The organism is Devosia faecipullorum (assembly GCF_015158295.1).
Taxonomy (GTDB): domain Bacteria; phylum Pseudomonadota; class Alphaproteobacteria; order Rhizobiales; family Devosiaceae; genus Devosia; species Devosia faecipullorum.
The window spans coordinates 1-56423 of the sequence record NZ_JACDXV010000006.1 but is presented as its reverse complement, the minus strand read 5'-3'; the positions used below and the strand labels follow the sequence as shown (position 1 = coordinate 56423).

Annotated in this window: 54 protein-coding genes (1 of these 54 running past the window's edge); 35 read left to right on the top strand and 19 right to left on the bottom strand. The window is 62.5% G+C overall.

All coding sequences use genetic code 11. The features are described from left to right. From H0482_RS13260 to H0482_RS13245, 4 genes are all read left to right on the top strand, one after another. On the top strand, window positions 1-890 hold the end of the coding sequence (locus tag H0482_RS13260) for an acetyl-CoA carboxylase biotin carboxylase subunit (protein ID WP_193730549.1). Its footprint begins 1093 nt before the window's first position; only the last 890 of its 1983 coding nucleotides appear in the window; its start codon lies beyond the left edge, outside the window; its stop codon occupies window positions 888-890. Continuing rightward, a complete protein-coding gene (gene scpA / locus H0482_RS13255; protein ID WP_193730548.1) occupies window positions 890-3001 on the top strand; it encodes a methylmalonyl-CoA mutase in 2112 nt (703 codons plus the stop codon). Before H0482_RS13260 ends, scpA begins: the two co-directional genes overlap by 1 nt. Next, window positions 2998-3408: a methylmalonyl-CoA epimerase gene (gene mce / locus H0482_RS13250; protein ID WP_193730547.1), complete on the top strand. Its 411-nt coding sequence runs from the start codon at window positions 2998-3000 to the stop codon at window positions 3406-3408. The genes scpA and mce overlap by 4 nt, the downstream gene beginning before the upstream one ends. A 132-nt stretch (window positions 3409-3540) precedes the next feature. After that, the gene (locus tag H0482_RS13245) at window positions 3541-6201 is read left to right on the top strand and encodes a bifunctional diguanylate cyclase/phosphodiesterase (RefSeq protein WP_230989639.1); all 2661 of its coding nucleotides are present in this window, start codon (window positions 3541-3543) and stop codon (window positions 6199-6201) included. A 22-nt stretch (window positions 6202-6223) separates the two neighbouring features. On the opposite strand, the gene H0482_RS13240 is transcribed toward H0482_RS13245, so the two are convergent. Continuing rightward, window positions 6224-6949 (bottom strand): SIMPL domain-containing protein, encoded by a 726-nt coding sequence (locus H0482_RS13240; protein WP_193730546.1) that lies wholly within the window; start codon window positions 6947-6949, stop codon window positions 6224-6226. A gap of 80 nt (window positions 6950-7029) precedes the next feature. Between H0482_RS13240 and H0482_RS13235 the strand changes: the two genes are divergently transcribed. Continuing rightward, on the top strand, window positions 7030-8064 hold the full coding sequence (locus tag H0482_RS13235; RefSeq protein WP_193730545.1) for a Gfo/Idh/MocA family protein: 1035 nt from the start codon (window positions 7030-7032) through the stop codon (window positions 8062-8064). Window positions 8065-8796: 732 nt separating this feature from the next. After that, entirely contained in the window at window positions 8797-9072 is a 276-nt protein-coding gene (locus H0482_RS13230; RefSeq protein WP_193730544.1) for a hypothetical protein, read from the top strand. A 142-nt stretch (window positions 9073-9214) separates the two neighbouring features. On the opposite strand, the gene H0482_RS13225 is transcribed toward H0482_RS13230, so the two are convergent. The 4 genes from H0482_RS13225 to H0482_RS13210 form a co-directional block, all read right to left on the bottom strand. After that, the gene (locus tag H0482_RS13225; RefSeq protein WP_193730543.1) at window positions 9215-10855 is read right to left on the bottom strand and encodes an ABC transporter ATP-binding protein; all 1641 of its coding nucleotides are present in this window, start codon (window positions 10853-10855) and stop codon (window positions 9215-9217) included. Continuing rightward, on the bottom strand, window positions 10855-11778 hold the full coding sequence (locus tag H0482_RS13220; RefSeq protein ID WP_330998266.1) for an ABC transporter permease: 924 nt from the start codon (window positions 11776-11778) through the stop codon (window positions 10855-10857). Before H0482_RS13220 ends, H0482_RS13225 begins: the two co-directional genes overlap by 1 nt. A gap of 40 nt (window positions 11779-11818) precedes the next feature. Continuing rightward, window positions 11819-12799, bottom strand: a complete 981-nt coding sequence (locus H0482_RS13215) for an ABC transporter permease (RefSeq protein WP_193730541.1) — start codon at window positions 12797-12799, stop codon at window positions 11819-11821. A 68-nt stretch (window positions 12800-12867) separates the two neighbouring features. Continuing rightward, the gene (locus tag H0482_RS13210) at window positions 12868-14445 is read right to left on the bottom strand and encodes an ABC transporter substrate-binding protein (protein ID WP_193730540.1); all 1578 of its coding nucleotides are present in this window, start codon (window positions 14443-14445) and stop codon (window positions 12868-12870) included. A gap of 253 nt (window positions 14446-14698) precedes the next feature. Between H0482_RS13210 and H0482_RS13205 the strand changes: the two genes are divergently transcribed. Together H0482_RS13205 and H0482_RS13200 are read left to right on the top strand one after the other, a co-directional pair. Beyond that, window positions 14699-15637, top strand: coding sequence for an aldo/keto reductase (locus H0482_RS13205; protein WP_193730539.1), 939 nt, complete (start codon window positions 14699-14701; stop codon window positions 15635-15637). 175 nt (window positions 15638-15812) lie between these two features. After that, on the top strand, window positions 15813-17003 hold the full coding sequence (locus H0482_RS13200) for an ROK family transcriptional regulator (RefSeq protein WP_193730538.1): 1191 nt from the start codon (window positions 15813-15815) through the stop codon (window positions 17001-17003). A gap of 15 nt (window positions 17004-17018) precedes the next feature. On the opposite strand, the gene H0482_RS13195 is transcribed toward H0482_RS13200, so the two are convergent. After that, window positions 17019-17324, bottom strand: coding sequence for an HU family DNA-binding protein (locus H0482_RS13195; protein ID WP_193730537.1), 306 nt, complete (start codon window positions 17322-17324; stop codon window positions 17019-17021). Window positions 17325-17515: 191 nt separating this feature from the next. Here H0482_RS13195 and rirA point away from each other — a divergent pair, with 191 nt between their 5' ends. Together rirA and H0482_RS13185 are read left to right on the top strand one after the other, a co-directional pair. Continuing rightward, a complete protein-coding gene (rirA, locus tag H0482_RS13190; protein WP_193730536.1) occupies window positions 17516-17992 on the top strand; it encodes an iron-responsive transcriptional regulator RirA in 477 nt (158 codons plus the stop codon). 248 nt (window positions 17993-18240) lie between these two features. Beyond that, window positions 18241-20055, top strand: a complete 1815-nt coding sequence (locus H0482_RS13185) for an ABC-F family ATP-binding cassette domain-containing protein (RefSeq protein ID WP_193730535.1) — start codon at window positions 18241-18243, stop codon at window positions 20053-20055. A 6-nt stretch (window positions 20056-20061) separates the two neighbouring features. Here the strand turns inward: H0482_RS13185 and H0482_RS13180 are convergent, their stop codons facing one another. Further along, window positions 20062-21108, bottom strand: coding sequence for a LacI family transcriptional regulator (locus H0482_RS13180; protein ID WP_330998263.1), 1047 nt, complete (start codon window positions 21106-21108; stop codon window positions 20062-20064). A gap of 498 nt (window positions 21109-21606) precedes the next feature. On the opposite strand from H0482_RS13180, the gene H0482_RS13175 reads away from it, so the two are divergent. Next, window positions 21607-21822, top strand: coding sequence for a hypothetical protein (locus H0482_RS13175; protein ID WP_230989638.1), 216 nt, complete (start codon window positions 21607-21609; stop codon window positions 21820-21822). A 64-nt stretch (window positions 21823-21886) separates the two neighbouring features. Here the strand turns inward: H0482_RS13175 and H0482_RS13170 are convergent, their stop codons facing one another. Genes H0482_RS13170 through H0482_RS13150 form a run of 5 tightly spaced genes read right to left on the bottom strand, consistent with a single transcriptional unit; the run spans window position 21887 to window position 24736 of the window. Then, a complete protein-coding gene (locus tag H0482_RS13170; protein ID WP_193730533.1) occupies window positions 21887-22087 on the bottom strand; it encodes a hypothetical protein in 201 nt (66 codons plus the stop codon). After that, a complete protein-coding gene (locus H0482_RS13165; protein ID WP_193730532.1) occupies window positions 22080-22238 on the bottom strand; it encodes a hypothetical protein in 159 nt (52 codons plus the stop codon). Before H0482_RS13165 ends, H0482_RS13170 begins: the two co-directional genes overlap by 8 nt. A 59-nt stretch (window positions 22239-22297) precedes the next feature. Next, entirely contained in the window at window positions 22298-22864 is a 567-nt protein-coding gene (gene phnN / locus H0482_RS13160) for a phosphonate metabolism protein/1,5-bisphosphokinase (PRPP-forming) PhnN (RefSeq protein WP_193730531.1), read from the bottom strand. After that, window positions 22861-24006, bottom strand: a complete 1146-nt coding sequence (locus H0482_RS13155) for an alpha-D-ribose 1-methylphosphonate 5-triphosphate diphosphatase (RefSeq protein ID WP_193730530.1) — start codon at window positions 24004-24006, stop codon at window positions 22861-22863. The genes phnN and H0482_RS13155 overlap by 4 nt, the downstream gene beginning before the upstream one ends. A gap of 34 nt (window positions 24007-24040) precedes the next feature. Then, window positions 24041-24736, bottom strand: a complete 696-nt coding sequence (locus H0482_RS13150) for a DUF1045 domain-containing protein (protein WP_193730529.1) — start codon at window positions 24734-24736, stop codon at window positions 24041-24043. Between the two features lie 157 nt (window positions 24737-24893). Between H0482_RS13150 and H0482_RS13145 the strand changes: the two genes are divergently transcribed. The 3 genes from H0482_RS13145 to H0482_RS13135 all read left to right on the top strand — a co-directional run bounded on the left by H0482_RS13145 (window position 24894) and on the right by H0482_RS13135 (window position 27581). Beyond that, window positions 24894-26147 carry a glycerate kinase type-2 family protein gene (locus H0482_RS13145; protein WP_193730528.1) on the top strand — a complete coding sequence of 418 codons (1254 nt, stop codon included), beginning with the start codon at window positions 24894-24896 and terminating at the stop codon, window positions 26145-26147. Window positions 26148-26209: 62 nt separating this feature from the next. Further along, window positions 26210-26560 carry a VOC family protein gene (locus H0482_RS13140; RefSeq protein WP_193730527.1) on the top strand — a complete coding sequence of 117 codons (351 nt, stop codon included), beginning with the start codon at window positions 26210-26212 and terminating at the stop codon, window positions 26558-26560. Between the two features lie 82 nt (window positions 26561-26642). Further along, window positions 26643-27581: a Gfo/Idh/MocA family protein gene (locus tag H0482_RS13135; RefSeq protein WP_193730526.1), complete on the top strand. Its 939-nt coding sequence runs from the start codon at window positions 26643-26645 to the stop codon at window positions 27579-27581. 33 nt (window positions 27582-27614) lie between these two features. Here the strand turns inward: H0482_RS13135 and H0482_RS13130 are convergent, their stop codons facing one another. After that, window positions 27615-28349, bottom strand: coding sequence for a DUF1365 domain-containing protein (locus H0482_RS13130; protein ID WP_193730525.1), 735 nt, complete (start codon window positions 28347-28349; stop codon window positions 27615-27617). Then, on the bottom strand, window positions 28346-29689 hold the full coding sequence (locus H0482_RS13125; protein ID WP_193730524.1) for an NAD(P)/FAD-dependent oxidoreductase: 1344 nt from the start codon (window positions 29687-29689) through the stop codon (window positions 28346-28348). Before H0482_RS13125 ends, H0482_RS13130 begins: the two co-directional genes overlap by 4 nt. A gap of 247 nt (window positions 29690-29936) precedes the next feature. On the opposite strand from H0482_RS13125, the gene H0482_RS13120 reads away from it, so the two are divergent. From H0482_RS13120 to H0482_RS13110, 3 genes are read left to right on the top strand one after another with little or no spacing between them, the layout of a single operon-like run. Further along, on the top strand, window positions 29937-30515 hold the full coding sequence (locus H0482_RS13120) for a sigma-70 family RNA polymerase sigma factor (protein ID WP_330998262.1): 579 nt from the start codon (window positions 29937-29939) through the stop codon (window positions 30513-30515). Continuing rightward, complete coding sequence (locus H0482_RS13115; protein ID WP_193730522.1) at window positions 30512-31159, top strand: ChrR family anti-sigma-E factor; 648 nt, start codon at window positions 30512-30514, stop codon at window positions 31157-31159. The genes H0482_RS13120 and H0482_RS13115 overlap by 4 nt, the downstream gene beginning before the upstream one ends. Window positions 31160-31169: 10 nt before the next feature. Beyond that, window positions 31170-31586, top strand: a complete 417-nt coding sequence (locus H0482_RS13110) for a DUF2177 family protein (protein ID WP_193730521.1) — start codon at window positions 31170-31172, stop codon at window positions 31584-31586. Here the strand turns inward: H0482_RS13110 and H0482_RS13105 are convergent. After that, window positions 31576-32304 carry an SDR family NAD(P)-dependent oxidoreductase gene (locus tag H0482_RS13105; RefSeq protein WP_193730520.1) on the bottom strand — a complete coding sequence of 243 codons (729 nt, stop codon included), beginning with the start codon at window positions 32302-32304 and terminating at the stop codon, window positions 31576-31578. The two genes, H0482_RS13110 and H0482_RS13105, sit on opposite strands and share 11 nt — an antisense overlap. A 250-nt stretch (window positions 32305-32554) precedes the next feature. On the opposite strand from H0482_RS13105, the gene H0482_RS13100 reads away from it, so the two are divergent. The 7 genes from H0482_RS13100 to H0482_RS13070 all read left to right on the top strand — a co-directional run bounded on the left by H0482_RS13100 (window position 32555) and on the right by H0482_RS13070 (window position 39376). Then, the gene (locus H0482_RS13100) at window positions 32555-33583 is read left to right on the top strand and encodes a sulfate ABC transporter substrate-binding protein (protein WP_193730519.1); all 1029 of its coding nucleotides are present in this window, start codon (window positions 32555-32557) and stop codon (window positions 33581-33583) included. Window positions 33584-33814: 231 nt separating this feature from the next. After that, complete coding sequence (gene cysT / locus H0482_RS13095) at window positions 33815-34660, top strand: sulfate ABC transporter permease subunit CysT (protein ID WP_193730518.1); 846 nt, start codon at window positions 33815-33817, stop codon at window positions 34658-34660. Continuing rightward, entirely contained in the window at window positions 34650-35519 is an 870-nt protein-coding gene (gene cysW, locus H0482_RS13090; RefSeq protein WP_230989637.1) for a sulfate ABC transporter permease subunit CysW, read from the top strand. Before cysT ends, cysW begins: the two co-directional genes overlap by 11 nt. Before the next feature lie 12 nt (window positions 35520-35531). After that, on the top strand, window positions 35532-36563 hold the full coding sequence (locus H0482_RS13085; protein WP_193730516.1) for a sulfate/molybdate ABC transporter ATP-binding protein: 1032 nt from the start codon (window positions 35532-35534) through the stop codon (window positions 36561-36563). 141 nt (window positions 36564-36704) lie between these two features. Continuing rightward, window positions 36705-37619: an ROK family protein gene (locus H0482_RS13080; RefSeq protein ID WP_193730515.1), complete on the top strand. Its 915-nt coding sequence runs from the start codon at window positions 36705-36707 to the stop codon at window positions 37617-37619. Beyond that, on the top strand, window positions 37616-38338 hold the full coding sequence (locus H0482_RS13075) for a copper homeostasis protein CutC (protein ID WP_193730514.1): 723 nt from the start codon (window positions 37616-37618) through the stop codon (window positions 38336-38338). Before H0482_RS13080 ends, H0482_RS13075 begins: the two co-directional genes overlap by 4 nt. 21 nt (window positions 38339-38359) lie before the next feature. After that, window positions 38360-39376 (top strand): Gfo/Idh/MocA family protein, encoded by a 1017-nt coding sequence (locus H0482_RS13070; protein WP_193730513.1) that lies wholly within the window; start codon window positions 38360-38362, stop codon window positions 39374-39376. Window positions 39377-39528: 152 nt separating this feature from the next. Here H0482_RS13070 and H0482_RS13065 read toward each other — a convergent pair whose 3' ends face one another. Then, window positions 39529-40221, bottom strand: coding sequence for a FadR/GntR family transcriptional regulator (locus tag H0482_RS13065; RefSeq protein WP_193730512.1), 693 nt, complete (start codon window positions 40219-40221; stop codon window positions 39529-39531). Between the two features lie 145 nt (window positions 40222-40366). Here H0482_RS13065 and H0482_RS13060 point away from each other — a divergent pair, with 145 nt between their 5' ends. From H0482_RS13060 to H0482_RS13040, 5 genes are all read left to right on the top strand, one after another. Continuing rightward, entirely contained in the window at window positions 40367-41929 is a 1563-nt protein-coding gene (locus tag H0482_RS13060) for a sugar ABC transporter ATP-binding protein (protein WP_230989636.1), read from the top strand. Beyond that, entirely contained in the window at window positions 41926-42921 is a 996-nt protein-coding gene (locus H0482_RS13055) for an ABC transporter permease (protein WP_193730511.1), read from the top strand. The genes H0482_RS13060 and H0482_RS13055 overlap by 4 nt, the downstream gene beginning before the upstream one ends. A gap of 84 nt (window positions 42922-43005) precedes the next feature. Beyond that, window positions 43006-43953 carry an ABC transporter substrate-binding protein gene (locus tag H0482_RS13050; RefSeq protein ID WP_193730510.1) on the top strand — a complete coding sequence of 316 codons (948 nt, stop codon included), beginning with the start codon at window positions 43006-43008 and terminating at the stop codon, window positions 43951-43953. A gap of 51 nt (window positions 43954-44004) precedes the next feature. Next, window positions 44005-44736: an SDR family oxidoreductase gene (locus H0482_RS13045; RefSeq protein WP_193730509.1), complete on the top strand. Its 732-nt coding sequence runs from the start codon at window positions 44005-44007 to the stop codon at window positions 44734-44736. A gap of 5 nt (window positions 44737-44741) precedes the next feature. Continuing rightward, on the top strand, window positions 44742-46016 hold the full coding sequence (locus H0482_RS13040; protein WP_193730508.1) for an L-fuconate dehydratase: 1275 nt from the start codon (window positions 44742-44744) through the stop codon (window positions 46014-46016). A 3-nt stretch (window positions 46017-46019) separates the two neighbouring features. Here H0482_RS13040 and H0482_RS13035 read toward each other — a convergent pair whose 3' ends face one another. The 3 genes from H0482_RS13035 to H0482_RS13025 all read right to left on the bottom strand — a co-directional run bounded on the left by H0482_RS13035 (window position 46020) and on the right by H0482_RS13025 (window position 49476). Then, the gene (locus H0482_RS13035) at window positions 46020-46787 is read right to left on the bottom strand and encodes a DeoR/GlpR family DNA-binding transcription regulator (protein WP_193730507.1); all 768 of its coding nucleotides are present in this window, start codon (window positions 46785-46787) and stop codon (window positions 46020-46022) included. A 65-nt stretch (window positions 46788-46852) separates the two neighbouring features. Beyond that, entirely contained in the window at window positions 46853-48286 is a 1434-nt protein-coding gene (locus tag H0482_RS13030; RefSeq protein ID WP_193730506.1) for a M81 family metallopeptidase, read from the bottom strand. Then, complete coding sequence (locus H0482_RS13025; protein ID WP_230989635.1) at window positions 48286-49476, bottom strand: MFS transporter; 1191 nt, start codon at window positions 49474-49476, stop codon at window positions 48286-48288. Before H0482_RS13025 ends, H0482_RS13030 begins: the two co-directional genes overlap by 1 nt. A gap of 407 nt (window positions 49477-49883) precedes the next feature. Between H0482_RS13025 and H0482_RS13020 the strand changes: the two genes are divergently transcribed. From H0482_RS13020 to H0482_RS12995, 6 genes are all read left to right on the top strand, one after another. Continuing rightward, window positions 49884-51038 (top strand): Gfo/Idh/MocA family protein, encoded by a 1155-nt coding sequence (locus tag H0482_RS13020; RefSeq protein ID WP_193730505.1) that lies wholly within the window; start codon window positions 49884-49886, stop codon window positions 51036-51038. Between the two features lie 12 nt (window positions 51039-51050). Beyond that, window positions 51051-51938 (top strand): carbohydrate ABC transporter permease, encoded by an 888-nt coding sequence (locus H0482_RS13015; RefSeq protein WP_193730504.1) that lies wholly within the window; start codon window positions 51051-51053, stop codon window positions 51936-51938. An 89-nt stretch (window positions 51939-52027) separates the two neighbouring features. Beyond that, the gene (locus tag H0482_RS13010) at window positions 52028-52870 is read left to right on the top strand and encodes a carbohydrate ABC transporter permease (protein ID WP_193730653.1); all 843 of its coding nucleotides are present in this window, start codon (window positions 52028-52030) and stop codon (window positions 52868-52870) included. A gap of 32 nt (window positions 52871-52902) precedes the next feature. Then, entirely contained in the window at window positions 52903-54123 is a 1221-nt protein-coding gene (locus tag H0482_RS13005) for an ABC transporter substrate-binding protein (protein ID WP_193730503.1), read from the top strand. 79 nt (window positions 54124-54202) lie between these two features. Then, on the top strand, window positions 54203-55279 hold the full coding sequence (locus tag H0482_RS13000; RefSeq protein WP_193730502.1) for an ABC transporter ATP-binding protein: 1077 nt from the start codon (window positions 54203-54205) through the stop codon (window positions 55277-55279). A 31-nt stretch (window positions 55280-55310) separates the two neighbouring features. Continuing rightward, entirely contained in the window at window positions 55311-56177 is an 867-nt protein-coding gene (locus H0482_RS12995; RefSeq protein ID WP_193730501.1) for a MurR/RpiR family transcriptional regulator, read from the top strand. The last annotated feature ends 246 nt before the right edge of the window (window positions 56178-56423 follow it).

Below are 56423 nucleotides of genomic sequence, written 5' to 3'. Positions count from 1 at the left end.
GCGCCGGAGATAGTCTGGTCGTGCGCAACGATACCGGCGTTTTCGAGGGCGGGGAAATCTCGACCTTCTACGACCCGATGATCGCTAAGCTCTGCACCTGGGCCCCGACCCGTGCTGCCGCCGTCGATGCCATGGCCGTGGCGCTGGACTCTTTCGAGGTCGAAGGGGTGGGCAATAATCTGCCCTTCCTCTCGGCCGTCATGGAACAGCAGCGTTTTCGCGAAGGGCGGCTAACGACTGGCTATATTGCTGAGGAATTTCCCGAGGGATTTACCGGTGCTTCGCTCAGCGAGGAGCATCATTTCGACGTGGTGGCCGCCGCCGCCGTGTTGATGGCCCGTCGCGAGCAGCGGCGTTTCGGCGCCCAGACCGAAAGCCGCTGGCATGTTCAGGTGGGCGGCAAGGCCGAAAATGTGGTGTTGCACCAGCATGGCCAGGACATTCTCGTTGATCTCGATTGGCGCTCGGAAGCTCTGCGCCTCGCCTGGCAGCCGGGCGACACCCTTGTCCATCTCGACTGGTCGGGCGGCCGCCATGCAGTGCTTAAAGTCGATCCGACGACGTCCGGTTTCCGCATCCGTTATCGCGGGGCCGACCTCAAGGTTCTGGTCCTGCGCCCCCATATCGCGCAATATCTCAAGCACATGCCGATCAAGGTGCCGCCGGACATGAGCAAGTTTCTGCTCTGCCCCATGCCGGGCCAGGTCGTGCGCATCGATGTCAAGGAGGGTGACGTGGTCGAGGACGGCCAGACCCTAGCCATCGTCGAGGCCATGAAGATGGAAAATGTGCTCAAGGCCGAGAAGCGGGCTCGCGTCGCCAAGGTGCATGTCGTGCCCGGCGCGGTGCTGGCGGTGGACCAGATCATGCTCGAATTCGAGGCCCTGTGATGAGCGGTCATGAGAAATGGGCCAAGCTCGCCCAGAAGGAACTCCGTGACACGCCACTGTCCGCGCTGGATCGTGACTATGGTGGCATCAAGGTCAGCCCGGTCTATCTCGGCGAGGGCGGCGAAATCCCGGGCGTCGAGCCGTTTACTCGCGGCGTACGGGCCACCATGTATGCCAACCGGCCCTGGACCATCCGCCAATATGCCGGCTTCTCGACCGCCCGCGAATCCAATGCCTTTTATCGTGCGGCCTTGCAGAAGGGGCAGAAGGGGCTCTCCGTGGCCTTCGATCTGGCCACCCATCGCGGCTATGACAGCGACCATCCCCGCGTCGTCGGTGATGTCGGCAAGGCCGGGGTCGCCATCGACTCGGTCGAGGATATGAAAGTGCTGTTCGACGGCATTCCGCTCGATCAGATGAGCGTGTCCATGACCATGAATGGCGCGGTCATTCCGGTCCTGGCCATGTTCGTGGTCGCGGCCGAGGAGCAGGGCGTCAGGCAGGAGCAATTGGAGGGGACCATTCAGAACGACATTCTCAAGGAGTTCATGGTCCGCAACACCTATATCTATCCGCCCGAACCCAGCATGCGGATCATCGGCGACATCATCGCCCATACGGCCCGCCACATGCCCAAGTTCAATTCGATCTCCATTTCCGGCTATCATATGCACGAGGCCGGGGCCGACGCGGTGCAGGAGCTGGCCTATACCCTGGCCGATGGCATGGAATATGTCCGCGCCGCCCAGCGCAAGGGGCTCGACATCGACGCCTTTGCCGGGCGCCTCAGTTTCTTTTTCGGCATCGGCATGAACTTCTTTCTCGAAGCCAGCAAGCTCCGCGCCGCCCGCCAGCTCTGGAGCGAGATCATGACGGCGCTGGGGGCCAGGGATCCGCGCTCCAAGATGCTGCGCACCCATTGCCAGACCTCGGGCGTGTCGCTGACCGAACAAGACCCGCATAACAACGTCATCCGCACCACGATCGAAGCTTTGGCAGCAACGCTGGGCGGCACGCAGAGCCTGCATACCAACTCCTTCGACGAAGCCATCGCGCTGCCCACCGAATTTTCGAGCCGTATCGCCCGCAATACCCAACTCATCCTTCAGCATGAAAGCCGCATTACCGACGTGGTCGATCCGCTGGGCGGCTCCTATTATGTCGAAGCGCTGACTGCTGAATTGGTCAACGGCGCCCGTGCCCTGATCGAAGAAGCCGAAGCCCAGGGCGGCATGACCGCCTTCGTCAATACCGGCGCGCCGAAAATGGCCATCGAGAAGGCCGCCGCCTTGCGTCAGGCCCGGGTGGACCGTGGCGAGGACGTGATCGTCGGCGTCAACCGCTACCGGCTTGATGTCGAGGACGAGATCGAAGTTCGCGAGATCGACAATGCCATGGTGCGCGCCGAACAGGTGGCGCAATTGCAGCATATTCGGGCGACACGCGACGAGGAGAAGTGCCAGTCCATGCTCGCCGCCCTGCGCGAATATGCGGCCAAGGATGAAGGCAATCTTTTGGAAGCAGCCATCGAGGCAGCGCGGGCTCGCGCCACGCTGGGCGAAATTTCTTCGGCCATGGAAGACGTGTTCGGTCGCCATCGGGCCGTTACCCGAGTGATTTCGGGCGTCTATGCCGAGGGCTATGGCGACGACCCCCAGCTCAAGTCCGTCTCGGATCGCATTGCCGCGTTCAAGGCGTCGCGGGGCCGGGAGCCGGCCATCTTCATCGCCAAGATGGGTCAGGATGGTCATGATCGCGGCGCCAAGATCATCGCTTCGGCCTTTGCCGATCTGGGCTTCACCGTCCATATGGGCGACCTGTTCGAAACCGCCCCGGAAGTCGCTGCCCATGCCGACGAATTCAAGGTCGATGCAGTGGGCGTGTCCTCACTCGCGGCGGGCCACAAGACGCTGGTGCCCGAACTGGTCGAGGCGTTGAAGGCCCGGGGACTGGGAGACGTGACCGTCATCGTCGGCGGCGTCATCCCCGAACCGGATTATGACTTCCTCTACGAGGCCGGCGTCGCCGCCATTTTTGGCCCCGGCACCAATGTGCTCGACGCGGCTTTTTCCGTGCTTAACGAGATCGAGGGAAGGCTCTCCAACAGATGATCGGCCGTCTCAATCACATTGCCATTGCCGTGCCTGACCTCACCGCCGCCGCCGCGAAATATCGCGACCAGCTCGGCGCCGAAACCGGGTCGCCACAGATCCTGCCCGATCATGGGGTCACGGTGGTGTTCATCGATGTGGGCAACACCAAGATCGAATTGCTCGAGCCCTTGGGCGCGGATTCCCCCATAGCGGCCTTTCTCGCCAAGAACCCGGTCGGAGGGATGCATCATATCTGTTTCGAGGTGCCCGACATTGACGCTGCAATCGTCAAATTGCGCCAGGATGGCGCGAGAGTCCTGGGCGATGGCAAACCCAGGATAGGGGCGCATGGCCGGCCGGTGATTTTCCTCCATCCCAAAGATTTCGACGGCACCTTAATTGAGCTTGAGGAGATGGGGGAATAATATTCGGCCTCGAATTTCCTCCCCATTTACCAAAAAGACACTTGAGGCCCTCGGTAAGGCACTCGTCAATTTCTGCCGCATAATATTCGTCGCTGAACAGGGGGAGAGCCGTTGGCTCGCACAGGCGACAGAATGTCCGAATCCGGTAGCGACAGACACCGCGCAGACTGGCGGCGCACCATGCTGGGCCCGGTTCTGGTGGCCTTGTGTTTGATCCTGGTGGCTGGCGTGCTGCTTGACCGGCAGAATTTGCAGCTTGCCGAAAGCCGCATGCGCGCCGAGACGCTGGCCGAGATTTCCGTGATCCGGGCCAAGCTGGAAGGCAATATCGCCAGCAATATCCAATTGATCAAAGGGCTGGTCTCTACCATCAGCACCGAGCCGGACATGGATCAGGCGCGCTATGATACCTTGGTGCGCAATCTCTTCGAGGCCGACAGTCAATTGCGCTCGGTTGCGGCGGCGCCTGACCTGGTCATCCGCATGACCTATCCTCTGAGCGGCAATGAGCGCGCCATTGGTCTGGATTATCGCGCCACGCCCGGCCAATGGCCGGCGGTCGAACAGGTTCTGGCCACCGGCCAGCTCAACATCGCTGGTCCGGTCGATCTGGTTCAGGGCGGCAAGGGCATCGTCGGGCGCTTCCCGGTCTATGCCGGGGAAGGCGAGAATCGCCATTTCTGGGGATTGGTCGCCGCCGTGGTGGATGTGGATCGTCTTTATTCGGCCAGCGGTCTGACCCATACGGCTCTGGATCTCGATATTTCCATTACCGGCGTCGATGGACTGGGTGGCGATGGCCAGCGCTTCTACGGCCCCGATCTGTCCGGCAGGCAGCCGGTTACCGTCGATGTGGTCCTGCCCTCGGGGCAATGGCAGATCGCGGCGGTCCCCTCCACCGGCTGGCTGCCTAATCCCGGCTTGATCTGGGCGCTGCGGGCCGCCATTCTGGTGGCCGGCGGGTTTATTCTTTTTCCCATAGTGCTGACAGGCCGCATGATCGGGCAGCGGCACAACCATATCCGTGAGCTGGCCCGCCGCGAGGCCGAACTTGCCAAGCTGACCAAGCGTTTCAACCTGGCGCTGGATGTCTCCAAAGTCGGCGTCTGGGAGATGGACCCCGCCACCGGTTTCGAGATCTGGGATTCACGCACCAACGAACTTTATGGGCTCCCCCCCGACAATAGTCCGCGCAGCCATGATCATTGGCGTGAGAAGGTTCATCCGGAGGACCGGGACCGTGCCGATGCCGATTTCCGCTTCATGGCCGCCGGTGGACGCTATGAATCCGACTACCGCGTGGTCCTGCCGGATGGAAGCTATCGCTATGTCCGCTCGATCGCAGCCATGTTTTCCGAGGCGGGACAGCCCGACAAGGTCATCGGCGTCAATTGGGACGTCACGGCCGATATTCTGCTGAACAAAGACCTGCGGCTCGCCAAGCGCCAGGCCGAGGCCCGGGCCAGTGAACTGGAACTGGCCCGCAGCCGCATCGAGCACAATGCCCTGCACGACAGCCTGACCGGCCTGCCCAATCGCCGCTATCTTGACGATTTCCTCTCCCGCCACGCCGAAGATGGCTATTTCGGCAGCGGCTCGATCGCGCTGCTGCATATCGATCTGGACCGGTTCAAGCAGATCAATGACACACTCGGCCACGCCGCCGGCGATGCCATGTTGGTCCATGCCAGTCGGGTTCTGCGCACGCATTGCCGGGGAACTGATTTCGTCGCACGCATTGGCGGTGATGAATTCGTCATCGTCTCCACTGCCGGGGCCAGTGATGAGCGGCTCGATCTGATGGCGGATCGCATCGTTCGGGACATGCGCAAGCCAGCCAGCCATGAAGGGCATGAATGCCGCTTCGGTGTCAGCATCGGGGTGGCGGTTAGCCGGACTTCCAGCACCGACGTCAAGCAATTGCTGATCAATGCCGACATCGCCCTATATCGCGCCAAGGCCAGGGGCCGCAATCGCTATGAATTTTTCTCCGAAGCGTTGCAGGCGGAAGTGGTTCGCACCAAGCGGACCGCCGATGAGGTGCTGACGGCGCTCGATGAGAGCGCGTTCCTTGCCTATTACCAGCCCCAATTCGCTGCACAGACGCTCGATCTCGTTGGTGTCGAGGCCCTGGCGCGTTGGCAGCATCCTGCCGAGGGCATAAAGACCCCCGACAGCTTCATGGCCGTCGCCGAAGAGCTCAATGTCATGGCCCAGATCGACGAGATCGTGCTGGACCAGACGCTGGCCGACTTGCGGCGCTGGGAGCAAATGGGGCTCGTCGTGCCCCGCGTTTCGGTCAATGTTTCGCTGAGACGGCTCAATGACGAAGGGCTGGTCGCCGCGCTCCGACGACTGGACCTGCCGCGGGGCCGGCTGGCCTTTGAATTGGTGGAATCGATCTATCTTGATGAAAACGACGGTCTGGTCGCCTGGAACATCGACCAGATCAAGGATATGGGGATCGACGTGGAGATCGATGATTTCGGCACTGGCTATGCCTCCATCGTCTCGCTGCAGAAACTGCATCCGCGCCGGCTCAAGATCGACCGGCAATTGGTCAATCCGATCCTTGATGAACCGGCGCAGCGCCAGCTCGTGGCTTCCATCGTCGATATCGGCAAGAGCATGGATATCGAGATCGTCGCCGAAGGCGTCGAGACCATGGAGCATGCCCATATTCTCGCCGATCTGGGCTGCGACATCCTGCAGGGCTATGCCTTTGCCCGGCCGATGAGTTCCGAAGCCTTTGCAGCCTTCGTCGCCGGGGAGGACTGGCGGCGCGCGGGGTAGTGCCCCGCACGCCCTATTGGTGTCAATCCACCAGGAAATAGGTGATCGTCGTCACCACGCGGACCTTCTTGTCGATCTGCTTTTCCGGCCGGTCATTGGGAATGTCCACGGCGGGCAGGATTTCGAACACGCCCTGATTGGCGCTCTGGATATCGCCGACCCGGGCGCCTGATTCAGTGGCGAACTGGGCCGCCGTTTCCTTGGCGCGGGTGGTCGCTTCGGTCAGCATCTCGCTCTTGAGGTCGTTGATATTGGTAAAGACGAACGAGGCGCCGGCGCTGTAGCTGTCCGAGGAGAACACCACGCCCTGGCGCAACAGGTCGGCAACCGAACGGCTGGCATCGGCCAGTTCGCTCACCTTCGACGTGGTCACCAGCATGTCTTCAGTCAAAACGAACCGATAATCGTCGTTCATCGAGGATGAATTGTAGCCGGCGGCCCGGTCCTCGACCAAGACGTTCTGGACCTGGATTTCATCTTCCGAGAAGCCGCGCGCATCGAGGAAGCTGCGGACGGCGCTTTCCGAATTTTCCAGGCTGGCCCGCGCGGCCTCCAGGCTCGGCCCGGTGGCCACGAACCGGATCGGCCAGAATCCGAGATCGGCCTGCACGGCGCGTTCCGACAAGCCCTTGACCGTCACCGTGCGCAAGGGCTGCCTGCTCTCCACCAGCGACGTGCCGACGAACCAGCCGGCCAGCGCAATGCCGGCCCCCAGCAGAAGCGCTGCAACAACACCCACGAATTTCATGTTAATTCCCTCATGATGCCCCTGCCGGGGATGGAACGCCGCGACGATAGCGCGGTGAAGGCATAGAAGGAAGCGGCTGAATGACGGATGAACAGGCATGGTTCGGACTGGGTGTGGTCGGAGCGGGCATGGGGGCCAAGCCCCATGCCCTGGCGCTGAATGCGCTGCGCGACCTTGTCGATGTTCGGGGGGTATGGCGGCGGAACAGGGAGGAGCTTGAGCGCTTCTGCACCCAATATGATTTCCCAATGGCCGCAAGCTACGAGGCGCTGCTGGCCGATCCGGCCATTGAGGCCATTCTGGTGCTCACCCCGCCCAATGCCCGCGAGGACATCGTGGCAGCCGCCGTCAAGTCCGGCAAGCATGTGCTGATGGAAAAGCCGGTCGAACGCTCGACCGCAGCCGCCGAGCGCATCGTCCAGCTGTGCGACGAGGGCGGGGTGAAGCTCGGCATCATTTTCCAGCATCGTTTCCGGGCGGCGTCCCTTGCCCTGGCCGACACGGTGCGGGGCGGCGGCCTGGGCCGGCTGTGCGCCGCGCATCTGGTTGTGCCCTGGTGGCGGCCGCAACAGGGCTATTACGACAAGCCGGGGCGCGGCACCTTTGCCCAGGATGGCGGCGGCGTCCTCATCACCCAGGCGATCCATTCGCTGGACCTGATGCTGAGCCTGACCGGGCCGGTGAAGGCGGTCACGGCTCTGTCGGCGACCACGGCCCTCCATGAGATGGAGGCCGAGGATTTCGTCGCCGGCGGTTTGGAATTCGCCAATGGCGCGGTCGGGGCGCTGATGGCCAGCACCGCCAATTTCCCCGGTGCGGCGGAAAGCCTGACGCTCAATTTCGAACAGGCCAGCGCCGTTCTCACCGGCGGCAGCCTGACGCTGCACTGGATGGACGGGCGCAACGAAATCGTGGGCGAAGCCAGCAATTCCGGAGGAGGCGCCAACCCCATGGCCTTTCCCTTCGATTGGCATCAGGCCCAGATCGAGGATTTTGTCGCGGCAATCCGCGAGGATCGCCAGCCGCGATCGACCGGCCATACCGCCCTCAATGTGCACCGGCTGATCGATGCGCTTGTCCGCTCGGGCCGGGAGGGAAGGCGGGTGGAGGTCTAGCCGCCGGCATGACAAAACGCCGGACGGCGAGGCGCCTCCGGGTTTGCTGTGGAGAGAGACTGCCATTCGCGCTTGGCGCTCATGGCCTTCTCGTTCATATCGGTCCACCGGACCGATATGTCGGCTTCGCCGCACAACTCGAAGCTGCGGCGTGGGGCGAAATTCGCCTCGGTGCCGGTGGTCCGGCAAAGGTATAGGTTGAGGAAAACCTCGCCCCACGCACCGGCGGCTCGTTCAACGCGCTGGGTCCGGCGGAATTACGTCCGCTCCGATCCATGAGGGACTGCTTCGTCTTCGCCCTGCTGGCGACGTGGCAGCTGCCGATCCGGTGCAGCCGGAAGGGCCCGACATGGTTCCCCGGGGAGAGTACCGGGGGTCCGTCCATTCGCGCGAACGGAAGAAAGGCGACCCCTTCTCCATCCGGTCCCCCACACCGATTGTTCGTCGCGACCGCGCAGCCTGTGCAGGAGTGCGGACAATGTGCCTGAGGTTTCGGGGGAGGGGGATAGAGGGGATAAGTCTTGGTTCAGTTCACGCAAGCCCGAGGGTGACGAGCGAGGGTGAGAGTGTTTGTGAGCCCGCTGGGACTCGGTGTCTTTTTGAAGCGCAGGAGTGGTTGGATGGGGGCTTGGAGACGCATGTCCTTCGCAGCGCGGCTGGTTGAGGGGGCGAAATGGAACGAATGTCTCCCGGGCATCATTGCAGCTAGAGTCAAAGCATGAGGAGCTTGAAATGCTCGATACCAGTGAAATTCGTGCCGGGGCGCCAGTTGAGGAAATGAAGATCGTCGTCAACGCGCTCTATTTGTCGATGGCCTTTCTGCTTCAGCGGATCGAAGACAGCGCCGGCAAGGCCGCCGCGGCGGAAGCGCGAGAAGCCCTGATTGACAATCTCAAAGATGGCGACATCGACATGGCGATCATGGAGAGCCGCAAGACCTATGATTTTGTCGTGTCGGTCGCTGAAACTTTGCCTGTGCCAAGCCCGGTAAGCCACGCGGCGCATTAAAACGCGACGCCCCCTGCGCGCCCGGCCAAGAAGGGCGTGCTCTGCTCCATTGTCATTGCCCGGGCAATACGGGTGACCAATCCATCCTTATGGACCACCCGGACAAGCCGGGTGGTGACGATGGGGGGCCTGCCGGTGGCGCTTACGCCACCTTGGAAATATCGGGCACCGCGTCCAGCAGCATCCTTGTGTAGTCGGCCTGCGGATTGTCGAAGATGGAATCGGTTGGGCCTTTTTCCACCAGAATTCCGTTATGCAGCACGCCCACGGCGGTGGACATCTGCCGCACCACGGCCAGGTTATGGCTGATGAGCAGATAGGTGAGGCCGAATTCGGCCTGCAATTCGCTCATCAGATCCAGCACCTGCGCCTGCACCGAGACGTCGAGCGCCGAAGTGGGCTCGTCGCAGACGATGAATTCGGGCTGGCTGGAGAGCGCGCGGGCAATGGCGATGCGCTGGCGCTGGCCGCCGGAGAATTCATGCGGGAATTTCCGCATCACCGATGGATCGAGGCGGACGCGGCGCAGCAATTCGGCCACCCTGTCCTCCACCTCCGAGCGCCCCCGGGCAATGCCCAGAGTGCGCATCGGCTCGGCGATGATGTCGGCCACGCGCCAGCGCGGATTAAGGCTCGCATAGGGATCCTGGAAGATCATCTGCACGCGCTTGCGCCGTTCCTGATGGCCCTTGCCGCCGGCCCAGATGTCGTGGCCATCGACCAATATCTGCCCCGAGCTCGGCGGCAACAGGCCGACGATCATCTTGGCGCAGGTGGATTTGCCCGAGCCGGACTCGCCCACGAGGCCGAAGGTCTGGCCCTTGGGGATGGAAAAGCTCACATCGTTGACGGCACGGAAAATCTCGACCTTGCCGGGCAGGAGCTTGGTGAAGCTGCCGCCGCCGATCTCGAAATCGCGAATCAGATGGCGCACCTGCACATAGGCATTGTCGTCATTGGCCGCTTCGGCGGGGGGTGGGGCATCGTCCTGGCGCTTGATGGTGGGGATCGAGTCGATCAGCTTGATCGTATAGGGCTCGCGCGGGCGGCGGATGATGTCGCCGACGCTGCCGGTTTCCACCACCTTGCCCTGATGCATGACCACCATGCGGTCGGCGGTCTGGGCGATGACGCCCATGTCATGGGTGATGAGCATGACCGCCGCGCCATGGCTGGCGCAGAGTTTTTTCAGCACCTTGATGATCTGGGCCTGTACCGAGACGTCCAGCGCCGAAGTCGGCTCGTCGGCAATGATCAGTTCCGGCCCGGCCGCGATGGCCAGGGCGATGACGACGCGCTGGCGCATGCCGCCCGAAAATTGATGCGGATAGGAATTGATCCGTTCCGCCGCCTTGGGAATACCGGCTTCGACCAGGAGGTCGATGGCCTTCTGCCGGGCTTCGGCTTCCGAGAGCGGCAGATGCGTGCGGATGGTTTCGATCAGCTGCTCGCCCACCGTATAGAGCGGGTTGAGGCTGGTCAGCGGATCCTGGAACACCATGCCGATGCGCTTGCCGCGCAGCTTGGCCTTCTGCTCCTCGGGCAGATTGTCGATGCGTTCGCCCTTGAGGCGGATTTCCCCGCCCGCAATATGGCCGGGCCGCTCGATCAGGCCAATGACGGCGGAGCCGGTCATCGATTTCCCGGCGCCCGATTCACCCACCACGCCGACCACTTCGCCGGGCATGATGTCGAAGGACACGCCGTTGACGGCGGTGAAAACGTCATTGCGGAAGGGGAACTCGACGACGAGATCCTTGATGGAAAGCACGGGCTCGGTCATCAGCGCAACTTCGGATTGAGGGCATCGCGCAGCCAGTCGCCCAGAAGGTTGACCGACAGAGCGAGCAGAATGAGGGTGATGGCCGGAAAGAGGATGATCCACCATTCGCCCGAGAACAGGAATTGCTGGCCGATGCGGATCAGCGTTCCCAGAGAGGGCTGGGTCGGGGGTACGCCGACGCCGAGATAGGAGAGCGTGGCTTCCTCGATAATGGCCAGAGCCAGGCCGATCGTGCCGATCACCAGAACTGGGCCGGTGACATTGGGCAGCACGTGGCGCAAGAGGATAACGAGCGGATTGACGCCCAGGATGCGGGCGGCCGCCACGTAATCCTTCTGCCGCTCCACCATGGTCGCGCCGCGCACGGTGCGGGCGAACTGGGCCCAGTTGGCAAGGCCAATGGCGATGATCAGCACCCAGACGGCCGCGCCTTCCTGCTGGTTGGGCGGGATGATGCCGCGGGCTACCCCGAAGATCAGCAGGGCGATCAGGATGGCGGGGAAGCTCAGCTGCACGTCGGCGACGCGCATGATTATGGTGTCCACGATGCCGCCGACATAGCCCGAAACGAGGCCGAGACCCACACCCATGACCATGGCGAACAGCGTCGCCATGATGCCGACGAACAGCGAGACCCGGGAGCCATACATGATGGTGGAGAGCATGTCGCGGCCCTGGCTGTCGGTGCCGAGCGCGAAATATTTGCCGGAGAACGAGGATGAATTGGGCGGCGTGAAGCCGTCCATCAGGTTGAGCGTCGCCGGATTGAACGGATTATAGGGCGCCAGCCAGGGCGCGAATACCGCCATCAGGATCAGCAGCAGCGCCACTATCGAAGCGATGATGGTCACCGGCGAATGCCGGTAGGACCAGAAGATGTCGGACTTGAGGAAAGTCTTCCATCGCGAGGTTTTGACAGCCACGACCGGCTGTTCGGGGGAATGGGGCAGATCGGTCACGATGCTACCTCCCGGATTTGGCGCCGTCGCGCAGGCGCGGATCGACGATGAAATAGAGGATGTCGACGATGAGGTTGATCACCACGAAGACCAGGGCGACGAAAACCAGATAGGCCGCCATGACCGGCACGTCGACGGCCGCCACCGAATTGACGAAGAGCGAGCCGACGCCCGGCCATTGGAACACCGTCTCGGTGATGATGGCAAAGGCGATCACCGAACCCAGTTGCAGCCCGGTAATGGTGATCACCGGCACCATGGTGTTCTTGAGTGCATGGCCGAAATTGATCGCGCGTTTGCTGAGGCCGCGGGCCTTGGCGAAGCGAATATAATCGGTGCGCAGAACTTCGAGCATTTCCGCCCGCACCAGGCGCATGATCAGCGTCAGCTGGAACAGCGACAGGGTGATGGCCGGCAGGATGAGCGATCTGAGGCCCGATTGGGTGAGCAATCCGGTGCGCCACCAGCCGATCTGCACCACCTCGCCGCGCCCAAACGAGGGCAGCCATTTCAGCTCCACGGCAAAGATATAGATGAGTCCGATGCCGATAAGGAAAGTGGGCAGCGACACCCCGACCAGCGAGGCGGTCATGATGAAGCCGGAGGAAAAGGCGCGGGGCCTCAGGGCCGTATAGATGCCGAGCAGCACGCCGAAGACCAGGGCAATAGTCGCCGAGGCGAAGGCAAGCTCGATGGTCGCCGGCAGGCGTTCGAGGATCAACTGGCTGACCGGCTGCTGCAGCCGGTAGGAAATGCCGAACTGGCCCTGCAGCGCGTTGAGCACGAAATAATAGAACTGGACATAGAAGGGCTGATCGAGCCCGAGACGCTCGCGGGCGGCGTCGTAATCGGCCTGCTTGGCATCCTGGCTGAGCAGGGCGGCCAGCGGATCGCCGACATATCGGAAGACCAGGAAGGCAATGAACGCCACGACGAGCATGACGATGACGGACTGCACGAGCCGCCGGGCAATGAAGGCGAGCATGGCACCCCCGCAAATACGAACCGCCGCGTGAGACAGGGCTGCACGCGGCGGTTCTGGATTGATGATAATTAGTCGAAAGTGACCGTGGTCATGTTCGGCTGGTTTTCCGGCTGCACCGGCAGGGTCACACCCTCACGCATGGCGTAGGCGAGAACCTGGTTGTGGATCGGCAGCAGCACGCGGTCGGCCTTCACCACTTCCCAGATCTCGGCGACGGTCGCGTCGCGGGCGGCGATGTCGTCCATGGTGCCGAGAGCGATGATCTTCTCGTCCAGCTCGGGGTTGGAATAAAGACCGACGTTATAGGTGCCGTGCAGATCGGTCTTGGAGTGGATCAGGTCGTTGAACACATAGGCCGAGTCAAAGGTCGGGACGCCCCAGCCGAGCAGGTAGAAGTCGGAATTGTTGGCCAGGATGATCGGGCTGTGTTCGGCAACCGGGCGCGAAGCCAGGGTGACGTTGATGCCGATCTGGCCGAGCATGCCGACATAGGCCGTCGAGATGGCTTCGTCGTTGACATAGCGGTTGTTCGGGGTGTCGAGCGTCACCGAGAAGCCATCGGCATAACCGGCTTCGGCCATGAGGGCCTTGGCCTTGGCGATGTCGGGCTGCGGATAGGCGTCCAGTTCCGGGGTCCAGCCATTGACGAAGGGCGGGTTGGGAATGCCGGTCGGGATCGACTGGCCACGCATCACCACCTGCTTGATGGCGTCACGATCGAGCGCCAGCTCCATGGCTTCGCGAACCAGCGGGCTGTTGAACGGGTTGGAATCGGTGATGTTGGAGGACTTCAGCGGCTCATCGCCAAAGCGGTAGCCGAAATAGATGAAGCGGTTTTCCGGGCCGATCTCGACCTTGAAGCCGGCAGTGTTGCTGAGGCGCTCGATGTCCTGCGGCGGCACGTCCTGGACGATGTCGATTTCGCCCGAGAGCAGGGCCGAGATACGGGTCTGCGCATCGGCAATGGTCAGATATTCGATGGCGGTGACTTCGGGCTTGTCGCCCCACCAGCCTTCATTATAGGCCAGCGAAGTCTTCACATCGACTTCACGCGACACCAGAGTATAGGGGCCAGTGCCATTGGTGTTGAGCACCGAGTAATTGGTGGCGCCGCTGGCGAAATCCTGGACGACGGCGAGATCGTGCTCGTCCGACCAGGTCTTGTCCATGATGAAAGTATTGGTGAGGTTGTTCGGATAGATCAGCGCCGGGCCGGTCATCTGGAATTCGACGGTATGATCGTCGATGGCGGTCACGGACTGCACTTCGGCGTGCAGCTGCTTCATGTTGGAGAATTCGCTCTTGGCGCGGGTGATCGAGTAGATCACGTCCTCGGCGGTGAAATCATTGCCGTTGTGGAACTTGACGCCTTCACGCAGCTTGAACACCCAGACGGTCGGGTCGCCGTCCTTGAGCGCCCATTCGGTGGCCAGACGCGGCGTCAGGCTGCCGTCATTGTCGCGGCCGAGCAGGGTTTCATAGATGTGGTGAGCGACCGTGTGCGTATTGCCCTGGTTCTGCGAATGCGGATCCAGAGTCAGCGCATCGGACGAACGCGCCCAGCGGATCGTTTCGGCATTTGCAACACCGGCAAGCATCGTCGAGGCGACAAGTACCGCCGCGATGCGGGTCAGTGATGAGTGCATGGATAGTCTCCCGTTCCTTTAATCAACGCCTTCTCAGCGCTTGCGCCGGAGGCTTGGGGCACACAAAAGCCTAGAATGGAAGGGAGCGCAACGAGTTTCACTGACCATTTGGTCAATTTAAGGGCCTGCCGAATGGCTATCCACAAGTATGGACGGTTTTTTACAAATCGGTTCGGTGCCGCGAAGATGCCGACCGGGAGAACAAATCCATGTTATGTGCGTTGAGCCCCTGGCACCAAAAAGGAGAATGTCAATGAACCGTCGCCCCCTCGGACGCAGCGACCTGGTAATCGAACCGCTTGTGCTGGGCGGCAATGTCTTTGGCTGGACGGTGGATGAAAATACCGGATTCGCCATCCTCGATGCCTTCATAACCGCCGGATTTAGCGCCATCGATACGGCCGAAGGCTATCCCAATTGGGTGCCGGGCAATCCGCCGGGCATGAGCGAGACGATCATTGGCAAATGGCTCAAGGCGCGCGGCAATCGCCACGAGGTGCATGTCATCACCAAGGTCAATTCGGCCAAGCGGCCGGGCGGGCTCAAGGCCGATGCCATCCGGCAAGGCGTCGAAGATTCGCTGCGGCGTCTGCAGACCGACTATATCGATCTTTATTTCAGCCATTGGCCGGACCCCGAGACCGATCACGAGGAAACGCTTTCGGCCTATGATGGGCTGATCCGGTCTGGCAAGGTGCGGGCCATCGGCGCTTCCAACTACAATGCCGAGATGATGGCGGCGGCCCAGCAGACGGCCATAGTCAAATCCCTGCAGCGCTACGAAGTGACCCAGCCGCGCTACAATCTCTATGACCGGGCCGAGTTCGATGCCCTGCGACCCTATCTCCTCGAAAATGAAGTCGGCGCCATCGTCTATTACAGCCTCGCCTCCGGCTTTCTGACCGGCAAATATCGCAGCGAGGCCGATCTCGGCCAGTCGCCGCGCGGCGGTGGCATCGGGCGTTATCTCGACGCGCGGGGAATGGCTATCCTGGCGGCCCTGGATCAGGTTTCGTCCGAGATGGAAGCGACCCCGGCCGAAATCGCGCTGGCCTGGGTCGTGGCGCAGGAAGGCGTCAGCGCCCCCATTGCCTCGGCGAGTTCGGTGGCGCAGCTTGAGAGCCTGGCACGAGGCGTGCGGCTCAACCTGCCGCAAGCCGCGCTGACCATGCTGAGCAAAGCGGGCGCCTGAACGGGTGCGGGACGCATCGGGCCGCTCTTAATTCAGCGCTTGGCGTAATCCCGCGGCCATGATGATATGGACTATTCACCCCGGTTTCAGTCCGCCCCGACCGAACCTTCCGATCTGGTCTCATCGCGTCCGCCGGCATTGCCGGCTGGCGGAATGAATGCTTGGACTTTTGGCCATGTCTGTTTCCGCCGGACCCACGCGGGATATTTTTGATACAAATGGACGGGCCTTGCGGCATGAAGGGCTGAGGCGGGCCAACGAAAAGACCGTATTGACGGTGGTAGGCTTCAATGCGTCGGGCGTTTCCAATGCCGAGATCGCCCGCATGTCGGGCCTCGCGCCCCAGACCGTTTCGGCTATTCTCACCAAGCTCGAAAAAGAAGGTCTGGTGGAAAGGGGCGCGGCGCTGCGCGGCCGGCGCGGCCAGCCGGCAACGCCCATTCTCCTGAACAAGGATGGCGGCTATGCCATCGGTGTGGAACTGGGCTGGCGACACGCCGACGTCATGCTTCTCAACCTGCATGGCACAGTGCTCGGCCATCGCCATGTCGACTACGACTATCCCGATGCGGGCGGCATCTTCGATTTCATTGGCCAATGCGTCGAAGACCTCAAGGCGCTAGTGCCGCAGGACCATCTCGATCGGCTCCTCGATCTGGGATTGGCCATGCCCGCGGGGCTGGCTGACGGGATCAGGCGGATCGGCGCGCCGCAGGAGCAGGTAATGCAATGGCAGGGGCTCGACGCCCAGGCCGAACTTGCGACGCGCACCGGGCTCGAAGTCACGCTCATCAACGACGGTAATGCCGCCTGTTGGGCCGAACTGATCGCGCTGACGCCGCCACGACCGGCCAGCATCATCTATTTTCTCGTATCCCACTTTATCGGGGCCGGCGTGATCGGCGACGGCGCGTTGTGGAGCGGGCATAATGGCAATGCCGCCGATATGGGCATGATGCTGGTGCAGCTCGATGGCAGGGGGCCGCAACAGGCCTATCATATCGCTTCCCTCTGGGCCCTGGGTCAGCGGTTGGCGGAGGCGGGCAAGCCGCGAGACATTGCGGCACTTGCGCATTGGGATTGGGATGAAATCGAGAGCGAGGTGGACAGCTGGATTGTCGACAGCGCCAAGGTGCTGGCTCGTGTCGCGTTCAATACCAGTACCGTCGTGGATGCCCCTCTGGTTGTCATCGATACCGTACTCGGGCCGGCCATTACCGAAAGGCTGGTCACGCGGTTCCGGAGCGAACTGGCAGCATTGCCGGTACTCGGCATTGCGCCGCCCATGGTGGCGACAGGCCGCCACGGAGCCGTGGCACCAGCCATCGGCGCCGCCGAGCTGCCGCTGTTCAATCGCTATTTCTGAGTGGGGACAGCGCCCTCAGGCTCTGATCTGATCCATGCCATCGAGCGCTGCGCGCAGTCTGGCGCCCGGGATAAAGATTACCGCATGGCGGGGCGCGATCCGATGCTCTTCGCCGGTACGCGGATTGCGACCGACACGTTCGGCGCGTGACCGGATCTGAAGCGAGCCGAAGCCGGTAAGCTTGACGCTGTCACCCTCCCTCAGGGCCGAGCCGACCAGTTCGAACATGCGTTGGGCGATCTGGCATACATCGCAATGTTTGATCTCGGTCGCATCGCTGGCCCGATCGGCAAGCATTGCGCGCGTGATGGTATTATTCACCGATAAGTTCCTCCCAGACATTAAATTCCTAAAGCGAACATAAGTGGATGTCCAGCCATTTGCCGGGTCCGGTTAATATGAATTTCGATTTCAAGATTATTTGACATTTTTTAGAATGGTTATAAGCTGCGACCCGAATTATGAGAGATGGGCCGGCTCGCACGGCGCCGTAATGCCAAGGAATTTTGCCCGTGAGATTGACCCGCCAATCCAACTACGCCATTCGCACGCTGGTCTATTGCGCGGTCAACGAGCCGGGGCTGAGCCGGGTTGCAGAGATTGCGCGCGCCTATGGCATTTCCGAGCTGTTCCTGTTCAAGCTGATCAAGCCGCTGGTGGAAAACGGCTTGCTCAAGACGGTGCGCGGGCGCCATGGCGGCATCCAATTGGGCAAGCCTGCCGAGCAGATCACCCTGCTCGACACCATCCGCCTCACTGAAGAAAACTTCGCCATGGCGGAATGTTTCGAAGATGGTTCCGATTGCCCCCTGATTGGGGAATGCGACCTCAATGGCGCGCTGCGCGAAGCGCTCGGCGCGTTTTTCGAGGTGCTGAGCCGCCATACCATTGCCGATCTGGCCAGCAAGAAGCGCTCGATCCGCGAGCGGCTGGGCATCACCACCGCCGAGGCGGTCAATGAGAGCCTGGCGGCAATCTCGGTCGCCTAGAATAAAGCTGACGGCAAAACTCAAATATGAGTTTGACAATCATGTTATGGCGTGATTGATATTGGCCATGGCGCTGGCGACCCCTTGGGGCCTGTGGGTCCGGGCGCTGTACCACGACGGGGCTTGCTGCTACCGTCTCCCCGGACCGGCCAGGATCCTCAACGTCCTGGCCGGTCTTTTCATTTCCCTCATCATTGATCTGCCGGGCGGGCCATGCTCTATCCGGGCCAGTTTTTCCCGGATTTGACATGGCAGCCCCCCCGCTTCTTTCCCTTCAGGACATTCAGCTCACCTTTGGCGGCACGCAATTGCTCGAGGCGGCCGAACTGATCGTATCGCCCGGCCAGCGCATTGCCCTGGTGGGGCGCAATGGCTCGGGCAAGTCCACCCTGCTCAAGATCGCCGCGGGCCTCGTCCAGCATGATGCGGGCCAGCGTTTCGCCGAGCCGGGCGCCACGATCCGTTATCTGCCGCAAGAACCCGACCTCAGCGGCTTCGCCGATGTGCTCGCCTATGTCGAGGCTGGGCTGGCGCCGGGCGACGATCCCTATCGCGCCCAATATCTGCTTCATGCCCTGGGCCTGACTGGCGAGGAGCGTCCGGAAACGCTTTCGGGCGGCGAAGGCCGCCGCGCCGCTTTGGCCCGGGTTCTGGCGCCGCGTCCCGACGTCCTGCTGCTCGATGAGCCGACCAACCATCTCGACCTGCCGGTCATCGAATGGCTGCAGGACGAACTCGGCCAGATGCGCTCGGCCATGGTGCTGATCAGCCACGACCGGCGCTTCCTCGCTGATCTCACCCGCTCCACCGTCTGGCTCGATCGTGGCGTTACCCGCCGCATCGACAAGGGTTTTTCCGCCTTCGAAGCCTGGCGCGACGAGGTGCTGGAGCAGGAGGAAAAGGACCGTCACAAGCTCGACCGCCAGATCGTGCGCGAGGAACACTGGCTGCGCTATGGCGTCACCGCCCGCCGCAAACGCAATGTCGGCCGGCGCGAACGGCTCGCCAATCTGCGTCAGGATCGCCGCGACCAGCGCCGCGTCACCGGCAATGTGACCCTTGCGGTCAGCGAAGGGCGCACGTCCGGCGCCCTGGTGGCCGAAGCGGAAAACATCTCCAAGAGCTTCGGCTCTCGCATTGTGGTGCAAGATTTTTCCACCCGCGTGCTGCGCGGTGACCGGGTCGGCATTGTCGGTCCCAATGGCGCGGGCAAGACCACGCTGATCAAGATGCTCACCGGCCTGCTCGAACCCGATAGCGGCACGATCAAGCGCGGTGCGGCCATCGAAATGGCCATGCTCGATCAGGGCCGGGCCAAGCTCGAACCCGAGACCCGCCTGCGCGATGCCCTGACCGGCGGCGGCAGCGACAATATCAACATCAATGGCGAGCAGAAGCACGTCATGGGCTATATGCAGGATTTCCTGTTCGCGCCCGAACAGGCCAATACCCCGATCGGCAAGCTCTCCGGTGGCGAGCGGGCGCGCGTGGCGCTGGCCCGGACGCTGGCCCTGCCGTCCAATTTCCTCGTCCTCGACGAGCCGACCAACGATCTCGATCTCGAAACCCTCGATCTGCTCGAAGAGATGGTGTCCGACTATGCCGGCACCGTGATGGTGGTGAGCCATGACCGCGATTTTCTTGACCGGGTGGCGACCTCGGTGATCATGGCGGAAGGCGACGGACGCTGGACCGAATATGCCGGCGGCTATTCCGACATGGTGGCCCAGCGCGGAGAGGGCGTGGCCGCCCGCACGCTCGACAAGCCGGCAAAACCAGAAAAGCCGAAAGCCGAAGCCGTTGCGGCGGCGCCCTCTGCCAAGCGAAAGCTGAGTTTCAAGGAAAAGCACGCGCTCGAAACCCTGCCCAAGGACATCGACAGGCTCGACGCCGAGATCAGGACGCTGAACGCAACCCTGTCCGATCCGGCCTTTTACACCAAGGATCCAACGGGCTTTGCCGCCAAGTCAAAGGCCCTCGAAGCCGCCGAGACGAAAAAGGCGGCGGCAGAGGAGCAATGGCTCGAACTCGAAATGTTGCGCGAGGAACTGGAGGGCTCCTGAGCCGCTTCAGTCCTTCCACTCGAATTTGGGCTGCGCCAGATAGTTCAGGCCCTCGGTCTCCCCGGCGATCTGGCGGAGCAGGATGCGCCCCAGATTGCGGCCGGCATCGGCGAAATCTTCCTGCACGGTTTCGGCATTGGGCTGGAACTGCATGAACATCGAGGTGGATTGCTTGGTGACCACATGGGCGTTCTGGCCCAGCACCAGGCCCGCATCGGTCAAGGCGCCGATCACCGCCAGCGCCGAAATTTCCGAGGCGCAGACATAGCCATCCGGCGGTTCTGCCCGCTTGGCGCGCTTCATCACGTAATTGCGGATCGCGTCGGTGGCGCTAGCCAGGTTGACGTCGGCGGCGAATTCGTAGGCGATGCCGGCCTCCGCCGCGCCCCGCGCCACGCCGTTGCGCAGGTGCTCGGTATAATTGAGCGCCGAATCGGGCAGGATGATCGAAACCTTCCGGCATCCCTTGGCGGCCAGCCGCTTCGTCGCGGCATAGGCATAGCTCTCATTGTCGAAATCGACATAGGCATGCGGCTCGGGCCATTGGCTGCGGCCATGGCTGACAAAGGGGATGTCGTTGTCGAGCAGAAACCGGACGCGCTCGTCAAAGGTCTCGACCTTGGAGAAAATCACCCCATCCGCCATGCGGTTGCGCACGATATGGCGAACCGGGTCGAGCGGGGACACATTGCGGAAAAGCGGCGTGATGACGAGGTGATAGGCGGTGTCGCGCAGGGCCTCGGTAATTCCGGTCACCAGATTGGTGCCAAAACCATAGATCTGCTCATCCGGCTCGAGGATCAGCGTGATGACATTGGTGCGCCCGGTCTTGAGGCGGAGGGCGGCGCGGTCCGGCAAATAACCGATTTCGGCGGCGATCTTCTGCACCCGGTCGCGGGTATCCTGCGCCAGTTCGGGCGCGTTGTTGAGGGCGCGCGAAATGGTGGTGACGGCCAAACCCGTCATCTGGGCAATGGTTTTCAGGGTGGGCTTGCCAGACGGCTTGGCTCCCCGCTTGCCGCGTGCCACAGGCGGCAATTCTTGGTCGGACACGTTTCCCCTCCCACCCGCCGCTGGCCGGCAACGGCGCTCGATAAGAGAAAAACAAGACCAGATTGCCAGGCTTTGTGCAAGCGCCATGCGCGCGAAAACACATGACAGCGACTACGGTTAGACAAAAGTTGAGCAGTCTTTTTCGCTTTTTTCCGACTTTGCGCATCGTCCGACACTGGCAAAAACCGCATCGGCTGATTATCTTGCCTTTGCTGCGCCGCAATGGCGTGGTCAAACCCGTTCCGTCAAACACCGCAAGGAAAGGAATGACGATGACGACATCGACGACCTTCACTCTCCATGCCGCGTGTTCGAACCTGGTACTCCGAAACTATCGCGCCAAACGCTGGCAAGGGTTCTGTCGCTCGAAACGAATGTGATCCGCGTCACATCCCCGTCTCACACAAAAGATAGAATCCGTGTCGCTGGCCCGAGGCGCCGTTCCGCAAAGGAACGTGCGGCCGTCGTTGACCCGACGCACAAGTGGAGTGCCCACAAATGCAGGAAATCAGTTTAAACCGGGCTGAAAGGCTGAGGCCCGTCGTCATCGAAGTGGGTGGTGAGCCGCAAGGCGTCGTCGTGCCCGATGCGGACGGCTACAGGTTCCTTGCCGTCAAGCTGCCGGCCTTCTCCATAGACGGCCAACGCTTCCCCAATATCGAGATGGCGCATCTGGCGGTGAGCCAGGCGGTGGAGAACGGCGAAGCGGCCTGAGAAATAGCCGGGGGCGTCGCCACCGGCTTTTCAGGCGCTTCATCGGCTGAAGGAAAACGCTCCCTCAACCATCATTGCCGGCATTCAACTCAGAGGGCTTCGTGCCTTCTGAGAGCGGCTGGGATGGGGCGAGCGCCTTCTCCACGGCTTCGGCCAGTGCTTCCACGTCGATGCGCGACGCGCCGGTGTCGGCCTGCCGCTGCAATTCCCCGCCAAGGGCGGTGGCGATGGCCTGAAACCTGCCGCCGGTCTTTCGCTCAGCCATTCCCATCGACGGAAATTCCTGTTTCATCCACGCGCACCTCGATGCCGGGGCGGGCCTGTTGCTGCTGGTAGGTATAGATGGCGAAAGCCACGACGGCGACGGCCAGCACGGCGATCACGGCGATCACGGCGAAAAGACCATTGCGGGACACGGACAGGCTCCTGACGCTTTAGGTTCCGAATCCAAGCAACGCGCCAGCGCCAGATTTGTTCATTCTTCGGCGATCTGGCGCAGCGCCATGACGAAGGCGGTTACCCCGATCCCCACCGAGCTGGAATTGTCGATGACGATGGGGGAGATGTCGGCCGGCAGCGCAGCGCCCTCGCGCGCCAGACGGGCGACGATCTGGTCGCGGCTTTCCCGCCCCCTTTGCGCCAGCCTTGCGGCGCGCAACGAAATTTCGGCGGAAATCTGCACCACCCGGCAGAGCGGATACTTGGCGATGGCCTGCGGCACCGCATGACGGGAAATATTAGCGACCACCACGCGGCCCAGGGTCAGATCGGTATCGACGCCGATGGGCAGCGCATAATCGAGCCCATGGGCCTGCCAGGTGAGGGCGAAGCGGCCCGCCGCCGCCGCCGCGGCGAATTCTTCCAGATCGAGGCTGACATGGTCTTCGAGGTCGATATCGGCGGGCCGGGTCACGAGGCGGCGCACGAAACTGAAGCGCTTGTCGCCGTCGAGCGCCTTGCGGGCCCCGCCGATCAACGTATCCTTGCCGACCCCCGAAGGGCCGACCACCAGTACCAGTACACCCGCCGGCCTGTCGCTCAACTCACCCGCAATCCTTCGCGCCACACCGACCGCACCACCGGCAGCGGCGCATGTGCGGCGACGCGGACCAGATCGGCTCTCTTGCCCGGCGCGATCTCGCCCCGGTCATCCAATCCGGCGGCACGGGCCGGATTGGCAGTAACGGTAGCCAGCGCCCGGCTGAGGTCAAGTCCCTCCACCCGTTGCGGCAACAGGAAAGCGGCCTGCAACAGCGCAAAGGGCACATAATCGGAGCTGAGAATGTCGAGCAGGCCCGCCGCGACGAGGTCGGTGGCCGAGATATTGCCCGAATGGGACTTGCCGCGCACCACATTGGGCGCGCCCATCAAGATAGCCAGGCCCGCATCATGGGCCGCCGAGGCTGCCTCCAGAGTGGTGGGAAATTCCGAAATCGCCACGCCATCGTCTGCCGCCTCCTCGACATGGGCAAGCGTGGCGTCGTCATGGCTGGCAATGGCCAGGCCCAGGAGATGGGCGCGGGCGACGATGGCTCTTCTGTTGCTGGCCGAATAGCGGTCGTGATCGGCCTGGCGGGCATCGACAAAGGCCTGCAATTCCTCGGGCGTCCGGCCCATTTGCCGTGCATAAAATCTCTTGTAGTCCGCCAGCGAGCGGAATTGCCGCTGCCCCGGCGTATGGTCCATGACCGAGGCCAGCCGGGTTGAGGGATGATCGGCCAGCGCTTCGAAATGGGCCACCACGTCATGGCTGGGCAATTCGCAGCGCAGATGGATGAAATGCTCCGCGCGCAGCCAGCCCGCCGCGCCGCCCTGCCGGACCGCATGCACCAGCTTTTCGGCATGTTCGAGCATTTCGGGCATATCGGTGTCCGAACCGATCCGCACCGCGTCGAACACCGTGGTGATGCCCGAGCCGGCGATCTGCGCGTCGTGAGCATGCAGGGCCGCCATCGGCTCCCAGAACACGCCGGGACGGGGGCGATAGTGATTTTCCAGATGGTCGGTATGCAGTTCTACGAGGCCCGGGATCAGATAATCGCCGCCCATATCCTCGCCCTGGCGGGCCGGACCGGAATCGATCGCGGCGATCCGGCCATCGATCAGGCTGACGCTGCCGGTAATGACCTCGTCGGCGAGCACAATCCGTGCATTGGTGAAGACGGTTTCGGGCAAGGCTGTCATCCTCCTTGATTGCGGATCGCGGTCCGGCATTGCTTCAGGCCGGCGCGCCCAGGCCGAATTCGGCGACTCGCCGGAACGGCTTGCCAAAGTCCGGCTCACAATAAAGCACCAGCCGGTCCAGAATCACCGGCCGGGTGAGCACCGGCTCGAACCAGATGCGGGCGGCTTCCGGCATGTCGTCGCGATCTTCGGGGTGCAGCCGGTCGGTCAGCGTCATGTGAAAGCGGAATTGCTCAAGCACATAGGGATAGCCATAGGCATCGAGCAATTCCAATTGCCGCTCGGTCAAGCCCGCCGCAACCCTTGCGGCGCGGCGCGCCGCATCGAGCGGCGCGCGGAAGGGCTCAAAATGGGTCACAACACGCGCGGCAAAGTCTTGCAGGGTCGGGTTGTCCTCCTGCGGCACGAGGGCGAGAAACCCGTCCAGATTGGCGATGCGCAGCTTGCCCAGATCGACCAGCGCTGCCCCGGCGCAAAATTCTTCCAGTGAAGCCCGCAATTGCGCCTCGCTGCGTCCCTCCGCCAGCGCCATGGGCGGCTTGATCGTGGCGTGGAAGCCGTAGCGCGCCGCCGATTGCGTGAGGTTGAGCAGGCGGTCTGGATCGATGCCGGCAACCGTGCCTTCGACCCGAGCCCCGCTGGCGGCGTCGCGGCCCAGCCAGATCGTCGCGCGATCCCACAGCGGATCGTTGACGTCGGGGGCATAGTAGAGGGCGAATCTATGCGGCATGAAAACTCCTGCGCGGGGAGTTAGTGGAGCGATGTGATGAGGATTTGGCAAGCCACTTCGGCGCCCCGCCAGGGCATGCCGCTATTTGGTCTGGACAAAATAGCCCATGCTGGCGACAAAAGTCGCGCCTTCACTCGCAGCCGGAAAAGACCGCCCCATGGACCATGTTCTGCTCGAAAATCTCTTCCATCGGGCGGTGGCGCAGGCGCAGCCGGCGCTGGCGGTGGAACGGCACCTGCCCCCGGTGCCAAAAGGGCGCACCATTGTCATCGGTGCCGGCAAGGCCTCGGCGCAGATGGCGCGCGCCTTCGAGCAATTTTGGCCGGGCGAGGTGAGCGGGCTGGTTGTCACCCGCTATGGTTATGCCGAGGCCTGCGAGCGCATCGAGATCGTCGAGGCGGCGCATCCGGTGCCCGATGCGGCCGGACTCGAAGCCGCCGCGCGGCTGATGCAATTGGTGTCGGGGCTGAACGAAGACGATCTGGTCGTGGCGCTGATTTCAGGCGGCGGCTCGTCGCTGCTCCCCGCGCCGGCGCCGGGCCTAAACCTTGAAGATGAGCAGGCCATCAATCGCGCCCTGCTCGCATCGGGCGCGCCCATCGGGGTGATGAACCTCATCCGCAATCAGTTTTCCACCATCAAGGGCGGACGGCTGGCCGCTGCCTGCGCTCCCGCCCGCGTTGCCAGCCTGATCGTGTCGGACGTGCCCGGCGACGATCCGGCGCTGGTGGCCTCCGGCCCGACCCTGCCGCTGGCCGGCGGGCGGGCCAAGGCAAGGCGGCTGGCCGGGCTCCATCGGCTCGACCTGCCCCATGCCGCCTCGAAACTGCTGGCGGGCGACGACAATTTGCCGCCCGGTATCGACGACAAGGTGTTCGCCCGCAACAGCGTCGCCATTATCGCCTCGGCGGCTTTGTCGCTGGACGCTGCCGCCGCGCTGGCGCGCGAGAACGGCGTCGAAGCCGCCATTCTCTCCGATGCCATTGAAGGGGAGGCGCGCGATGTGGCGCTGGTTCATGCGGCCATGGCCCGTGAGATCGCCGCCCGCAACCGGCCCTTTTCCAAGCCGGTGGTTCTGCTTTCGGGCGGAGAAACCACGGTCACTTTGCGCGGCAAGGGCAGGGGCGGGCGCAATGGCGAATTCCTGCTCTCTCTTGCCATCGCCCTCGATGGCATTGCCAATGTGACGGCGCTTGCCGCAGATACGGACGGCATCGATGGCTCCGAGGACAATGCCGGGGCTCGCGTGGATGGTACTTCGGCGCGACGCATGCGCGAGGCCGGTATCGACCCGCAGGCGGCGCTGGCCAACAACGACGCCTATTCCGCCTTCGCGGCGATCGACGATCTGTTCATGACCGGTCCCACGGGCACCAATGTGAATGATTTCCGCGCCATCCTGATCCGCTGAGGGCGATCTTGACAGATGCCGGACCCGGGCGGACGATAATCGCTTGCTCGCAGGAGGATGTGATGGCCAAGGTGACCGGTATTGGCGGTATCTTCTTTCGCGCCCGGGATGTCGGGGCGTTGGCCGCCTGGTACGAGACCCATCTGGGCGTCACCGAGGTCTGGACGCAGGAGGCGGGCATGACCATTTTTGCGCCCTTCCAGCACGGAACCGATTATTTCCCCGCCGACAAGCAATGGATGATCAATTTCCGCGTCGATGATCTCGATGCGATGATCGGACAACTCGAGGCCGCTGGGATTGCCGTGGAAACGCGGCCGGACGAATGGGACAATCCCCAAACGGGCCGGTTCGCTCGCATTCACGACCCCGAAGGCAACCAGATCGAACTCTGGGAGCCCCCGGCGCAATAAAATCATACTTATTCGAATTTGCGCTCTTGGCAGACCCTACCCCGACCTGCTCTATAACCCCGCCCATCGACGGAGTATCGGCATGTCCAGGCGTAAAATTGCAGTCATCGGTATCGGCAAGATCGCGCAGGACCAGCATCTGCCGGTGATCGGCGCCTCGGACAATTTCGAACTGGCCGCCATCGTCTCGACGCGCGGCATCGGATATGGCGATGTGCCGGTATTTCGCAGCCCGGGCGAACTTTACAATGCCATGCCCGAAATCGGCCTCGTCTCCATCTGCACGCCGCCGGGCGTACGCCATGCCTATGTCCGCGAGGCGCTCGATGCCGGCAAGGACGTAATGATGGAAAAACCGCCCACCACGACGATTTCCGAGCTGGACGATCTCATCGCCCATGCCGTCCGGCGCGATCGCGTCCTGTTCCAGACCTGGCACAGCCAATACAATGAAGCCGTCTATCGCACCAAGGCGCTGCTGGCAGAAGAGGGCGTGCAATCGGCCCGTATCGACTGGCGCGAAAGCGTGCGCAAATGGCATCCGGGGCAGGATTGGGTCTGGGAGCCGGGCGGTTTCGGGGTTTGTGATCCGGGCATCAATGCCTTTTCGATCTTCACCAAGGTCATGCCGTTTCCGGTCTTCGTCGAGGGCGCCAAACTGACCTTTCCGAAAAACCGGCAGACTCCGGTCGCGGCGGAAATCCGCTTCAAATCAAGCCAGCCGCATGCGCCGGTTCTTTCCGCCGGCTTCAACTGGCTGGAAGAGAGCGATGAAATCTGGACTATCGCCTTCACCACCGGACGGGGCAATTCAGTCAGCCTCGAAGGCGGCGGTCGCCTGTTGCGCGTCAATGGCAAAACTGTTCTGGAGCATGGCGACGCCGAATATGCCGGACTTTATGACCGCTTTGCCGATCTCCTCGACACCCGCCAGAGCGATGTCGATGCTACCCCGTTCCGCTTGATGGGCGACGTGTTTCTGATGGGGGCACGAGAGAACGGACCGGCCTTCGACTGGTAGGATCAAGCGCCGAAAAGCGCATCACGTCCGGTGTTAATCCGCTGCCGGTGTCTTGCGCTCGCTATGCCAGCGTATCCTGATCCCCTTGAAGATCAGCCGTAGCGCCTCCCAATGGATACCGGCGGTCACTTTCAGCGTCATCAGCGGATGGCTGAAGAACAGCTTCATGAGGTTGGCATCGGTAAAGTCGCGCCTCGCGCCGGTAAAGGCGGCATGGAGCAGGGGCGCGCCGTCCTGTGTCTGGTTGATCGCCACCAGGATTCGCTCATCGGGCGGCGTCAGCTTGAAGGCATAGCGGCAATTCATGTCGATGAAGGGGGAGACATAGAAGGTCTTGTCCGCTTCCTGCTTGGGGGCGCGAGCCGGCAGCACATAGGTATGGCGCTCGTGAAAGGTGTTGTGCACTTCGTAGATATTGGCCAATGGCGCGCCGAACTCATCGTCGCAATACCAGACCGTCAGCGGATTGAAGACATAGCCGAGAATGCGGGGATAGCAGAGCAGCCTGATGCGCCCCGGCGTGGGCAGGTCCTGTGCCGCCAATTGCGCACCGGCCCAGGCCCGCAGATCGCCGCCATCGGCGTGGTCGGCATCGCGGAACGAGAACAGGGCGCGCTTATTGTGGCCGAACCGGGCCAAGCCATTGAGCTGCGGCAATTCTTCGAGGTCGATCAGCAGCGAGAACACCCGATAGCGCAGGAAGTGCTTTTTCGGGCGGTGCCGCTGATGCACCACATGGCCGACATAGATGGCCGAGTTCAGGTTCATGCCACCAACTCATCCAGTGGCGGCAGGGTGATGCGGCTCGAAGGATTTGGCAGCATCCATGGGCGCGGGATCGCTCCCATGGCCTCGGCGGCGGCAAGGCCAGATTGCAGCCCATCCTCATGGAAGCCGCGTCCGAAATAGGCGCCAGCATAGAACGTATTGTTGTGGCCCTGGATGCGCCAGAGATTTTCCTGCGCATGGATGGCGGCGCCGTTGAACAGGGGATGGGTATAATCGAAGCGCGCGATCTCGTCTTCGGGGTTGCGGTCCGGGTTGAGGGTGACGAAAATGTCCTGTCCATTGAAATTTTGCAGCGCATTCATCCAATAGGTGACGCAAAGCATTTGCTCCGCCTCCCGGCCGTTGGACATATAATTCCAGCAGCACCAGACGCGCCGGCGGCGCGGCATGAGGCTCGCATCCTTGTGCACCACGGCAAGGTTGCGCGTATATTGGAACGCGCCGAGCAGCGCCCGTTCCTGCGTCTCCGGCTGGTCGAGCATGGCCAGCGCCTGGTCGGCATGGCTGGCGATCAGCACCTTGTCGAAACGATCCGGATTGCCCTTGTGATCGATAATGGTCACGCCCGCCTTGTCGCGCTGCACCCTGGCGACCGGACTGGCCAGCCGCACCTCGCCGGTAAACTGGCCGAGCAGGGCCTCGACATAGGAGCGGCTGCCGCCCTTGACCGTGCGCCAATTGGGCCGTTCGCGCAATTGCAGCAGGCCATGGCTTTCGAAGAAGCGCACGAAGGCAAGAAGCGGATAGGCGCGGATGTCTTCGGCCTTGGACGACCAGATCGCCGCCGCCATGGGCAGCAGATGGCCTTCAACGAAACTCTGCGAATAATTGTTGCTGCGCAGATATTCGTCCAATGTCAGCCCGCGCATGTCGGGCCGGTCGAGGACTTCGGGAGCTTCCTTGTAGAAGCGCAGCAAATCGCGAAACAGGCTCCAGAACCGGGGGCGGAACGCATTGCGGCGCTGCCCCAGCATGCCCAGAATACCTTCCCCGCAATATTCGAAATCGCCATTGTCCAGCGAGGCGGCGAAGGACATTTCGGTGGCGATGCTCTCAACGCCCAGATGGGCGAACATGGCTTCGAGATTTGGATAATTGCGGTTGTTATAGACGATGAAACCGGTATCGACCGGCCCGGTGCCCGGCACGTCTATGGTGTTGGAATGGCCGCCGATCCGCGCTTCGGCCTCATAGAGCACCACCTCATGACGTTTTGACAGCAGCCAGGCCGCCGAAAGCCCGGAAATGCCGCTGCCGATGACGGCAATACGCTGGCGCATGGGACGCGAACCGGAAAAGGCGGCGAGGTCGTGATACATGTCATTGGTCCCGAACGATATGAAAGCGCTACGGTTCGGGCCCGCTGCCGGATCATGGCTATGGCGAAAATATCGCCGGTCTTTCGACGACACAGGAAATTTGCCGCGCGCGGTGATCTGCCGTTTCGGCGCTGCCGTAGCAGCAGGCATGACACTTGCGATTTACCCACTTGCCGGGCCATGCGAAGATAGGGAGCGACCTCTGCGCCGCCGCTTTGTTGCGCGCGTCAAGAATGGATATCCGTTGGTGAACAAAGAACAGAGCCTTGCCGCTCCTGACCCGGCTGAGGATCTTAGTGCGAAAATCCTCGCTATTGCCGATCATGCGGATATGGATGCGTTCCAATCTCTGTTCCAATCCTATGCGCCGCGGATCCGCGCCTACCTGCTGAAGCTGACGCGCAACGCTCAGGCCGCAGAGGATCTGATGCAGGAAACCATGCTGGCGATCTGGCGCAAGGCGGGACAATACGACCCCGCTCGCGGCACTGCCTCGGCGTGGATCTTCACCATCGCGCGCAATATCTGGATCGATGCCTGGCGCAAGCAGCGCCGCCCCGAAATCGACCCCAACGATCCGGCCCTTGCCGCCGCCCCCGAACCCGACGCCGCCAACCAGATGGAAATGCGTCAAAGCCACGATGCCCTTCACAAAGCCATGCAAACTTTGCCCAAGGAACAGATCGAACTGATCCGGCTCTCCTTTTTCGAGGAAGCCTCCCACAGCGTCATCGCCAAGCAGCTTGGACTGCCCATCGGCACCGTCAAGTCGCGCATCCGGCTCGCCTTCGGGCGGCTGCGTACGGCACTGGAGGCGGTTAAATGAGCATCAAGCATCACATCAACGACGAATTGCTGCTCGATTATGCCGCCGGCCACCTGGCCGAGGGCTGGTCGCTGGCAGTGGCGACGCATCTGGCCATGTGCCCCGATTGCCGCGAGCGGTTGAGCCTCATCGAGGCCGCTGCCGGCATCATGATCGACAATCTGGCTCCCGCCGACGGTCCCGCCGATTCCTGGGAACGCCTGCTGGCGCGGCTGGAAATGCCGGATACGCCGGTGCCGCCGGTGCCCAAACCCGCTATTTCACCCGGCGAACTGCCTGAGCCCTTGCGATCCTATGTGGGCAATCTCGCCGATATTAAGTGGCGCAATATGGGTAATGCCAAGCAGGTCCTGATCCGGACCGGTGATGGCCAGACACAGGCCCGCCTGTTGCGGATCGCCGCCGGCAAGCCGGTGCCCGAGCATAGCCATGGGGGTCGCGAACTGACTCTGGTGCTCCGGGGCAGCTTTCACGACGAGGTCGATCATTTCGGGCCCGGCGATCTGGAAGACGCCGATGGCGATCTGACCCATCAGCCTATTGCCGGCACCGAAGAAGACTGCATCTGCCTTGCCGTTACCGACGCGCCGCTGAAATTCAGCTCCCGCCTGTTGCGGCTGGTGCAGCCCATGCTGGGAATTTGAGGAGAACCCAATGGCCACATTGTCGCTTGGTACTGTGTTCGCGGCCTATGCCGGTGCGGCATTGGTGTTTTTCGCGCTGGACTTTGTCTGGCTGGGCTTTCTGGCCATTGGCTTTTATCGCGCCGAAATCGGCCAATTGCTGCTCGAACGCCCCAATGTGCTGGCGGCGGGCGCGTTCTATCTCTTTTACGTGGTTGGTATTGTCGGCTTTGCCGTGGTTCCGGCGTTCAATGCCCAGTCCTGGCTCTGGGCGCTGCTGGCCGGATTGGCGCTGGGCCTGCTCGCCTATGGCACCTATGACATGACCAACCTGGCAACACTCAAGGATTGGTCCTGGAAGGTCAGCGCTCTCGATCTGGTCTGGGGCGGCGGCGTCACCGGCGCGGCGGCGCTGGGCGGTTACTGGGCGGCCCGGCTCACTGTCTGAGCCGGGTGGTCAGGGAAAAGGCAAGCGGCTTGGGCAGCACGGCCAAAAGCCGGAGCGGCCAGATCAACCGGCGCGGAAAGGCGATCTCGAAGCCTTTGCCGTTCAAGCCCCGCAGGATGCGTTTCGCCGCATCTTCGGGTTCCAATATCGCGGGCATGTCGAAACTGTTCCGGTCGGTGAGCGGCGTACGCACGAAGCCCGGTGTCACCAGCCTCACATCCACCTGCGGCCAGAGTTCGACGCGCAGGCTCTCGGCCAGATTGACGATGCCCGCCTTGGTCGCCGAATAGACCTGCCCCTGCGGCAGGCCGAAAATCGCCGCAGCCGAGCCGAACAGCACCAATTGTCCGCCCTTGCGTAAATGACCTGTTCCCACCCGCGCCACATTGAAAGAGCCGATGAGATTGGTCCGGATGATCGCCTCGGCCTTGTCCTGATCGGCAGCGATCACCGCGCCGGGATCATAGGTGGCAGCGCTGATGATGATGCGGTCGAAAGGGCCATGCACCCGGGCCGCGCTTTCGAGGCTCTCGATATCGGTGACATCGGCGGCGATGGCGCCATGGGCCGGGCCCAGTGGGGCGACGACCTGTTGCAGCGACGCCTGATTGCGGCCCGAGATCACGACAATGGCGCCCTCTTCCGCAAAGGCCTTCGCCAAGGCCGCGCCGATGCCGCTGCTTCCGCCAATGATCCAGATTTTCTCGGTGCCGGTCATGAAACAATCTCCTCTATGCACGAGGGATACGTTCCATATCGGGATTTGGATGTCCGCTGCGACGGTCGGTTGTTTGCGCGCAAGCGGAAAGCTGTTTCTGGAATAATTCCAGAATTGCCTTGCGCTAGATCATGGATTTTCGTCCGAGTATGACAAAATTTTCTTCATGACCTCCGCGATACGCAACGGTGCGCCTTTTCAATGACGACTGAATTGATAGGGTTTGTGCATCGTCATTCGGGAGGTTCCGATGCACCGGACAGCCAAGCTTTTCGCCTATACCGCCCTCGTCGCGTCATTGGCGCTGGGTTTCTCCGTCACCGCCCATGCGCAGGACAAGACGTTGATCAACGTCTCCTATGATCCGACGCGCGAGCTCTACCGCGAGTTCAACGATGCCTTCGCCAGTTATTGGCAGCAAACCAGGGGTGAAAGCGTCGCCGTTCAGGTTACCCATGGCGGTTCCGGCTCGCAGGCCCGCACCGTCATCGATGGTCTGGAAGCCGATGTGGTGACGCTGGCGCTCGAAAGCGACATCAACGCCATTGCCGACGCCAATCCCGACCTGATCCCGGAAAACTGGCGCAGCCTGCTGCCTAATAACAGCGCGCCCTATACCTCGACCATCGTCTTCCTCGTTCGCAAGGGCAATCCCAGGCAAATCGCCGATTGGGGCGACCTGATCGCCGATGGCGTCGAGGTCATCACCCCCAACCCCAAGACGTCGGGCGGCGCCCGCTGGAACCTGCTGGCGGCATGGGGCTGGGCCCGTGCCCAGCAGGGCGGCGATGACGAGACGGCCAGGGATTTCGTCACCGAACTCTATAAGCACGTCCCGGTGCTCGATACTGGCGCGCGCGGCTCCACCACCACTTTCGTGCAGCGCGGCATCGGCGACGTGTTGCTGGCTTGGGAGAACGAAGCCTATCTGGCGCTCGAGGAACTGGGTCCCGACGCCTTCGACATCGTGACCCCCTCGATCTCGATCCTAGCCGAGCCTCCCGTCGCCCTGGTGCGCGGCAATGCCGAGCGCAAGGGCAATCTCGAAGTCGCCCAGGCCTATCTCGACTATCTTTATTCCGATGAAGGTCAGGCATTGGCGGCCAAGCATTATTACCGCCCGTCAAACCCCGCCGCCGCTTCTCCCCAGGACATTGCCCGTTTTGGCGCGGTCAACCTCGTCAGCATCGATGACTTTGGTGGTTGGCGCCAGGCTCAGCCCTATTTCTTCGGCGATGGCGGCATTTTCGATCAGATTTATGCCAGCGTCACGCCATAGATCGGACGCAACATATTCTGTCCGCAAGGTCATTTCACATGCATGGCGCAAATGATCGCGCATATTGCCTTTTCAGGCGCAACGATTTTCTAGAAATGCGCCAAAACTTGCCTGTTCGGCGGCTTGAGAAACGCGGGTGGCCCGCTAGTGTTGCGCCAGTTGAGAAAGGCCGCGATCCATGATCCGTCCCTTGCGCCGAGAACACGATCCGCATGCGGCGGGGCGGCCTTCATGAGCCTCCGCCCGCGCTTTCGCCAGCCCAGCGTCCTGCCCGGCTTCGGGCTGACGCTGGGTTTCACCATCGCCTATTTCTCCCTCATTGTCCTCATTCCGCTGCTGGCGCTGGTGCTGCGCTCGGCGGGGCTGGGCTGGAACGGCTTCTGGTCCACCGCGCTCGATCCGCGCGTCCTTGCGGCGCTGCGTACCAGTTTTCTCACCGCTCTCATCGCCGCCGGCATCAATGTGGTTTTCGGTACGCTGATCGCCTGGCTTCTGGTGCGCTACCGCTTCGTCGGCCGGCGGATTTTCGACGCCATGGTCGATCTGCCCTTTGCCCTGCCCACGGCGGTCGCCGGTATTGCGCTGACCGCCATCTACGCACCCAATGGCCTGATCGGCCAGCTCTTCGCGCCTTGGGGCATTCGCATTGCCTATACGCCCATCGGCATCACCGTCGCCATGATCTTTATCGGCCTTCCCTTCGTGGTGCGCACTATCCAGCCCATTCTCGAAGAGGCCGGCAAGGATGTCGAAGAAGCCTCCGCCACGCTTGGCGCCAGCCGGGTGCAGACCATTTCACGCGTCATCCTGCCCGGCCTGGCCCCCGCCATTCTCACCGGCTTCGCCCTCGCCTTCGCCCGGGCCGCCGGTGAATATGGCTCGGTCATCTTCATTGCCGGCAATATTCCCTTCGTCTCCGAAATCGCGCCGCTGCTGATCGTGATCCGGCTCGAGGAGTTCAACTATTCCGGCGCTGCCGTCATCGCCACGGTCATGCTCGCCATTTCCTTCATCATGCTTTTCGTCATCAATCTCATTCAGGCCTGGAGCCGCAGGAGATATGGCCATGGCAATTGAAACCTTGGCGCGCCGCCGCGTCTCGCCCACCGACGAGCCCGTCTGGCTGCGCCGGGTATTGATCCTTGTCGGTCTCGTCTTCATGGTGCTTTTTCTCGGCCTGCCGCTGGTTGCGGTTTTTGCCGAGGCGCTCAGGAATGGCGTCGGCACCTATGCCGCGGCGCTGCAAAGCCCCGATGCGCTTTCGGCTATCAGGTTGACTATGATCGTCGCTGCCATCGCCGTTCCGCTCAATGTCGTCTTCGGCATTTGCGCCGCCTGGGCCGTCGCCAAGTTCGAGTTCAGGGGCAAGGCTTTCCTCACCACCCTGATCGACCTGCCTTTTTCGGTCTCCCCGGTAATTTCGGGCCTGGTCTATGTGCTGCTGTTCGGCAGTGGCAGCCTGCTTGGCCCCTGGCTCCGCGCCAATAATATCGAAATCCTCTTTGCCGTGCCCGGAATCGTGCTGGCGACAATTTTCGTCACCTTCCCTTTCGTTGCCCGTGAATTGATCCCCTTGATGCAGGACCAGGGCAACGGCGACGAGGAGGCGGCGCTCTCGCTGGGGGCTTCGGGCTGGCAGACGTTTTGGCGCGTTACCCTGCCCAATATCAAATGGGGCCTGCTCTATGGCGTGCTGCTCTGCAATGCCCGCGCCATGGGCGAATTCGGTGCCGTGGCCGTGGTTTCGGGCAAGATCCGCGGCCAGACCACCACCATGCCCTTGCAGGTGGAAATGTTCTACAATGAATATCAGGGCAATGCGGCCTTCGCATTGGCCTCGCTGCTGGCCTTGCTGGCGCTGGTGACGCTTGTGCTCAAGTCGGCCCTGGAATGGCGCTATGGCGATGAGCTCGCCGCCATCGGCCGGGGGCACTGACAGGGAAGATTGATGCAAGTTCGGGTACAAAACGTTCGCAAGGAATTCGACCTGTTTCCAGCGCTGCACGATGTGTCGCTGGACGTGATTTCGGGTGAGCTGATCGCGCTGCTGGGCCCTTCGGGTTCCGGCAAGACCACGCTGCTGCGGCTCATTGCCGGGCTGGAACGGCCGACATCGGGGCGGATTTTCTTCGGCGACGAGGATGCCTCCGAAAAGAGCGTGCAGGAGCGCAATATCGGTTTCGTGTTCCAGCACTATGCCCTGTTCCGGCATATGACGATCCTTGAAAACGTCTCGTTCGGCCTCAAGGTCCGGCCGCGTTCGCGCCGGCCACCGGCCAATGAAATCCGCCGCCGGGCGTTGGAATTGCTTGATCTGGTGCAGCTTTCCGGCCTTGAAAAGCGCTATCCCAACCAATTGTCCGGCGGCCAGCGGCAGCGCGTGGCGCTGGCCCGTGCCCTTGCCATCGAGCCCAAAGTGCTGCTGCTCGACGAACCCTTTGGGGCGCTGGACGCTCAGGTGCGGCGCGAATTGCGCAAATGGCTGCGCGAAATCCACGACCGCACCGGCCACACCACGGTCTTTGTAACCCATGACCAGGAAGAAGCGCTCGAACTGGCCGACCGGCTTTGCGTCATGAGCCAGGGCCGGATCGAACAGGTGGGCACGCCCGACAGCGTCTATGACACGCCTACCTCACCCTTTGTCTTTGGTTTCATTGGCGAATCCAGCGAGCTGGCGGTCAATGTCGACCGAAGCGACATCTGGCTGGGCGACCGCGCCATCGGCATTTCGGGAGCGGAAGACGTCGGTCCGGCGCGGCTGTTTTTCCGCCCGCACGATATCGAGTTGGTGGAGGACGATGCGGCCCTTGCCGGCGTCGTCGCCTCGAGCCGCCGCGTCGGCGGCACCCGCCGGGTGGAACTGGAACTGGGGGGCGGGGGCGCAAGGGTCGAGATCGACCTGCCCTTCGATCATCCCGCCGGGGAGCGTAGCCGCATCGCCTTTCGCCCCAAGCGCTGGCAGCTTTTCCCCGGCTGAGCGGGGAATTTACAGGCCGGACGTGACCCGGCACGACCTTGGCCATTCCCGTTTGGCGCCACGACAAATCGAGATGATACGGCCCCAGCCGGATGCTATGAGACTGGCGCGGATTCGAGATGCCGGGCAAAGGGTTTGGGCATGATCACCTGTTTCGATATTGGCGGCACCACGATCAAGGGTGGACTGGCCAGCGACGGGCAGAGCGTCGTCGCGCTGGGCCGCGTGCCAACGCCGCGTGATAATTTCGAAGATTTCACCGCCGCCATTGCCGGCCTAATCGAGAAGGGCGGCGCACCTTCGGGCACCCCGGTCGCCATTTCCGTCACCGGAGTGGTCGATCCGCAAAGCGATTCCGTCACCGTCGCCAATATTGCCTGTATCGACGGGCGCAATCTCGCGGCCGATCTGGGCGCGGCGCTCGGCCGGCCGGTGCGCGTCGCCAATGACGCCGATTGCTTCGCCCTCGCCGAGGCCCATGCCGGCGCGGGCAAGGGGCATCGCGTGGTTTTCGGGGCCATTCTGGGCACTGGCGTCGGCGGCGGTATCGTCGCCGATGGCAAATTGTTTCGCGGGGCGGGCGGTCTTTCGGGCGAATGGGGCCACGGCACCATCGTTGCCACCTCGGTCTCGATGCCCCCTTATGAATTGCCGCCTTTCCCCTGCGGCTGCGGGCTCAGCGGCTGCCTCGACACCGTGGGCGGCGCGCGCGGGCTGGAAAAGCTGCACCAGCACCTGCATGGCGCGGGCCTGCCCAGCACCGAAATCGTCGAGCGCTGGACGCTGGGAGAGGATGCGGCCAGCCAGACCATCGCGCTTTATGTCGAGCTGGTGGCCCGGCCACTGGCGCTGACCATCAATATCATCGGCCCCGATATCGTGCCGGTCGGCGGCGGGCTGGGAAACAGCGCCCCGCTGATCGCCCGGATCGATGAGGCCGTGCGCGCCATCATCCTGCGCCGTATCGACTGTCCGCTGGTGGTCCCGGCGCAATTGAGCGTTGATGCGGGCCTGCTCGGCGCGGCCAATCTGTTCTATTCGGAGACGCTGGCATGACTGTGCTCGAGATTTGCGTGGATGATGCTTCCGGGCTCGAAGCAGCGATCGAGGGCGGCGCCGACCGGGTAGAATTGTGCTCCGTGCTTGAACTGGGCGGGCTGACGCCGACGCCGGGCCTGATCGCCCTGGCGGGCCATGCCAATGTGCCGGTGCGGGCCATGATCCGTCCGCGCCCCGGCGATTTCGTGTTTTCCGAAAGTGATTTTCAGGCCATGCTGGCCGATATCGACCATGTGCGCGCCTCAGGGCTCGAAGGCGTGGTGCTGGGCGCCAGTCTCCCCGATGGGCGGCTCGACCTCGCCATGCTGGAGCGGCTGGCGCAGGCCGCATCCGGCCTCAAGCGCACGCTGCACCGGGCGATCGACCTCGTGCCCGACATGGAAGCAGCGGTGGAACAGGCCATTGCGCTGGGCTTCGATACCATTTTGACCGCAGGGGGCGCCCATACCGCGCCCGAGGGAATCGAGATCCTGGCTCTGGCTCATCGGATTGCTGCCGGGCGCATTGCCATCATGGCGGGTTCGGGATTGCATGCGGGCAATGCCGCCGCACTTCTGGACCGCGTGCCGCTTCCCGCGCTCCACGCCTCCTGCGGTGTGGCGGCGGCTCAGGCGAGTGCACCGGCCTTGCGGCTGGGCTTTGCCTCACCGTCCCGCAAGGCGACAAGCCTTGCAAATGTGGCCGCGCTGCGGGCCGCGCTGTCGGCGCGCGGCTGAGCATAGAACAAGGAGATTTCGATGCCCGAGATCCAAAAAATCCGCTGGGGTATTCTTTCCACCGCCAATATCGGCATGGGCAAGGTGATCCCGGCGATCATGAAGTCGCCTCATTCGGAAGTCGTGGCCATCGCCTCGCGCCATGCCGACGCGGCTCGCAGCGCCGCCGACAGGCTCGGCATCACCAAATCTTATGGCTCATATGCGGACCTGCTGGCCGATCCCGACATCGACGCCATCTATAACCCGCTTCCCAATCACCTCCATGTCGAATGGACGCTGAAAGCCAATGCGGCGGGCAAGCATGTGCTGTGCGAAAAACCCATCGCCATCACCGCCGAGGAAGCGAAGAAATTGCGCGGCGCGCGCCGTGATCGACTGATCATGGAAGGCTTCATGGTGCGCTTCCATGCCCAATGGCACCGCGCCCGCGAGATTGCCCGCTCGGGCGAATTGGGCGATATCCGCGCCGTGCGCGCCGTCTTTTCCTATCACAATGTCGATCCCGAAAATGTGCGCAACCAGGCCGATATCGGTGGCGGCGGCATTCTCGACATCGGTTGCTATCCGGTGACGGCGGGCCGGTTCGTCTTCGAGGCCGAGCCGCTTCGCGTCGTGGCTTTGGTGGACCGCGACCCTGATTTCGGCACCGACAGGCTGGCCAGCGTCATCGCCGATTTCGGCGGCGGCAGGCAACTCAATCTCCTGGTATCGACCCAGATGGTGCCCAACCAATCGGTCGAAATTCTCGGCACCAAGGGCCGGGTGGAAATCGTCATTCCCTTCAACGCGCCGCAGGGGCTGGCCACGGCGCTATTGGTCGATCACGGCCAGTCGCTGGACGCCAGCCTCTCTCGCCGCGAAATCTTCCCGCCATCCGATCAATATACCGAAATGGCCGAAGCCTTCGCGCTGGCCGTGCTGGGGGAAGGGCAGCTCGATTACGGCGTCGAGGATGCCATCAGCTCGATGCATGTGCTCGATGCAATTTTCGAGAGCGAGCGCACCGGCTCCTGGGCGGCAGTGCAGGCGGATTAAGGCTTTCCGGTCTGTTGGCGCCGGTCATTCCTGCATCGACCATGCAATGGATTGGTGAACCGGATTGCCCGGACAAGCCGGGCAATGACGATGGAACGGAGCCGCGGGGCGAGAGCGTTTTCGCATAAATCTGCGCCGCTTGGGAACAAGATCTATTCCCATGCCTCCAGCATGGCGGCCGACACGAAATCGAGATGACGGCTCATCGCGCCGCGCGCCGCTTCGGCATTGCCGCTGACAATGGCGGCGACGATGGCCTCGTGATCGGCCAGGATATGGTCGCGGACCTGGCTGATATCGGCCAGGTGCTGATGGAAGCGCGTATCCACTTCGCCCAGCCGCGAATTCCATAGCCCGTCCAGCGTCTCGCGCAGCACATTATTGCCGCAGGCATCGGCCAGGGTCATGTGCAGCATGCGGTCGCTGTCCGAGGACCATTGCCCGGCGGCAGTCTCGCTGCGCATCCGGCGCAAGGTCTCGGCCAGCCGCGCCGTGCCTTCGGGCGAAACCTGCTGGCTGGCCAGCGCCGCCGCTTCCGGTTCCAGCAGCCGACGAACCGCCATAATTTCGAGCGGGGATGCGCTCATTTCGGGCAGGGCGGCCTGATCGTCACCGCGCTTGCGCACGAAAGCCCCGACACCGACCCGCACTTCGACGAGCCCGGCGACTTCCAGCGCGATCAGCGCCTCGCGCACCGTGGGACGAGAGACGCCCAGGCTCTGCGCCAATTCGCGCTCGGATGGCAATTGGCGACCTGCCGCCACTGCTCCCGCATTGATCTGGTCGCGGATCTGGTCGGCGATCTGGATATAGAGTTTGCGGTTGGATACGGCCTGAAGTTTCATCGCGCCCCCTTTGCCATTCTCAATAGCCGTCTCCTCATCGCCTGTCTACTGGCCTGACCACTTGACAGCCTGATGGACTTGTCCTTACTTGTCGCGGCATTGACGAGCCAGGTCCGATGGGCCGGCCGGAGGAAGGAGGGACAGGATGGCATCAGCAAAGCCTCTATCGGCCATGCCTGCCGCTGTCGTTCCGCTCGTGGAAATGAGCGGCATCGACAAGTCCTTTCCCGGTGTGCGCGCCCTGTCCGGCGCCCGCTTCGACCTCATGCCCGGCGAAGTGCACGCCCTGATGGGGGAGAATGGCGCCGGCAAATCGACATTGATGAAGATCCTGTCCGGGGTTTATTCGCGCGATGCCGGAGAGGTGAAGCTCGGCGGCAATCCAGCGAATATCATTTCGCCGCGCCAGGCACAGGATCTGGGCCTTTCGATCATCCATCAGGAACTGGCCCTGATGCGCGACCTCACCGCCGCGCAGAACATTTTCATTGGCCGCGAGCCGCGCCGTTTCGGCATTCTCGATGAGGGCCAGCTCAATCGCGACGCGGCGGCCATCTTCAAGTCGATGAATCTCCGGCTCGAGCCCGATGTGCGGGTGGAGACACTGACCATCGCCAAGCAGCAGATGGTCGAGATCGCCAAGGCCCTGTCCTATCGCTCGCGCGTGCTGATCATGGACGAGCCGACCGCCGCCCTCAACGATGCCGAGATCGCCGAATTGTTCGCCATCATCAACAGGCTCAAGGCCGACGGCGTCGGCATCGTCTATATCAGTCACAAGATGGACGAGATTAAACGCATCTCCGACCGGGTGACGGTGATGCGGGACGGCGAATATGTCGGCACCGTGCCGGCAGCCGATACGCCCATCGACACCATCATTTCCATGATGGTGGGGCGCACATTGACCAATGACGCGCTGATCATTCCAAATATTGCCGATGCTCCGGTGGCGCTCGAAGTGCGCAATCTCAGCCGTGGTCGGGAAATTCGCGATGTCAGCTTCTCTTTGCGCAAGGGCGAAATCCTCGGTTTTGCCGGGTTGATGGGCGCTGGGCGCACCGAAGTCGCGCGCGCCATTTTCGGGGCCGACCGGCGCGAAAGCGGCGAGATCTGGGTCCATGGCAAGCGGGTGGGCATTGCCTCCCCCCGCGATGCTGTTGCCATGGGCATCGGCTATCTGTCCGAGGATAGAAAGCTCTTCGGCCTCGCCACCGGCATGGACGTGCGCAACAATATCGCCCTGGCCAGCCTTGATCGCTTTACCGGTCCAGGCGGCGTCCTCAATGACCGCGCCATGCACGAGGCCGCCGAAAACTACATTCGCCAATTGGCCATCAAGACGCCGAGCGACGCGCAGGAAGCGCGGCTGCTCTCGGGCGGCAACCAGCAGAAGGTGGTGATCGCCAAATGGCTGCTTCGCGATTGCGACATCCTGATCTTCGATGAACCCACGCGCGGCATCGATGTCGGCGCCAAGTCCGAAATCTACAAATTGCTCTATGGCCTGGTAGAGGACGGCAAGGCCATCATCGTCATTTCGTCCGAACTTCCAGAAGTGCTGCGCCTCTCCCACCGCATCGCGGTGATGTGCGAGGGACGCCTGACCGGCATCCTGCCCGGCGGCGCCAGCCAGGAAGAGATCATGCACCTGGCAACGCTGCGCGAGCCGGCCATGACGCCCGATGCCGACAGGAGAACCGCATGACCGACACCATTGCTCCGGCGCAAAAATCCGGCATCCGCATTTCCGGCGCCTTCCATCGCCTTCTGGCCTTTTCCGGCCTGATCGCCTTGGTCGTGGTCTTTTCGCTGGCCTCGCCCAATTTCATGCAGACCCAGAATATCCTGGCCATCCTGCAGGCGACCTCGGTCAATGGGGTTCTGGCGATCGCCGCGACCCTGGTAATCATCACCAGCGGCATCGATCTGTCGGTGGGCACGCTTATGACCTTCTGCGCGGTGATCACCGGGGTGATCCTCACCTATCTCAGCTTGCCGCTGCCCTTCGGTGTCCTCGGCGCCATCCTGGCGGGCACCGCCAGCGGCCTCGTTTCGGGCTTGGTCATCGCCAAGCTCAAAGTGCCGCCCTTCATCGCCACGCTCGGCATGATGCTGATCCTCAAGGGCCTGTCGCTGGTGATTTCGGGAACGAGACCGATCTATTTCAACGATACGCCGGGCTTCACTCAAATTTCGCAGGGATCGCTGATCGGCGCCCTGATCCCGGCCCTGCCCATTCCCAACGGCGTTCTGATCCTGTTCGGCGTGGCGCTGATCGCCGCCTTCGTGCTCGGCAAGACCGCGCTTGGCCGCTACACCTTTGCGCTGGGCTCCAACGAGGAGGCGGTGCGGCTCTCTGGCGTCAATGTCGATCGCTGGAAGATCGCCGTTTATGCCACCGCCGGCTCGATCTGTGGCGTGGCGGGCCTGCTCATCGCTTCCCGTCTCAATTCGGCGCAGCCCGCGCTGGGGCAGGGCTATGAACTGGACGCCATCGCGGCCGTGGTCATTGGCGGCACTTCGCTTTCGGGCGGACGCGGCACCGTGCTCGGCACGCTGATCGGCGCGCTCATCATTTCCGTGCTGGCCAATGGCCTGCGCATTCTTTCGGTGGCCCAGGAATGGCAGACGGTGGTGACCGGCACCATCATCATCCTGGCCGTCTACGCCGACATACTGCGGCGCCGCACACTTTAGGCGCCGGCTTCCCCCAGCGCGTCCCGCGCCAAAAAGAGGTTTTCAATGCCCGATAGTCCACGAGCAAAATCTGGGAGGATTACCATGCTCAATCGTCGTACCCTGCTTGGCGCCATCAGCGCCGTGGCCCTGTTGGCGTCCACCGGCGCGCCGTCCTTTGCGCAGGAAAATTATGATATCGCCCTTATTTCCAAGGGCTTCCAGCACCAGTTCTGGCAGGCCGTGAAGGCCGGCGCCGACCAGGCCGCCGCCGATCTCGGCGTGTCGGTGACCTTTGAAGGCCCGGAAAGTGAAACCCAGGTCGACCGGCAGATGGATATGCTGGCCGCCGCCCTGTCGCGCAATCCCGACGCCATCGGTTTCGCCGCGCTCGACAGCCAGGCCGCTACGCCTTTGCTGCAACAGGCCGACGCCGCGGGCATCCCGGTCATCGCCTTCGACTCCGGCGTTGAAAGCGACATTCCCCTGACCACCGCAACCACCGATAACGTCGCCGCTGCCGCGCTGGCCGCCGACGTCATGGCCGAGTTGATTGGTGGCGAAGGCAAGATCGCTGTGGTGGCCCACGACCAGACCAGCCGCACCGGCATCGACCGCCGCGACGGTTTCGTCAATCGCATCGCCGAAGCCTATCCCAATATCGAGATCGTCTCGGTTCAGTATGGCGGCGGCGACCAGCTGCAATCGACCGAGATCACCAAGTCGATCCTGTTGGCCAATCCCGACCTCAAGGGCATTTTTGGCACCAATGAGGGCTCTGCCATCGGCGTTGCCAATGGCAAGCAGGAATTGGGCAGCGACGTCGTGGTCATCGGTTTCGACTCCGGCGCCGCGCAGAAGAGCATGGTCGCCTCGGGGCTGATGGCTGGCGCCATCACCCAGAACCCGGTGGGCATCGGCTACCAGACCGTGCAGGCCGCCGTGGCCGCGCTCAAGGGCGAGGAATTGCCCCCGATCATCGATACCGGCTTTTACTTCTACGACGCCGAAAACATGAACAACCCCGAAATCGCGGCTGTTCTCTACGATTGACGCCTCAAGGGCCGGGCATGTTTGCCCGGCCCGCTTCTCCAGGATAACTTCATGGCCGACCTCACCGGAAAAACCGTTCTCATCACCGCCGCCGCGCAAGGCATAGGCCGCGCCTCGGTGGACGCCTTTGTCCGCGCCGGAGCTCGGGTGATCGCCACCGACATCAATCAGGCGAAACTGGCCGAACTCGACGGCGTGGATGGGGTGAGCACGCAGCTGCTCGATGTGCTCTCCGATGCAGCGGTCAATAATGCCGTGGCCGAGATCGGGCGTATCGATATTCTCTTCAATTGCGCCGGTGTGGTCCATTCCGGCACGGTGCTGGAAATGAGCGAGGCCGATCTCGACTTTGCCTTCGATCTCAACGTCAAGGCCCAGGTCCGCACCATCAAGGCGGTATTGCCGCAAATGCTGGAGCGCAAGGACGGCGCTATCATCAATATGGCCACCGTCGCCTCCTCGATCAAAGGCGTGCCCAACCGCGCCGCCTATTCGATTTCCAAGGCCGCTGTGGTCGGGCTGACCAAAGCCATCGCCGCCGATTACACCACATCCAATATCCGCGTGAACGCCATCTGCCCCGGCACGGTGGATTCACCCAGCCTGCATGAACGCTGGGCCGCGACCGGCGATGTCGAGGCGGCGCGCAAGGCCTTCATCGCCCGCCAGCCCATCGGGCGCATCGCCCGGCCCGAAGAGGTCGCCGACCTGGCGGTCTATCTCGGTGGCGCGACCTATACGACCGGACAAATCCACATCATCGACGGCGGCTGGACGGCCTGATTGCCATGACCAAGATAACTTCGCTCAAAACCCACGATCTGCGTTTCCCCACCTCCCAGTCGCTTGACGGCTCGGATGCGATGAATCCCGATCCCGATTATTCCGCCGCCTATCTGGTGTTGGGGACCGATGGCGCGCATGAGGGCCATGGGCTGACCTTCACCATCGGCCGGGGCAATGAAGTTGTGGTCGCCGCCATCGAGGCGCTGCGCGGTCGTGTCCTCGGTCTCGAACTCGACTGGATCGCCGCCGATCCGGGCCGTTTCTGGCGACACGTCACCGGCGACAGCCAATTGCGTTGGATCGGCCCGGACAAGGGCGCCATGCATCTGGCGACCGGCGCCGTGGTCAATGCCGTATGGGATCTATTGGCCAAGGAGGCAGGAAAGCCGGTCTGGCTCTATGTCGCAGAAATGAGCCCCGAACAGCTCGTTTCCATCATCGATTTCCGTTACCTCACCGATGCGATCACCCCCGAGGAGGCGCTGGCCATTTTCCGCGCCGCCGAACCGGGCAAGGTCGAGCGCATTGCCACTTTGCGCCAGGAGGGCTACGCCTGCTACACCACTTCGGCCGGTTGGCTGGGCTATTCGAACGAGAAACTGACCCGCCTCGCCAAGGAGGCGGTGGATAGCGGCTTCACCCATATCAAGATGAAGGTGGGCCGCGATCTGGACGATGACATCCGCCGGCTGGAAATCGTCCGCTCGATCATGGGGCCGGACCGTTATCTGATGATCGACGCCAACCAGGTCTGGGAGGTCGATCAGGCCATCGAATGGGTCAACCAGCTCAAGCGCTTCAACCCCTTCTTCATCGAGGAGCCCACCAGCCCCGACGATGTGGAAGGCCATCGCAAGATTCGCGAGGCCATTGGCCCGGTCAAGGTCGCCACCGGCGAGATGTGCCAGAACCGCATCCTGTTCAAGCAATTCATCACCCGCGAGGCCATCGACGTGGTGCAGATCGATGCCTGCCGCATCGGGGGCTTGAACGAAGTGCTCTCGGTGCTGGTCATGGCCGCCAAATACGGCAAGCCGGTATGGCCCCATGCGGGCGGCGTGGGCCTTTGCGAATATGTCCAGCATCTCTCGATGATCGACTATCTCGTCGTCTCCGGCACCAAGGATGGCCGCGTGATCGAGTTCGTCGACCACCTGCATGAGCATTTCATCGATCCCTGCATCATCGAGAACGCCGCCTATATGCCGCCGGAGCGCCCCGGCTTTTCCATCGAGATGAAACCGGCTTCGATCACCGAAAATACCTTTCGGGGATAGGGTTCAGGCCAGGCCGGTCTCGACCAGCCGAATGCCGGCATCGACGCAGAGCTGACGGATCGATGCCAGCGGACAATGGTCGGTGATGAAGCTGTGAGTCTGCTCGATATGCCCGATCCGCACAGGCGCGGTGCGGGTGAACTTGGTTGCGTCCGAAACCAGGATCACATGCCGGGCATTGGCGATGATCGCTTGCGCCACCTTGACCTCGCGATAGTCGAAATCGAGCAGCGCCCCGTCCTGGTCGATGGCCGATACGCCAATCACCGCGAAATCCACCTTGAACTGGCGGATGAAATCCACCGCCGCTTCGCCGACAATGCCGCCATCGGAGGGGCGCACCACGCCCCCCGCGATCACCACTTCGATTGCCGGCACGGCCCGCAGGTGATTTGCGACATTGATATTATTGGTGATGACCATGAGGCCGCGATGGTTCACCAGAGCCTGGCTCACCGCCTCCGTGGTCGTGCCGATATTGATGAACAGCGAGGCATTGTCGGGGATCAGCGCCGCCGCTGCCTGGCCGATGGCGTGTTTCTCGGCGGTGGCGATCTGCCGGCGCGCCTCATATTCCACATTCTCGATGCGCGAGGGGTGCATGGCCCCGCCATGGCTGCGGCGGAGCGCTCCGCGCTCGCAGAGCGCATTGAGATCCTTGCGGATGGTTTGCGGCGTCACCTCGAACAGGGCGGCCAGCGCATCGACCAGCACCTCGCCCTGCTGATGGGCAAGCTCGATGATTTTCGCCTGCCGCATCGCCGGATTCATCGCTGCTCCCTCGCTTTCGCTTCGTGCTTAACCGAAAGCGAGGGCAGGGGGAAGACGAGGGCGGCTCAACCCGCCCGCGCCGACCACTTCACCAGGGGCGTGAACGCGAAATCCTTGTCGAACGGATAGCTGGGCCGCGGCGTGTGCCGGCGTTCGGTGCGCTCGACGAACTGGTCCACGACACCGGGCGAGAGAGCCATGATGCCGGGATTGGCCAAGGGGCCCAGTTCCGGCGAGAGATAGCCCGATTTCACCACGATGATCCTTGCCGCCTTGGGATCGAGGCCCAGCCGGGTGAAGTCCACCAGATTGTGGAAGGGCCGGCGGCGGGCCGTCAGCACCAGCGCGATGCCGCCAATGCGCACCACGGCCTCGCGCAGGCGCCTGTCCTCGGTTTCGGCGAGGAACAGAATTTCGGCCTCGGCATCGACCGGCGTGCTGGAGGGGTCGAGGCTGGCACCGATATGAAGCTGCACCCGTGCCCCGATGCCAGCGGCATAGGCGGCATCGGTCGCGGCCTGGTCGGCAATGCCGGCAAAGATCACGTCCTGTGCGTCGCGCGCCATCAGCGCCGCCAGCACTTCGGCGCGGTCGCCGACCCCGCCACCGGTTGGATTGTCGCCGGATTCGGCCAGCACCACCGGATGGGTCGGGCTGGCAAGGGCCCGGTCCACGCACTCCTCGATCGAGCCGGTTTCCATGCCGAAGACGAATTCCTGGCGGATGTCCCAATAGTTTTGCGCCAGATGCGATGCGGCGTTTTCGATCGCGGCGCGGTCGGTGCCGGTGACGATGGCGCAGGCCGTGGCGCGTGGCTCGTCCGCCCAGACATAGCCGACCTGGAAGGAGGCGTCCCAGATGCCGCTCGGTTCTTCAACTTCATGGATCTGCGCGTAAAAGCTGCGGGCCGGCTCGTCCTGGGTGGATGTCCGCTCGCCCGGCAGCAGTACCGGAATCGGCGCCCAGGCCAGTTTCGGCCTGACCCCGGTCTTGAGGGCGCGCACCAGCATGGTGACGGCGCGGCGCATCGTATCGGGCGTATCGATATGCGGCGCGGTGCGATAGGTGGAGAAAATGTCGAGATTGTCGATGATCTTCTGGCTGACATTGCCGTGCAGGTCATAGCTCGTGGCGATCAGCACATCGGGACCGACCAGTTCGCGCACCGAAGCGATCAGATCGCCCTCGGCATCGAACATGGCGTCTACGAACATCGCCCCGTGCAGGGCCAGATAGACGCCATCGAGCGGCAGGGCAGCCTTGATCCCCTCAAGGATTTCCGCTTTCCAGCGCTGATAGAGCGCCGCTTCCACCGGCCCCCCGGCAATGGCGCGGGCGTGCAGAACAGTGATGAACTCGGCGGGAAAATGCGTCAGGAAGTCGAAATAGGCATCCTTGAGCATGGCGGGGCCGCGCAGCACGCGGAAATCGGCTTCCCGCGCGAAAACGGGATTGTAGGTGCTGCATTCGGTATGCAGGCCGGCAACGGCGATGCGCATCATGCGACTCCGGGGCTTTCAGCTTCGATTTCGGCGCGCGCGGGCGCGGGACGGGGCCGGAGATGTCCGGCGAGCAACAGGCTCAATAATAAGAACGGCACCACGCAGGCAATGCCGAAGCGGATGTCGCTGTGCTCCGCGACAAAGCCGATCATCGGCGGGCCGATGAGAAACCCAGTCAGCGCCACGAAGGACAGGACCGCCACATTGGCGGAGGCGGCGCGATCTCCGATCCCCGCCGCCGCCGTCACCGCCAGCGGGAAGCCGACCGAGACGCCGAAGCCAATCGTGCCGAAGCCGATCAGCGCAATGGTCACGCTGGGCGCGAAATAGAGCAGGATGGCTCCGGCGACGGCCATGGCGCCGCACAGTCGGGCCGTGGCGATGCCGCCGAGGCGCGCCTTGAGTGCGTCGCCGCCGAACCGGCCCGCCGCCACCATGAAGGCAAAGATGGAATAGCCCAGACCCACCAGCCCGCCTTCGGCGGCCAGCGCGTCGCGCAGGAAAATGGCCGACCAGTCGGCCATGGCGCCTTCGGTCATGGTGATGCCGAAGACGAAGAGACAGACCCCGATAAGCGCCGGGCTGGGCAGCGACCAGGAGGAGCGCGGCTTGCCCGTGGCGGCGGGAGCATCGCTTGCCATCTGCGGCAGCGCCCTGCCCGCCGCCATGCCCATAGGCATGGTGATCAGCGCCGCGCCCAGAATGGCCCATTTCGCCTCGATCCCGAGGCCGGCCATGCCCGAGCCGATCAGGCTGCCGACCATGATGCCCACCGACCAGAAGCCATGCGATTTGGTCATGATCAGCACGCCGCCGGATTTCTCGATCTCGTCGGCGCCGACATTGAGGCCCAGTTCAAGAAACGAAATGGTCGATCCCGCCAGCATCAGCGCGATGAACAGCATGATCGGATCGGGTGCGAAGGCCGGCAGGCTCACCGCCAGGGCGTAATAGACAAAGCCGACAATAATGGTGGTGCGCGCCCCGATCCGGCCCACCAGAGGCCCGGCAAAAGGCAGGGTGATCAGCGTGCCCAAAGGCATGCCGAGCAGGGCCAGCGCCAGCGCTGCCGGGCCGAGGCCCAATCCGGCCTGCACCTCCGGAATGCGCGGCAACCATGATCCGAAGGCGACGGGCTGCAGAAAGAAGATCAGCATGATCAGGCGCTGTGGCGTGAGAAAAGGCATTTGCTACCAAAAATTTCTTTGTGCGCTGGCCGTCCGCATATCCGCTTCTCGGCCGATGCGGCGATGTGCCTGACGCACGTTCCCCCAGTGTGTTTCAAATTTTCAGGCATTCCACATAATCGCCGCCCCATGAAAGAGGCCACATGGATACCAATTGCGACATGCTGCCCGGTAAAGGCGATTTTGTCCACACCCTGATGCGGCTGAAATCGTGGATTTTCGCCTAGAAACAGGGCGAAGCGCCGCCCATTCCGGCCTGCGCTCAGGGTGGCTTAAATTGGTATTGTATTGGCGTCGAATGTGTGTTGACATTGTGACATCAAGGTGCCTAGTCTTGAAAATCGTTTACACAAACTTCACCGGCCCGCAAGAGGTCGGGGTTTGGCAGGGTAGGGAATAGCAGCGTTATGCGGGTAGGTATTATCGGCCTGGGTTTTCGGCTGGGTTATCTCGCGCGAGTGTTTTCCGCGGCGCGGAGCGATTTCGAGATCGTCGGTTATGTCGATCCCGCGCCTGCCGGACTTCCCTATGCCACTGAGCACGGCGTTCCCGTCGGTCGCCAATTTGACAGCCTCGAGACCCTGATCGATGAGGGCAATCTAGACCTGCTCATGGTCGGCTCGCCCAATCACCTGCATCTCGACCATATCCGCATCGGGCTCGAGCGCGGCATGAAGATCTTTGCCGAAAAGCCGGTCGTGACCTCGGTGGATGATACCATGGCTCTCGCCGAGCTGATCGCCAAATATGGCTCCGACAATGTCATGGTGGGCCTGGTGCTGCGTTATGCTCCGCTCTATGTCGATCTGCGCAGGGCGCAGGCTGCGGGGCAATTGGGCGACATCGCCTCGATCGAGGCGTCCGAGCACATTCCGCCCTATCACGGCGCTTTCTTCATGCGCGACTGGCGGCGCTACGCCAAATATTCAGGCAGCTTCATGCTCGAAAAGTGCTGCCACGACCTCGATCTTTATAATGGCGTCATGGGATGCCGCCCGCGCTATGTCGCCAGCTTTGGCGGTCGCCGCTCCTTCACGCCCGAAAATGCGCCCCAGGACCAGGGCGCCAATGACCTGACCGAATATTACCGCAAGCCGTCCGGCTGGCAGGGTTCGGACAAGGTGTTCGACAGCGACGGCGACATCATCGATTTCCAGACCGCCATCGTACAATACGAAAACGGCGCGGCGCTGACCTTCCACACCAATATGAATGTGCCCGACGATTTCCGCCGCTTCGCGGTGATCGGGGCCAAGGGCATGGCGGAAGGCGACTTCATCCGCAATTATCTCCACATCACCGATGCGCGGACCAAGGACCGTCTGGAAGACAAGACCTACCAGACCTCAGGCCTGTCCCAGCATTACGGCGCCGACGAGCAGATGGCCGAAGATATTCTCAAGCATGTGCTCGAAGGCGCACCGCTGCCGGTGTCGGTCACCGATGCGCTCGAGGCGGGATTGTTGGCGCTCTCCATGGACGAGGCCATGCGCAACAAGTCCGTGGTGGACATGGGCCCGATTTGGCAGCGCTTCGATGCAGCGCTCGGACGCGGCCGGTAAGGGAGAACGCCGATGACCAGCACCCGCAGCGCCACCCTCTTTGCTCTCGCTTTGCTGGCTCCGGCCCTGATCTATATACTGACCATCGTGGCCTATCCACTGGTCGATACGATCATCCTCAGCTTCACCAACGCCTCCTTGCGCGCCGAATACGATTTCGTCGGCTGGGCCAATTACCAGCGCATTTTCGGCGCGGGCAATTTTACCGAAGTCATCATCCGCACCTTCATTTGGACCTTCTTTTCGGTCTCCTTGAAAATGATCATCGGCATGTGTGGCGCGGTGCTGCTCAATGCCGCCATTCCCGGCCAGACCCTGTTCCGCATTCTCACCATGCCACCCTGGGTCGTGCCCATGGCCATCGGCATCTTCATGTGGGGCTGGATGTATAACGGCCAGTTCGGAATGATTTCCGGCCTGTTGCAGAATTTCGGCCTGACCAAAGGCCCCATCGCCTTCCTCGCCTATGGCAATACCGCCTTCTGGGCTACCGTCGTCACCGACGTGTGGATTGGCGTGCCCATGGTCACCATCTATTTCCTCGCCGCCATGCAGTCCATTCCCAAGGATTTGCACGAGGCTGCCTGGACCGACGGGGCAGGGCGTTTCTACCGCTTCCGCCGCATCACCGTGCCGCTGATGGTGCCGGCCATCATCACCATGAGCCTGCTCTCGCTCATCGCCACCTTCAATTCCTTCGACATCATCTGGATCCTGACGCAGGGCGGTCCGTCCGGCTCGACCACGACGATGATCATCGACACCTACAAGACCGCCATGGGATCGCGGAAATATGGCGAAGGCGCCGCCCGCGCCGTGGTCATCTCGATCTTCGTGACCATTTTCTGCCTCGTTTACTTCCGGGCTGTCCGCAAGCTCCAGCAGGGAGAAGCCAAATGAGCGACGTCGCCCGCACCACCGAGATCGCGGCCGTGGAAAGCCCCGCCAGCGTCAAGCCCAAGCGCCGCCTTTTCGCCACTTCCCGGCCGATGATCGACCGCTACAGATGGTATGAAATCCTGGGTCTTTATGCTGGCATTGCCGTCTTCCTGTTCTTCGTGTTGGCACCGTTCATCGAGGGCTTCCTCGTGTCGCTGAAGCCGCTGGCGCAGCTTTTCTCCACGCCCTACAGCTTCATTCCCAAGAACGGCTCTTTCGACGCCTATTTCAGCATGTGGGAATCGGTGCCGGCTCTGGGCCTGCACATCTTCAATTCCTTCTTCATCTCCACTGTGGTGACGCTGATCGTCATCGTCATCGTGGTGCCCGCCGCCTATGCCTTTGCCCGCTTCAATTTCGCCGGGGCCGGGCTGATGCTGGGCGGGTTCCTCGCCGTCAACATGTTCTCCGGCGCGGTGCTGCTGATCCCGCTGTTCCGCCTGATGCGGACCATGGGCCTGCTCAACACCTATTGGGCCATGATCGTACCGGGCGCCGCTTTCCTCATTCCGTCCTCGGTCTGGCTGCTGCGCACCTATATGCTGCGCATTCCCCGCGAACTGGACGAGGCTGCCTGGGTCGATGGCGCTTCGCGTCTCTATACCCTGCGCCGGGTCATCCTGCCGCTGGCCATGCCGGGTATCGTCGTGGTCGCCATCATGACCTTCATTGGCGCCTATGCCCAGCAATTCATCTTCGCCCTCACCTTCAACTCAAAGACCGAGTTCATGCCGCTGCCGATCGGGCTCTTCGCCTTCTTCGGCAAACAGGAAGTGATCTGGAATGAGTTGATGGCTGCCTCTTTCGTCGGAATCCTGCCGGTCATGATCGTCATCGTGTTCCTGCAGCGCTATCTCGTCGCCGGCCTCACCGCCGGAGCCGTGAAGCAGTAAAGGCCCTCGGGCCACATCAAGGGAGACTAAACATGCAAAAGACTATCGGTTTGCTGGCCGTTTCGGTGCTGGCGCTGGCCAGCGCCGCTCCGGCGGCCTACGCTCAGGACCAGGAAATCACCTTCATCAATTGCGGTGACACGCTGACCCAAGGCTATGCCGAAAGCTTCGCCGAATGGGAAGCCGCCAATCCCGGTTTCAAGGTTGTGCCCGAGCTCGTCGGCTGGGGCCAGTGCCAGGACAAGGTGACCACTCTCGCCGCCGCCGGCACCCCGGTCGCGCTGGCCTACGTCGGCTCGCGCACCCTCAAGCAGTTCGCCCAGAACGATCTCATCGTCCCCGTGCCGATGACCGACGCTGAAAAGGCTGCCTATTACAATTACGTCCCCGATACCGTCACCTTCGACGGCACCCAGTGGGGCATTCCGGTTGCCTTCTCCACCAAGGCCCTGTTCTGGAACAAGGATCTTTTCGCCGCCGCCGGCCTCGACCCCGAGACCCCGCCCAAGACCTGGGAAGAAAAGATCGCTTTCGCCAAGCAGATCACCGAAAATACCGATGCCGCCGGTTATGGTGCGGTCGCCAAGACCTTCGACAACACCATGCACCAGTTCCTGCATTGGGTTTACACCAATGACGGCCTGGTGATCGACGCCGATGGCAATATCACGCTGAATTCGCCTCAGGTTCTGGCGGCCCTGACTGCCCTGCGCGACATCATTCCCTATTCGGAAGAAGGTCCGACCGCTTACGAGCAGAACGAAGTGCGCGCCATCTGGCTCGATGGTGGCGTGGCCATGATCGAAGCCTCCCCCGGTGCCGCTATCCGCGCCGAAGAAGCCGGCATGAACTGGGGCGTGGCCAACCTGCCGCTCGGCCCCGACGCCAAGGGCCCGGGTACGCTGCTCATCACCGACGCCCTCGCCATCTTCAAGGGCACCGGCGTCGAGGACCAGGCGATCAGCCTCGCCAAGTTCCTCACCGATGGTCAGCGCCAGTGGGATGCTGAGATGCTGCAGGGCCTGACCCCGCTGCGTCCGCTCGAGCCAAACACCTCCGAGCTGGTCGCCGAAAAGCCCTACTGGAAGCCGTTCCTGGACGGCATCGAGTTCGGTGGTCCCGAGCCGCTGTTCAACGACTATATCGGTCTGCAGAACACCATGATCGAAATGGTCCAGTCGGTCGTGACCGGCGCCGCCGAGCCGCAGGCCGCCCTTGAGCGCGCCGCTGCCGAACTCGAGCAGTACAAGTAAGGTCGTCCTCCGACCGAACTGGCCGCCGCCCTTCGGGGCGGCGGCGTCCCAGACAAATGCATCGCCGGAGACGCGAAAAATGTCGCAGCTGAGCCTCAAGCGCCTCGAAAAGTCCTTCAACGAAGCCCGCATCATCAAGGGCATCGATCTCGACGTTTCCGAGGGCGAATTCGTGGTCTTTGTCGGCCCCTCGGGTTGCGGCAAATCCACCCTGCTGCGCATGATCGCCGGGCTTGAAGATGTCACCCAGGGCGAAATCGAGATCGGTGGCCGGATCGTCAACGATCTGCCGCCCGTGCAGCGCGGCATCGCCATGGTGTTCCAGTCCTATGCGCTTTACCCGCATATGAGCGTTTACGAAAATATCGCCTTTCCCCTGCGGGTCGAAAAACTGCCGCAGGCCGAGGTTGACCAGCGCGTCGCCGCCGCCGCCAAGGTGCTCCAGCTCGAAAGCCGTTTGCAGCACCGTCCCGGCCAATTGTCCGGCGGCCAGCGCCAGCGCGTCGCCATCGGCCGCGCCATCGTGCGCCAGCCCAAGATTTTCCTCTTCGACGAGCCGCTGTCCAATCTAGACGCCGCCCTGCGCTCGGAAATGCGCATCGAATTGATGGAGCTGCACAAGCGGCTCGGTTCGACCATGATCTATGTGACCCACGACCAGGTCGAGGCCATGACCATGGCCGACAAGATCGTGGTGCTCGATGCCGGTATCATTGCTCAGGTCGGCTCGCCGCTCGAACTCTACCACAAGCCGGACAATCTGTTTGTCGCCGGCTTCATCGGCAGTCCCAAGATGAATTTCATCGCCGGCAAGGTACGCTCGGCCGATGGCAGCACGGCTGTGGTCGATCTGGGCGAGCTGGGCACGATTTCCTTGCCCCGCACCAGCACCGCTATTGCCGGACAGGATGTGACCCTGGGCATTCGCCCCGAACATCTCGGGCTCGGCGAGCATGGTTTTACCCTCGAAACCGCGCCCAATATCGTCGAACAGCTCGGCATTCACACCATCACCTATTCCACCCTGCCGGGCGGGGAGAATTTCATCGGCCTGTTCGAAGGCAATCCCGACCTGGCGGACGGCAAGTCCGTCAGGATGGGCTTTGACATCGACAAGGCGCACCTGTTCGACGCCCAGGGCCTCGCGGTGTATTAAGCGCGGCAGACCGCCGCTGGGGGAAGGTGCGATGCTCGATATCGTTGGGCTTTTGCAGACGGAGAAAGACGCCTTTACCCGGTCTGAACGCGCCCTCACCGAGATCGTGCTCTCTGATGTGGACTCTGTGCTCAAGATGTCCATCGTCGATCTGGCCGCCCAGGCCGAGGTGTCGCCGCCCACCGTTACGCGCTTCTGTCGCCGATTGGGCTGCAATTCCTACGCCGATTTCAAGGTGCGGCTGGCCCAGTCGCGCTTTGTCGGCCAGCGCTATTTCGCTCCCGCTTCGGGCCCCGCCAGCGTGCGCGAAATCGCTCAGGGCGTGGTCAACGGCATCCAGTCCACCATTTATGACACCTTCGATCAATGCGATTTCGACGCAGTCGAACGCGCGGCGGAATCCTTGGTCAAGTCGAATTTCATCCTTGCTTTCGGCTCTGGCGGCTCCTCCTCCATGCTGGCCGTGGAAGCCGAGGCGCGGTTTTTCCGGCTGGGGCTCCGGGTCTCCTCGTCCACCGACCATCAGGTGCAGATGATGCGGGCAGCCTCCGCTGCCTCCAATACCGCCATCATCGCCTTTTCGCTTTCGGGCAATAATCTGCCCCTGGTCAAGGCGCTGTCGGTGGCGGGAGAATATGGGCTGACGCGTATCGTCATGTCCCGCGCCGGATCGGCCATGGCCGAGCAGGGCGATATCTTCCTGCCCATCGCCTGGCGCGAGAACCAGGACATCCTGCGCCCCACCCCGGCGCGCTACGCATTCCTCGCCATTCTCGACATCCTGTCCCAGACCATGGCGGCCCGGCTCGGCTCCACGGCGGTGGCCTCCATGCGCCGCATCAAGCACCAGCTCGTCGTCAACCGCGATGGAGACGATGCCCAGCCGCTGGGGGATTGATGGACGTCCTCCGACCTTTTCCCCATTCGTCGTCACCCGGCTTGTCGGGATGATCGTCATTGCCCGGACGAGCCGGGCAATGACGATCATCCCAAAGTCAATGATTGTTTTAGGATCCCGCCATGCCGTCTTTTTCCCTCGTCACCACCTGGTCGCCTGCGAGCGCTCATGAGCCGCTTGGCTATGGGATCGAGCTGACCAATACGGGTTCTGCACCCGTCTCGAACTTCCAGCTGGGTTTTTCCG

What these genes read in the sequence shown, in the direction of transcription:
- scpA (WP_193730548.1), top strand. Translation starts at nt 890, where the DNA reads ATGAGCGGTCATGAGAAATGGGCCAAGCTCGCCCAGAAGGAACTCCGT.
- mce (WP_193730547.1), top strand. Translation starts at nt 2,998, where the DNA reads ATGATCGGCCGTCTCAATCACATTGCCATTGCCGTGCCTGACCTCACC.
- H0482_RS13245 (WP_230989639.1), top strand. Translation starts at nt 3,541, where the DNA reads ATGTCCGAATCCGGTAGCGACAGACACCGCGCAGACTGGCGGCGCACC.
- H0482_RS13240 (WP_193730546.1), bottom strand. Translation starts at nt 6,949, where the DNA reads ATGAAATTCGTGGGTGTTGTTGCAGCGCTTCTGCTGGGGGCCGGCATT.
- H0482_RS13235 (WP_193730545.1), top strand. Translation starts at nt 7,030, where the DNA reads ATGACGGATGAACAGGCATGGTTCGGACTGGGTGTGGTCGGAGCGGGC.
- H0482_RS13230 (WP_193730544.1), top strand. Translation starts at nt 8,797, where the DNA reads ATGCTCGATACCAGTGAAATTCGTGCCGGGGCGCCAGTTGAGGAAATG.
- H0482_RS13225 (WP_193730543.1), bottom strand. Translation starts at nt 10,855, where the DNA reads ATGACCGAGCCCGTGCTTTCCATCAAGGATCTCGTCGTCGAGTTCCCC.
- H0482_RS13215 (WP_193730541.1), bottom strand. Translation starts at nt 12,799, where the DNA reads ATGCTCGCCTTCATTGCCCGGCGGCTCGTGCAGTCCGTCATCGTCATG.
- H0482_RS13210 (WP_193730540.1), bottom strand. Translation starts at nt 14,445, where the DNA reads ATGCACTCATCACTGACCCGCATCGCGGCGGTACTTGTCGCCTCGACG.
- H0482_RS13205 (WP_193730539.1), top strand. Translation starts at nt 14,699, where the DNA reads ATGAACCGTCGCCCCCTCGGACGCAGCGACCTGGTAATCGAACCGCTT.
- H0482_RS13200 (WP_193730538.1), top strand. Translation starts at nt 15,813, where the DNA reads ATGTCTGTTTCCGCCGGACCCACGCGGGATATTTTTGATACAAATGGA.
- H0482_RS13185 (WP_193730535.1), top strand. Translation starts at nt 18,241, where the DNA reads ATGGCAGCCCCCCCGCTTCTTTCCCTTCAGGACATTCAGCTCACCTTT.
- H0482_RS13175 (WP_230989638.1), top strand. Translation starts at nt 21,607, where the DNA reads ATGCAGGAAATCAGTTTAAACCGGGCTGAAAGGCTGAGGCCCGTCGTC.
- H0482_RS13170 (WP_193730533.1), bottom strand. Translation starts at nt 22,087, where the DNA reads ATGGCTGAGCGAAAGACCGGCGGCAGGTTTCAGGCCATCGCCACCGCC.
- H0482_RS13155 (WP_193730530.1), bottom strand. Translation starts at nt 24,006, where the DNA reads ATGACAGCCTTGCCCGAAACCGTCTTCACCAATGCACGGATTGTGCTC.
- H0482_RS13150 (WP_193730529.1), bottom strand. Translation starts at nt 24,736, where the DNA reads ATGCCGCATAGATTCGCCCTCTACTATGCCCCCGACGTCAACGATCCG.
- H0482_RS13145 (WP_193730528.1), top strand. Translation starts at nt 24,894, where the DNA reads ATGGACCATGTTCTGCTCGAAAATCTCTTCCATCGGGCGGTGGCGCAG.
- H0482_RS13140 (WP_193730527.1), top strand. Translation starts at nt 26,210, where the DNA reads ATGGCCAAGGTGACCGGTATTGGCGGTATCTTCTTTCGCGCCCGGGAT.
- H0482_RS13135 (WP_193730526.1), top strand. Translation starts at nt 26,643, where the DNA reads ATGTCCAGGCGTAAAATTGCAGTCATCGGTATCGGCAAGATCGCGCAG.
- H0482_RS13130 (WP_193730525.1), bottom strand. Translation starts at nt 28,349, where the DNA reads ATGAACCTGAACTCGGCCATCTATGTCGGCCATGTGGTGCATCAGCGG.
- H0482_RS13125 (WP_193730524.1), bottom strand. Translation starts at nt 29,689, where the DNA reads ATGTATCACGACCTCGCCGCCTTTTCCGGTTCGCGTCCCATGCGCCAG.
- H0482_RS13115 (WP_193730522.1), top strand. Translation starts at nt 30,512, where the DNA reads ATGAGCATCAAGCATCACATCAACGACGAATTGCTGCTCGATTATGCC.
- H0482_RS13110 (WP_193730521.1), top strand. Translation starts at nt 31,170, where the DNA reads ATGGCCACATTGTCGCTTGGTACTGTGTTCGCGGCCTATGCCGGTGCG.
- H0482_RS13105 (WP_193730520.1), bottom strand. Translation starts at nt 32,304, where the DNA reads ATGACCGGCACCGAGAAAATCTGGATCATTGGCGGAAGCAGCGGCATC.
- H0482_RS13100 (WP_193730519.1), top strand. Translation starts at nt 32,555, where the DNA reads ATGCACCGGACAGCCAAGCTTTTCGCCTATACCGCCCTCGTCGCGTCA.
- cysT (WP_193730518.1), top strand. Translation starts at nt 33,815, where the DNA reads ATGAGCCTCCGCCCGCGCTTTCGCCAGCCCAGCGTCCTGCCCGGCTTC.
- cysW (WP_230989637.1), top strand. Translation starts at nt 34,650, where the DNA reads ATGGCAATTGAAACCTTGGCGCGCCGCCGCGTCTCGCCCACCGACGAG.
- H0482_RS13085 (WP_193730516.1), top strand. Translation starts at nt 35,532, where the DNA reads ATGCAAGTTCGGGTACAAAACGTTCGCAAGGAATTCGACCTGTTTCCA.
- H0482_RS13080 (WP_193730515.1), top strand. Translation starts at nt 36,705, where the DNA reads ATGATCACCTGTTTCGATATTGGCGGCACCACGATCAAGGGTGGACTG.
- H0482_RS13075 (WP_193730514.1), top strand. Translation starts at nt 37,616, where the DNA reads ATGACTGTGCTCGAGATTTGCGTGGATGATGCTTCCGGGCTCGAAGCA.
- H0482_RS13070 (WP_193730513.1), top strand. Translation starts at nt 38,360, where the DNA reads ATGCCCGAGATCCAAAAAATCCGCTGGGGTATTCTTTCCACCGCCAAT.
- H0482_RS13065 (WP_193730512.1), bottom strand. Translation starts at nt 40,221, where the DNA reads ATGAAACTTCAGGCCGTATCCAACCGCAAACTCTATATCCAGATCGCC.
- H0482_RS13060 (WP_230989636.1), top strand. Translation starts at nt 40,367, where the DNA reads ATGGCATCAGCAAAGCCTCTATCGGCCATGCCTGCCGCTGTCGTTCCG.
- H0482_RS13055 (WP_193730511.1), top strand. Translation starts at nt 41,926, where the DNA reads ATGACCGACACCATTGCTCCGGCGCAAAAATCCGGCATCCGCATTTCC.
- H0482_RS13050 (WP_193730510.1), top strand. Translation starts at nt 43,006, where the DNA reads ATGCTCAATCGTCGTACCCTGCTTGGCGCCATCAGCGCCGTGGCCCTG.
- H0482_RS13045 (WP_193730509.1), top strand. Translation starts at nt 44,005, where the DNA reads ATGGCCGACCTCACCGGAAAAACCGTTCTCATCACCGCCGCCGCGCAA.
- H0482_RS13040 (WP_193730508.1), top strand. Translation starts at nt 44,742, where the DNA reads ATGACCAAGATAACTTCGCTCAAAACCCACGATCTGCGTTTCCCCACC.
- H0482_RS13035 (WP_193730507.1), bottom strand. Translation starts at nt 46,787, where the DNA reads ATGAATCCGGCGATGCGGCAGGCGAAAATCATCGAGCTTGCCCATCAG.
- H0482_RS13030 (WP_193730506.1), bottom strand. Translation starts at nt 48,286, where the DNA reads ATGCGCATCGCCGTTGCCGGCCTGCATACCGAATGCAGCACCTACAAT.
- H0482_RS13025 (WP_230989635.1), bottom strand. Translation starts at nt 49,476, where the DNA reads ATGCCTTTTCTCACGCCACAGCGCCTGATCATGCTGATCTTCTTTCTG.
- H0482_RS13020 (WP_193730505.1), top strand. Translation starts at nt 49,884, where the DNA reads ATGCGGGTAGGTATTATCGGCCTGGGTTTTCGGCTGGGTTATCTCGCG.
- H0482_RS13015 (WP_193730504.1), top strand. Translation starts at nt 51,051, where the DNA reads ATGACCAGCACCCGCAGCGCCACCCTCTTTGCTCTCGCTTTGCTGGCT.
- H0482_RS13010 (WP_193730653.1), top strand. Translation starts at nt 52,028, where the DNA reads ATGATCGACCGCTACAGATGGTATGAAATCCTGGGTCTTTATGCTGGC.
- H0482_RS13005 (WP_193730503.1), top strand. Translation starts at nt 52,903, where the DNA reads ATGCAAAAGACTATCGGTTTGCTGGCCGTTTCGGTGCTGGCGCTGGCC.
- H0482_RS13000 (WP_193730502.1), top strand. Translation starts at nt 54,203, where the DNA reads ATGTCGCAGCTGAGCCTCAAGCGCCTCGAAAAGTCCTTCAACGAAGCC.
- H0482_RS12995 (WP_193730501.1), top strand. Translation starts at nt 55,311, where the DNA reads ATGCTCGATATCGTTGGGCTTTTGCAGACGGAGAAAGACGCCTTTACC.